The sequence below is a fragment of the Myxococcus sp. MxC21-1 genome (genome assembly GCF_032612255.1).
Lineage (GTDB): Bacteria > Myxococcota > Myxococcia > Myxococcales > Myxococcaceae > Myxococcus > Myxococcus virescens.
The window spans coordinates 8,322,525-8,377,906 of sequence record NZ_CP123278.1 but is presented as its reverse complement, the minus strand read 5'-3'; the positions used below and the strand labels follow the sequence as shown (position 1 = coordinate 8,377,906).

General features: G+C 69.5%; 52 protein-coding genes and 3 pseudogenes (2 of these 55 cut by a window edge). 22 read left to right on the top strand and 33 right to left on the bottom strand.

Annotated elements, in window-relative coordinates:
- The 3 genes from QEG98_RS37585 to QEG98_RS37575 all read right to left on the bottom strand — a co-directional run.
- Nucleotides 1–51 carry the start of a hypothetical protein gene (locus tag QEG98_RS37585; protein WP_316564753.1) on the bottom strand. 393 nt of this gene lie to the left of the window's left edge, so only the first 51 of its 444 coding nucleotides appear in the window; it begins with the start codon at nt 49–51; its stop codon lies off the left edge, out of view.
- Between the two features lie 109 nt (nt 52–160).
- Nucleotides 161–553: an aspartate 1-decarboxylase gene (panD, locus tag QEG98_RS37580; protein WP_090487788.1), complete on the bottom strand. Its 393-nt coding sequence runs from the start codon at nt 551–553 to the stop codon at nt 161–163.
- A gap of 105 nt (nt 554–658) precedes the next feature.
- Nucleotides 659–1,501: an LEA type 2 family protein gene (locus QEG98_RS37575; protein ID WP_090487790.1), complete on the bottom strand. Its 843-nt coding sequence runs from the start codon at nt 1,499–1,501 to the stop codon at nt 659–661.
- A gap of 96 nt (nt 1,502–1,597) precedes the next feature.
- Here QEG98_RS37575 and QEG98_RS37570 point away from each other — a divergent pair, with 96 nt between their 5' ends.
- The 4 genes and pseudogenes from QEG98_RS37570 (at nt 1,598) to QEG98_RS37555 (ending at nt 6,217) form a co-directional block, all read left to right on the top strand.
- Complete coding sequence (locus QEG98_RS37570; RefSeq protein ID WP_316564752.1) at nt 1,598–3,103, top strand: alpha/beta hydrolase; 1,506 nt, start codon at nt 1,598–1,600, stop codon at nt 3,101–3,103.
- Between the two features lie 13 nt (nt 3,104–3,116).
- Nucleotides 3,117–3,854, top strand: coding sequence for an ATP-binding cassette domain-containing protein (locus QEG98_RS37565; RefSeq protein WP_316564751.1), 738 nt, complete (start codon nt 3,117–3,119; stop codon nt 3,852–3,854).
- Entirely contained in the window at nt 3,851–5,023 is a 1,173-nt protein-coding gene (locus QEG98_RS37560) for an ABC transporter permease (RefSeq protein ID WP_316564750.1), read from the top strand. The genes QEG98_RS37565 and QEG98_RS37560 overlap by 4 nt, the downstream gene beginning before the upstream one ends.
- Nucleotides 5,024–5,151: 128 nt before the next feature.
- Nucleotides 5,152–6,217: pseudogene (locus QEG98_RS37555) on the top strand (DUF2804 domain-containing protein).
- A 39-nt stretch (nt 6,218–6,256) separates the two neighbouring features.
- Here QEG98_RS37555 and QEG98_RS37550 read toward each other — a convergent pair.
- From QEG98_RS37550 to QEG98_RS37525, 6 genes are all read right to left on the bottom strand, one after another.
- Nucleotides 6,257–7,063 (bottom strand): hypothetical protein, encoded by an 807-nt coding sequence (locus tag QEG98_RS37550; protein WP_316564749.1) that lies wholly within the window; start codon nt 7,061–7,063, stop codon nt 6,257–6,259.
- Nucleotides 7,060–7,479 carry a hypothetical protein gene (locus QEG98_RS37545; RefSeq protein ID WP_316564748.1) on the bottom strand — a complete coding sequence of 140 codons (420 nt, stop codon included), beginning with the start codon at nt 7,477–7,479 and terminating at the stop codon, nt 7,060–7,062. Before QEG98_RS37545 ends, QEG98_RS37550 begins: the two co-directional genes overlap by 4 nt.
- 87 nt (nt 7,480–7,566) lie before the next feature.
- Entirely contained in the window at nt 7,567–8,871 is a 1,305-nt protein-coding gene (locus QEG98_RS37540; protein WP_316564747.1) for a pitrilysin family protein, read from the bottom strand.
- Nucleotides 8,868–10,010, bottom strand: a complete 1,143-nt coding sequence (locus tag QEG98_RS37535) for a hypothetical protein (protein WP_316564746.1) — start codon at nt 10,008–10,010, stop codon at nt 8,868–8,870. The genes QEG98_RS37540 and QEG98_RS37535 overlap by 4 nt, the downstream gene beginning before the upstream one ends.
- Before the next feature lie 151 nt (nt 10,011–10,161).
- On the bottom strand, nt 10,162–11,229 hold the full coding sequence (locus QEG98_RS37530; protein ID WP_316564745.1) for a hypothetical protein: 1,068 nt from the start codon (nt 11,227–11,229) through the stop codon (nt 10,162–10,164).
- 32 nt (nt 11,230–11,261) lie between these two features.
- Nucleotides 11,262–12,041 (bottom strand): hypothetical protein, encoded by a 780-nt coding sequence (locus QEG98_RS37525; protein WP_316564744.1) that lies wholly within the window; start codon nt 12,039–12,041, stop codon nt 11,262–11,264.
- Between the two features lie 283 nt (nt 12,042–12,324).
- Between QEG98_RS37525 and QEG98_RS37520 the strand changes: the two genes are divergently transcribed.
- Nucleotides 12,325–12,936, top strand: a complete 612-nt coding sequence (locus QEG98_RS37520; RefSeq protein WP_316564743.1) for a hypothetical protein — start codon at nt 12,325–12,327, stop codon at nt 12,934–12,936.
- Nucleotides 12,937–12,980: 44 nt separating this feature from the next.
- Here the strand turns inward: QEG98_RS37520 and QEG98_RS37515 are convergent, their stop codons facing one another.
- The 5 genes and pseudogenes from QEG98_RS37515 to QEG98_RS37495 all read right to left on the bottom strand — a co-directional run bounded on the left by QEG98_RS37515 (nt 12,981) and on the right by QEG98_RS37495 (nt 18,824).
- Nucleotides 12,981–14,339, bottom strand: a complete 1,359-nt coding sequence (locus tag QEG98_RS37515) for a DUF6986 family protein (protein ID WP_316564742.1) — start codon at nt 14,337–14,339, stop codon at nt 12,981–12,983.
- Nucleotides 14,336–16,887, bottom strand: a pseudogene (locus QEG98_RS37510) (M1 family aminopeptidase). Before QEG98_RS37510 ends, QEG98_RS37515 begins: the two are co-directional and overlap by 4 nt.
- A gap of 13 nt (nt 16,888–16,900) precedes the next feature.
- Nucleotides 16,901–17,479: a hypothetical protein gene (locus tag QEG98_RS37505; protein ID WP_316564741.1), complete on the bottom strand. Its 579-nt coding sequence runs from the start codon at nt 17,477–17,479 to the stop codon at nt 16,901–16,903.
- A gap of 47 nt (nt 17,480–17,526) precedes the next feature.
- Nucleotides 17,527–18,114, bottom strand: a complete 588-nt coding sequence (locus QEG98_RS37500; protein WP_244171514.1) for a hypothetical protein — start codon at nt 18,112–18,114, stop codon at nt 17,527–17,529.
- Nucleotides 18,111–18,824, bottom strand: coding sequence for a hypothetical protein (locus QEG98_RS37495; protein ID WP_316564740.1), 714 nt, complete (start codon nt 18,822–18,824; stop codon nt 18,111–18,113). The genes QEG98_RS37500 and QEG98_RS37495 overlap by 4 nt, the downstream gene beginning before the upstream one ends.
- A gap of 234 nt (nt 18,825–19,058) precedes the next feature.
- On the opposite strand from QEG98_RS37495, the gene QEG98_RS37490 reads away from it, so the two are divergent.
- Nucleotides 19,059–20,447, top strand: coding sequence for a DUF2156 domain-containing protein (locus tag QEG98_RS37490; protein ID WP_316564739.1), 1,389 nt, complete (start codon nt 19,059–19,061; stop codon nt 20,445–20,447).
- 3 nt (nt 20,448–20,450) lie between these two features.
- Here QEG98_RS37490 and QEG98_RS37485 read toward each other — a convergent pair whose 3' ends face one another.
- Nucleotides 20,451–20,699 carry a hypothetical protein gene (locus tag QEG98_RS37485; protein WP_020477966.1) on the bottom strand — a complete coding sequence of 83 codons (249 nt, stop codon included), beginning with the start codon at nt 20,697–20,699 and terminating at the stop codon, nt 20,451–20,453.
- A 206-nt stretch (nt 20,700–20,905) separates the two neighbouring features.
- Between QEG98_RS37485 and QEG98_RS37480 the strand changes: the two genes are divergently transcribed.
- The 3 genes from QEG98_RS37480 to QEG98_RS37470 are packed head-to-tail and all read left to right on the top strand — an operon-like array spanning nt 20,906 to nt 24,191.
- Nucleotides 20,906–22,219: a cytochrome-c peroxidase gene (locus tag QEG98_RS37480; RefSeq protein WP_316564738.1), complete on the top strand. Its 1,314-nt coding sequence runs from the start codon at nt 20,906–20,908 to the stop codon at nt 22,217–22,219.
- A gap of 11 nt (nt 22,220–22,230) precedes the next feature.
- On the top strand, nt 22,231–23,349 hold the full coding sequence (locus QEG98_RS37475) for a metallophosphoesterase family protein (RefSeq protein ID WP_316564737.1): 1,119 nt from the start codon (nt 22,231–22,233) through the stop codon (nt 23,347–23,349).
- 26 nt (nt 23,350–23,375) lie between these two features.
- Nucleotides 23,376–24,191 carry a cytochrome C gene (locus QEG98_RS37470; RefSeq protein ID WP_316564736.1) on the top strand — a complete coding sequence of 272 codons (816 nt, stop codon included), beginning with the start codon at nt 23,376–23,378 and terminating at the stop codon, nt 24,189–24,191.
- A 6-nt stretch (nt 24,192–24,197) separates the two neighbouring features.
- Here the strand turns inward: QEG98_RS37470 and QEG98_RS37465 are convergent, their stop codons facing one another.
- The 3 genes from QEG98_RS37465 to QEG98_RS37455 all read right to left on the bottom strand — a co-directional run bounded on the left by QEG98_RS37465 (nt 24,198) and on the right by QEG98_RS37455 (nt 26,359).
- On the bottom strand, nt 24,198–25,253 hold the full coding sequence (locus tag QEG98_RS37465; protein WP_316564735.1) for an acyltransferase family protein: 1,056 nt from the start codon (nt 25,251–25,253) through the stop codon (nt 24,198–24,200).
- A 129-nt stretch (nt 25,254–25,382) separates the two neighbouring features.
- On the bottom strand, nt 25,383–26,114 hold the full coding sequence (locus tag QEG98_RS37460; protein WP_316564734.1) for a 2OG-Fe dioxygenase family protein: 732 nt from the start codon (nt 26,112–26,114) through the stop codon (nt 25,383–25,385).
- Between the two features lie 11 nt (nt 26,115–26,125).
- Nucleotides 26,126–26,359, bottom strand: coding sequence for a hypothetical protein (locus QEG98_RS37455; protein WP_316564733.1), 234 nt, complete (start codon nt 26,357–26,359; stop codon nt 26,126–26,128).
- A 235-nt stretch (nt 26,360–26,594) separates the two neighbouring features.
- Between QEG98_RS37455 and QEG98_RS37450 the strand changes: the two genes are divergently transcribed.
- The 3 genes from QEG98_RS37450 to QEG98_RS37440 all read left to right on the top strand — a co-directional run bounded on the left by QEG98_RS37450 (nt 26,595) and on the right by QEG98_RS37440 (nt 29,821).
- The gene (locus QEG98_RS37450) at nt 26,595–28,682 is read left to right on the top strand and encodes a prolyl oligopeptidase family serine peptidase (RefSeq protein WP_316564732.1); all 2,088 of its coding nucleotides are present in this window, start codon (nt 26,595–26,597) and stop codon (nt 28,680–28,682) included.
- Nucleotides 28,683–28,767: 85 nt separating this feature from the next.
- On the top strand, nt 28,768–29,319 hold the full coding sequence (locus tag QEG98_RS37445) for a hypothetical protein (protein WP_316564731.1): 552 nt from the start codon (nt 28,768–28,770) through the stop codon (nt 29,317–29,319).
- 46 nt (nt 29,320–29,365) lie between these two features.
- Complete coding sequence (locus tag QEG98_RS37440; RefSeq protein WP_316564730.1) at nt 29,366–29,821, top strand: hypothetical protein; 456 nt, start codon at nt 29,366–29,368, stop codon at nt 29,819–29,821.
- A 127-nt stretch (nt 29,822–29,948) separates the two neighbouring features.
- Here QEG98_RS37440 and QEG98_RS37435 read toward each other — a convergent pair whose 3' ends face one another.
- The gene (locus tag QEG98_RS37435; protein WP_316564729.1) at nt 29,949–31,619 is read right to left on the bottom strand and encodes a PKD domain-containing protein; all 1,671 of its coding nucleotides are present in this window, start codon (nt 31,617–31,619) and stop codon (nt 29,949–29,951) included.
- Nucleotides 31,620–31,869: 250 nt separating this feature from the next.
- Here QEG98_RS37435 and QEG98_RS37430 point away from each other — a divergent pair, with 250 nt between their 5' ends.
- A complete protein-coding gene (locus QEG98_RS37430) occupies nt 31,870–32,871 on the top strand; it encodes an alpha/beta hydrolase (RefSeq protein WP_316564728.1) in 1,002 nt (333 codons plus the stop codon).
- Between the two features lie 63 nt (nt 32,872–32,934).
- On the opposite strand, the gene rpsD is transcribed toward QEG98_RS37430, so the two are convergent.
- The 4 genes from rpsD to QEG98_RS37410 form a co-directional block, all read right to left on the bottom strand.
- On the bottom strand, nt 32,935–33,567 hold the full coding sequence (rpsD, locus tag QEG98_RS37425) for a 30S ribosomal protein S4 (RefSeq protein WP_090488749.1): 633 nt from the start codon (nt 33,565–33,567) through the stop codon (nt 32,935–32,937).
- Between the two features lie 140 nt (nt 33,568–33,707).
- A complete protein-coding gene (locus tag QEG98_RS37420) occupies nt 33,708–35,048 on the bottom strand; it encodes an MATE family efflux transporter (protein WP_316564727.1) in 1,341 nt (446 codons plus the stop codon).
- Nucleotides 35,049–35,158: 110 nt separating this feature from the next.
- A complete protein-coding gene (locus QEG98_RS37415; RefSeq protein ID WP_316564726.1) occupies nt 35,159–35,281 on the bottom strand; it encodes a short-chain dehydrogenase in 123 nt (40 codons plus the stop codon).
- 47 nt (nt 35,282–35,328) lie between these two features.
- Complete coding sequence (locus QEG98_RS37410) at nt 35,329–36,384, bottom strand: NAD(P)-dependent alcohol dehydrogenase (RefSeq protein WP_316564725.1); 1,056 nt, start codon at nt 36,382–36,384, stop codon at nt 35,329–35,331.
- 301 nt (nt 36,385–36,685) lie between these two features.
- On the opposite strand from QEG98_RS37410, the gene ppsA reads away from it, so the two are divergent.
- Entirely contained in the window at nt 36,686–39,025 is a 2,340-nt protein-coding gene (gene ppsA, locus QEG98_RS37405) for a phosphoenolpyruvate synthase (protein WP_316564724.1), read from the top strand.
- Here ppsA and QEG98_RS37400 read toward each other — a convergent pair.
- Nucleotides 39,022–39,915, bottom strand: a complete 894-nt coding sequence (locus QEG98_RS37400; protein WP_316564723.1) for a symporter — start codon at nt 39,913–39,915, stop codon at nt 39,022–39,024. The genes ppsA and QEG98_RS37400 overlap by 4 nt on opposite strands.
- A 188-nt stretch (nt 39,916–40,103) precedes the next feature.
- Here QEG98_RS37400 and QEG98_RS37395 point away from each other — a divergent pair, with 188 nt between their 5' ends.
- Nucleotides 40,104–41,396, top strand: coding sequence for a type I restriction enzyme HsdR N-terminal domain-containing protein (locus QEG98_RS37395; protein WP_316564722.1), 1,293 nt, complete (start codon nt 40,104–40,106; stop codon nt 41,394–41,396).
- Between the two features lie 16 nt (nt 41,397–41,412).
- Here the strand turns inward: QEG98_RS37395 and QEG98_RS37390 are convergent, their stop codons facing one another.
- Nucleotides 41,413–41,811 carry a hypothetical protein gene (locus QEG98_RS37390; RefSeq protein ID WP_316564721.1) on the bottom strand — a complete coding sequence of 133 codons (399 nt, stop codon included), beginning with the start codon at nt 41,809–41,811 and terminating at the stop codon, nt 41,413–41,415.
- Between the two features lie 126 nt (nt 41,812–41,937).
- Here QEG98_RS37390 and QEG98_RS37385 point away from each other — a divergent pair, with 126 nt between their 5' ends.
- Together QEG98_RS37385 and QEG98_RS37380 are read left to right on the top strand one after the other, a co-directional pair.
- Nucleotides 41,938–42,669, top strand: a complete 732-nt coding sequence (locus QEG98_RS37385; protein WP_090487849.1) for a helix-turn-helix domain-containing protein — start codon at nt 41,938–41,940, stop codon at nt 42,667–42,669.
- 100 nt (nt 42,670–42,769) lie between these two features.
- Nucleotides 42,770–43,147 carry a VOC family protein gene (locus tag QEG98_RS37380; protein ID WP_316564720.1) on the top strand — a complete coding sequence of 126 codons (378 nt, stop codon included), beginning with the start codon at nt 42,770–42,772 and terminating at the stop codon, nt 43,145–43,147.
- A 100-nt stretch (nt 43,148–43,247) separates the two neighbouring features.
- On the opposite strand, the gene QEG98_RS37375 is transcribed toward QEG98_RS37380, so the two are convergent.
- The 3 genes from QEG98_RS37375 to QEG98_RS37365 all read right to left on the bottom strand — a co-directional run bounded on the left by QEG98_RS37375 (nt 43,248) and on the right by QEG98_RS37365 (nt 46,062).
- Nucleotides 43,248–44,171 (bottom strand): bestrophin family protein, encoded by a 924-nt coding sequence (locus QEG98_RS37375; protein WP_090487853.1) that lies wholly within the window; start codon nt 44,169–44,171, stop codon nt 43,248–43,250.
- 530 nt (nt 44,172–44,701) lie between these two features.
- Nucleotides 44,702–44,965 carry a DUF378 domain-containing protein gene (locus QEG98_RS37370; protein ID WP_316564719.1) on the bottom strand — a complete coding sequence of 88 codons (264 nt, stop codon included), beginning with the start codon at nt 44,963–44,965 and terminating at the stop codon, nt 44,702–44,704.
- Nucleotides 44,966–45,144: 179 nt separating this feature from the next.
- The gene (locus QEG98_RS37365; protein WP_316564718.1) at nt 45,145–46,062 is read right to left on the bottom strand and encodes a LysR family transcriptional regulator; all 918 of its coding nucleotides are present in this window, start codon (nt 46,060–46,062) and stop codon (nt 45,145–45,147) included.
- Between the two features lie 97 nt (nt 46,063–46,159).
- On the opposite strand from QEG98_RS37365, the gene QEG98_RS37360 reads away from it, so the two are divergent.
- The 3 genes from QEG98_RS37360 (at nt 46,160) to QEG98_RS37350 (ending at nt 48,137) form a co-directional block, all read left to right on the top strand.
- Nucleotides 46,160–47,194, top strand: a complete 1,035-nt coding sequence (locus QEG98_RS37360) for an NAD(P)-dependent alcohol dehydrogenase (protein ID WP_316564717.1) — start codon at nt 46,160–46,162, stop codon at nt 47,192–47,194.
- A 209-nt stretch (nt 47,195–47,403) separates the two neighbouring features.
- Complete coding sequence (locus tag QEG98_RS37355) at nt 47,404–47,673, top strand: glutathione S-transferase N-terminal domain-containing protein (RefSeq protein ID WP_316564716.1); 270 nt, start codon at nt 47,404–47,406, stop codon at nt 47,671–47,673.
- A complete protein-coding gene (locus tag QEG98_RS37350) occupies nt 47,670–48,137 on the top strand; it encodes a glutathione S-transferase C-terminal domain-containing protein (protein ID WP_316564715.1) in 468 nt (155 codons plus the stop codon). Before QEG98_RS37355 ends, QEG98_RS37350 begins: the two co-directional genes overlap by 4 nt.
- Nucleotides 48,138–48,231: 94 nt before the next feature.
- On the opposite strand, the gene QEG98_RS37345 is transcribed toward QEG98_RS37350, so the two are convergent.
- The 4 genes from QEG98_RS37345 to QEG98_RS42495 all read right to left on the bottom strand — a co-directional run bounded on the left by QEG98_RS37345 (nt 48,232) and on the right by QEG98_RS42495 (nt 52,112).
- Nucleotides 48,232–49,266: a rod shape-determining protein gene (locus tag QEG98_RS37345; protein ID WP_011556714.1), complete on the bottom strand. Its 1,035-nt coding sequence runs from the start codon at nt 49,264–49,266 to the stop codon at nt 48,232–48,234.
- A 168-nt stretch (nt 49,267–49,434) separates the two neighbouring features.
- Nucleotides 49,435–49,956: a putative ABC transporter permease gene (locus QEG98_RS37340; protein WP_410477896.1), complete on the bottom strand. Its 522-nt coding sequence runs from the start codon at nt 49,954–49,956 to the stop codon at nt 49,435–49,437.
- A 214-nt stretch (nt 49,957–50,170) separates the two neighbouring features.
- A complete protein-coding gene (locus QEG98_RS42500) occupies nt 50,171–51,421 on the bottom strand; it encodes a hypothetical protein (RefSeq protein WP_410477895.1) in 1,251 nt (416 codons plus the stop codon).
- On the bottom strand, nt 51,336–52,112 hold the full coding sequence (locus QEG98_RS42495) for a hypothetical protein (protein WP_410477894.1): 777 nt from the start codon (nt 52,110–52,112) through the stop codon (nt 51,336–51,338). The genes QEG98_RS42500 and QEG98_RS42495 overlap by 86 nt, the downstream gene beginning before the upstream one ends.
- 388 nt (nt 52,113–52,500) lie before the next feature.
- On the opposite strand from QEG98_RS42495, the gene QEG98_RS37330 reads away from it, so the two are divergent.
- Together QEG98_RS37330 and QEG98_RS37325 are read left to right on the top strand one after the other, a co-directional pair.
- Nucleotides 52,501–52,950, top strand: coding sequence for a hypothetical protein (locus tag QEG98_RS37330; protein WP_316564713.1), 450 nt, complete (start codon nt 52,501–52,503; stop codon nt 52,948–52,950).
- 139 nt (nt 52,951–53,089) lie between these two features.
- Nucleotides 53,090–55,188, top strand: a pseudogene (locus tag QEG98_RS37325) (cation:proton antiporter).
- A gap of 41 nt (nt 55,189–55,229) precedes the next feature.
- Here the strand turns inward: QEG98_RS37325 and QEG98_RS37320 are convergent.
- Nucleotides 55,230–55,382: the 3' end of a glycosyltransferase family 2 protein gene (locus QEG98_RS37320; protein ID WP_090487873.1), read on the bottom strand. It continues 567 nt past the right edge of the window; only the last 153 of its 720 coding nucleotides appear in the window; its start codon lies off the right edge, out of view; the stop codon is at nt 55,230–55,232.

The following is a 55,382-nucleotide window of genomic DNA, read 5'->3' as shown; positions in this document are numbered from 1 at the left end:
ACCTGTCAGCACCAGCGAGAGCGCGCCAGCGCTCACCCACGACCGCCTCATCGTATCGACTCCTCCGGGGCCCACGACCCCACCCTTTAAAGAGGGGAGGAGCATGGCAAAAGGCGTTCGATGGGGCAAAGCAGCCAGCGGACCGCCGCGGCGCCGGGCGTCAGGCCGAGCGGCGCTGCGGGCCCGGAATCTCCTTCGTCTGCCCGGGCACCACGCGGTTGTCCTTGTCCACGAACACCACGGTGGGCTTCCAGTTCGCCACCTCGGCTTCCTCCACTTCCGCGAAGGTGGCCAGGATGACCAGGTCGCCCGGCTTGTTCAGGTGCGCCGCCGCGCCGTTGATGCAGATGACGCCGCTGCCGGCCTCACCTTCCAGCGCGTAGGTCTCCAGGCGCGTGCCCTGGGTGACGTTCCAGACCGCGACCTTTTCGTTCTCCACGATGTCGGCGGCGCGAAGCAGGTCGCGGTCGATGGTGACGGACCCTTCGTAATCCAGGTCAGCCTGGGTCACGGTCGCGCGGTGGATTTTCGACTTGAAGAGGATGCGGCGCATGTGTGTCTCGACCTTGGAAAAGCGGCAAGGACGCCCCACCGTAACGTCTGAGGCGCCCTGGGACAACCCTGTGTTCAGTGCCCCTGCCCGTAGTGCAGGCAGGCGTCACTTAACGAAATTGACGAGCTGATTGAGACTCAGGGGAACGCTCTGGGATTCCGAGGTGAGCTTGCCGTCCAGGCGGACCTGCGCATTTCCGCCCGAGCGCAGGGCCAGGGCCGCGTTCGCCGCGCGAGCGAAGCTGATGGTGAGGGGCAGGGTGACCTGCTTCGTCCCGCTGCCGTCCAGCTTGCCCAGGTTGCCGGTGGACAGCGTGCCCACATCCGCGCCCGCCACCTTCAGCGCGCCAGTGATGCCGGCCACCGGCAACGGGAAGCTGTTGCGGTTGGTAATCGACAACGGGAATTCCACGGTGGCGCCGGTCAGGGTGATGTCCTTGATGCGCGGCGCCTGGAAGGACACCTGTGGAATCTTGGGGACCTCGAAGGTTCCCTCCTTCGCCAGCGGGAAGCTCAGCACGCCCAGGGGCGTCTTGACGCCCAGCGTGCCCTGCGCCTTGAAGGCGGCCTTGTCCTGCTTGAGGAAGGTCTCCAGCACGGGGACCACGTCCGCGAACTTCACGTTGGCCGGGAAGACGAGCTCGCTCTTGCCATTGGCCTTGAGCGCCAGTCCCGAGCGCGGCTTGCCGGCCACGACCTGCTTGCCCTCCACGAAGAAGGCGTAGTCCACCTCGGCCAGGTTCAACCCGAAGCCGTTGGGGTTGTTCAGCTCGTAGACCAGGTTGATGGTGGCGTCGGACAAGGACGCATCCGCGAGCCGGGCCGTCTTGAAGGAGAGGGTGGGCTTCTTGAAAGCCCCCTTCAGCATCTTCTGCAAGGCGGCGCAGCCGCTGAGCGTGGTGAGTCCAAGGACGGCCAGGACGAGAAGGGCACGTTTCATGGTGGGCATGGGCGTATCACCGGACGCCCCTTCTCTGCGCGGGATTCAATCCAATGCCGTGGGAGGTGCTATGTGGGGAGCCTCCCGTACCCAGATGGAGGCACCTTGTCCGGGGTCCGTGCACACATCTCCTCCCATCTTCCGCCCTGGCGCGCCTTGCTGGCCCTGGGGCTCCTGGCTGCGGCATCGGTGTCCTGTTCCAAGAGCAGCCAGGACCCCGCGGAGCGGCGAACGCTGTCGTTGAAGCCCTGCCGCCTGGAGGGGCTGGCCACGCAGGCCCAGTGTGGGACCTACGAGGTCTTCGAGGACCGGGCGGCTCGCACGGGCCGCAAGATTCCCCTGCGCGTGGTGGTGGTGCCGGCGCTGGCCGCGCAGCCGCAGCCGGATCCGTTGGTGCTGCTGGCGGGAGGCCCGGGCCAGGCGGCGTCGCGTTCGACGCAGGTGTTGATGGCGGTGGAGCGCATCCGCCGCAAGCGCGACATCGTGCTGGTGGACCAGCGAGGCACGGGGGACTCGAATCCGCTGAACTGCAAGACGGACTCGCCGGAAGAGGGGCTGTCCGCGCGGCTCGAAGAAGGCAAGGCGGCGGAGGAGGTGCGCAAGTGCCGCGAGGGCTGGGACGCCGATGTGCGGCACTACACCACGCCCGTCGCCATGGATGACCTGGACGAGGTCCGCGAGGCGCTGGGCTACGAGAAGCTCAACCTCTGGGGCGTGTCCTACGGCACGCGCGCGGCGCTTGTATACATGCGGCAGCACCCGGAGCGCGTGCGGACCGCCATCCTGGACGGCGTGGCGCCCATGGGGTTGTACCTGCCGCTGTTCGCGCCTCGCGACGCGCAGCAGGCGCTGGACCGGCTGCTGGCGAACTGCGAGGCGGACGCGGCGTGTGCCCAGGCGTATCCGAACCTGCGGCCCAGGACGGAGGCGTTGTTGACGACGCTGGAGGCCACGCCCGCGCGCACCCAGGTGGCGCACCCACGCACCGGCGTGTTGGAGGAGGTCGTCCTGTCGCGCCGCGCCTTCCTGTCTCAGCTCTTCGCGCAGCTCTACAGTCCGGAGATGTCCTCCCTGGTGCCGTTGATGCTGGACCGGGCCACGCAGGGAGACTGGTCCCCCTTCGTCGCGCTCAGCGTGGGCCTGACGGAGAACCTGGGGCGCACGGTGAGCCACGGCCTCTACTTCGCCGTCGTGTGCGCGGAGGACGCGCCCTTCTACGACGAGGCTGCGTTGGTGCGCGAGTCGCAGGGCACCTGGTTCGGTCCGACCATGGGCCGCGAAGTCCTCTCCGTCTGCGCGGACTGGCCACGTGGGAGCCTTCCCCAGGGCTACCGCGAACCGGTGGTGTCGTCGGTGCCCACGCTGCTCTTGTCGGGCGAGCTGGACCCGGTGACGCCGCCCGCGTGGGCCGAGGAGGCCAAGCGCACGCTCTCCAACAGCCTGCACGTGGTGGTGCCCGGCGTGGGCCACAACACGATTGGCGCGGACTGCGCGCGCACGCTGATGCTGGACCTGCTGACCCAAGGGAGCGTGGAGGGGCTGTCGTCCGCGTGCGGCACGAACCTTACCCGTCCTCCCTTCTTCACCTCCTTCGCCGGCCCGGTGCCTTGAGGACGCGCGCGCCATGATTGAAGTCAGGAACCTGCACAAGCGCTTTGGCAAGAAGGTGACGGCGGTGGAGGACGTGTCCTTCACGGCGGAGGACGGCGTCATCACCGGCCTGCTGGGCCCCAACGGCGCTGGCAAGACGACGACGATGCGCATGCTCTACACGCTGGTGCGGCCGGACCGCGGCACCGCGCTGGTGGACGGCGTGGACGTGGTGCAGCGGCCGCAGGAGGCCCGGCGGGCGCTGGGCGTGCTGCCGGACGCGCGTGGCCTCTATCCGCGCCTCACCGCCCGCGAGCACGCGCGCTACTACGGCGAGCTGCACGGCCTGTCCGGCGCCACGCTGGACAAGCGCGTGGATGAGCTGCTGGACCTGTTGGACATGCGGGACATCGCGGACCGCCGCGCGGAGGGCTTCAGCCAGGGCCAGCGCGTGAAGGTGGCCATGGCGCGGGCGCTGGTGCACGGGCCTCGCAACGTGCTCTTGGACGAGCCCACCAACGGGCTGGACGTCATGAGCACGCGCTCGGTGCGCACGCTGCTGCGGCGGCTGAAGGATGAAGGCCGGTGCGTGGTGTTCTCCAGCCACGTGATGCAGGAAGTGGCCGCGCTGTGTGACCGCATCGTGGTGGTGGCACACGGGCGGGTGGTGGCGGACGGGACACCGGATGCGCTGCGCGCGAGCACCGGCAAGGACAGCCTGGAGGAGGCCTTCGTGGCCACCATCGGCACGGACCAGGGGTTGATGCAATGAACGGGCTGTCCTTCTCCGTCTTCCGCAAGGAGCTGAAGGACCACCTGCGCGACCGGCGCTCGGTGCTCACCTCGTTGATGTGGCCGCTGATTGGCCCCGTCGTGTTCATGGTGATGTTCAACCTCCTGGCCTCCTGGTACCGGCAGGACCGGCCGCTGGCGCTGCCGGTGGTGGGGCGGGAGCATGCCCCCAGCCTGATGGCCTTCCTGGAGCGCTACGGAGCGCAGCTGGAAGAGGCGCCGGCGGACTACGAGTCGCGCATCCGGGCGGGCTCGCTGGACGCGGTGCTGGTGGTGCCGGACGACTACGCCGAAGCGTACTCCGCAGGGCGCACCGCCGAGGTGCAGCTCGTGGTGGACAGCTCGCGCCAGTCCGCGCGCCAGTCGGTGCTGCGCGCGCGGCGGCTGCTGGAAGCGTACGCCCACATGCTGGGCAATCAGCGCCTCTATGCGCGGGGCGTCTCGCCGGACCTGGCCATTCCCGTGCGGGTGCAGGAGGCGGACCTGTCCACGCCGGAGCGCACCGCGGCGGGGCTGCTCAACATGGTGCCGCTCTTCCTGGTCATCGCCGCCTTCGCGGGCGGCATGCAGGTGGCCAGCGACGCCATGGCGGGTGAGCGCGAGCGCGGCTCGCTGGAGCCCCTGCTGCTCAACCCGGCGCCCCGGAGCGCGGTGGTGACGGGCAAGTGGCTGGCCACCGTGGTCATGGCCGTCGCGGCGGTGCTCATTACGTTGGTGGGCTACATGCTGGTGGTGCGGCGCGTGCCCTTGGAGGACCTGGGGGTGAAGGCCCGCTTCGACGCGCCCGCCGCCCTGGGCATGGCCGCCGCCGTGCTGCCGCTGGCCCTGGCCGCCTCCGCCGTGCAGGTGTGGGTGTCCACCTATGCACGCTCCTTCAAGGAGGCGCAGACGTACCTGTCCCTCCTGATGGTGGTGCCCATGCTGCCGGGCATGGTGCTGGCCCTGTCGCCGCTCCAGCCGAAGATGTGGATGTTCGCGGTGCCGGTGCTGGGCCAGGAGGTGCTCGCGGGCGAGGTGATGCGCGGTGAGCCGCTGGGCGCGCTGCCGTTCCTCATCGCGGGCGCGTCCAGCATCCTGCTCACGGTGTTGTCGCTGGCGGTCACCGCGCGTTTGTTGTCCCAGGAGCGCATCGTCTTCGGCCGGGGCTGACGAGGGTCCCCATCGCGCCGCTGTTGCGTTACGCTCCGCACAACCTCTCAGGTGCCACTGTCGGCGGGTGGCGCTTGGGCGGCGGCCTGACATGACAGCCACGCGCCTTTGCCTTCCAATGGGGCCAGATGAAGCCAGAGCAAGACGCCTTGTTCCCTCCCGCGCCAGTATCCGTGGCCACCTCCGGGGGGGAGCCCCGATTCGGTACCTACCAGGGTGAGCTGCCCGAAGTGGACCTGCCGCGCCTGCAAGGGCAGTGGGCCCCGGGCCGCACCACGCGTCTGCTGAAGCGCAAGCGTTGGCACTACACCTTCGCGGCCACGCCCGAGGTCGCCGCGCTCTTCGCGGTGGTGGACCTGGGCTACACGTCGAGCGCCTTCGCGGTGGCCCTGGACTTGCGCGAGCGCAAGCCGCTGTGTGACGTGAGCTTCCTGGGCACGCCCGGCCCCATGGTGGTGCTGGGCGACAAGCCCGGCCAGGGCCTCAAGGCCTCCTTCCGCACGCTGGGCGGACGGCTGTCGGTGCAGCGCGGCGAGGACGACGAGCGCTACCGGGTGGCGGTGGACGTCAGCCGGCTGCGCACCGGAAGCCTCCAGTCCTTCCAGTGGGAGGGCGACATGATGGTGGCCGGCGGCCCGCCCGCGCTCACCGTGGTGGCACCCGTGGAGGGTGACGGGCTGGTCAACGTCACCATGAAGAGCAATGGCCTGCTCACCTTCGGCAGCCTGGAGGCGGGCGGGAAGCGCTTCCGGTTGGACGGAGGCGTGGGCGGCATGGACTACACGCAGGGCTACGGCGCGGCACACCGCGTGGCGCTGGGCCTTCGCGTCGGGGCGGCTGGCGGACGGCACGCCGGTGGGCATCAACCTCGTGGAGGGCTTCAACGAGGGCAACGCGGACGCCAACGAGAACGCGCTGTGGCTGGGGGACAAGCTGTACCCGCTGGCGCGCGCCCGCTTCGAATACGACGCGAAGGACCTGATGGCGCCGTGGCGGCTGGCGACGGTGGATGGCGCGGTGGACCTGCGCTTCCAGCCCCTTCATGTGCACCGCGAGGACCGGAACCTGCGCCTCGTCGTGAGCCACTTCGCGCAGCCGGTGGGCTTCTTCAACGGCACGGTGCGCGTGGGAAGCCGCACGCTGGAGTTGTCCAACGTCCCCGGCGTCACCGAGGACCAGGACATGCTCTGGTGAGGTGACCGCCCCGCCGCCTGAAGCGTCAAGGCGTTTGCTTCAGGGCGGTGGGACGGTGTGGACGAGTTCGGACGTGAGGCGGCCCTCCGGGAGGGTGCGCTCGGTCCACTCGAATGCGCCGCTCGCGTTGGCCCGTGCCTCCTCGCTGGTTGCACCCATGGTGACGGTCAGGGCTCGTGGCCCGGCGGAGGGCGTCCTGCGCAGCACGACCTCCGTGGGCCCGGAGAGCAGCTCCGCCGGACGGTAGACGTCGAACAGCACTTCGGACGCGTCGCCCGTGAGCAGCCCTTCGCGCACGCCCATGCGGACCATCGCCTCGGTGGCGAGTCCTCGCTTCGAGGTGAATGTCCCCTTCAGCGGCCGGGTGCCCTGCCGCCCCTCATAGCGGTACACCCTGCTGGGCGTCTCGCGCGGAGGGGGCTTGGGTGGCCGCTCGCGCCGGAGCGTCACCTGGAGCGTGAGGTTGCCGTTTTCGGCATGGGCGTGGCGCTGCTCCAGCAACTGGCCCGCGTCATCCGTGATGGTGGTGACGGTGCGGTCCTCCGCGCGTGGGCCATTCGGGGCCCCTGGCAGCAGCAGGCTCGTGGAGGCCTCCGTGCGCTGCGCACCCGCTTCCAAGCTCCGCCCGGTGCGCCAGTCGAAGCCCGCGAGCCGGCCATCCAGCTTCAGCACCCGGAGTTCCGCCATGGGCGCGGGCGCCCGCGGCGGACCCGGCACCTGGAGCGTGGAGGCCAGGCCCGTCGTGATGCGCTGGAAGGTGCGCGCGTAGCCGGGCTCGTCATGCGCGCAGAGCAGGGGCAGCGCGGGGCTCGCGCTCACCATCAGCTTCAGCCTGCCCGCGCTCACACTGTCGCCGGCGAGGCCACTTCATAGTCCACGTCCACGAACATGACCGGCGCATCCGCGACCACCGAGACGTCCGTGGGCGTCAGGCTCCGCACGGTGACGCCCTGGTGGCCCTGCACCGCCTTCGCCACCGCGAGCACCGCGCCCGCCGCGTCGATGGGCCGCTCGTACACGAAGCAGCCCAGCGTGGCCTCGGTGCCCAGGGGAATCTCCAGGCGTGTGGAGCCTTCGTGCCGCGTCAGCTTGGGCGCCGCCACGGCTTCGACCTCGGCGGTGAAGATGCCCTCCGTGGAGTTCACGCGTTGCTTCGGCAGGGGCTCCAGCTCACGTGAGAAGGGGCCGGACGGCGGCCTCGGTGGGGTCTCCGGCGCGGCGGGCGTCTGCGGCGCGGGTGGCGCTGGCCTCACCGTCGTCACGGCGGGGCCGGCGCATGCCAGGGCGAGACACATCAGGGGGGCGAATCTCCGCATCATGCCTCACGTGCCCAGGAGCGCCGGCGGCCGTCAGCCCTCCAGGGGGGAACTGGTGATTCTGACTGCGCGGTCCTCTTGGAAGTTGCGACGCACGAAGCTCTTCAGCACGGCGGGCGTGGGGACGCGAGCGGGCTGAAGGACTCCCAGGTTCACGAGCTCTCCCTGACGAGGCTCCGACGCGAGCGCCGCCACGGTATCCGCCAGCTCCGGCCCCTCGGCAAGCAGCAACTCCGACAGGCGCTGGCTCCGTTGCTCGAGCAGCTTCCGTTCGGGCGCGCTCGGGGGACGGAGCGCCAGCGTGTCGAACGTCTCCTGCATGAGGTAGGGCAACCGGGCACCGTCGATGGAGCGCGTGTAGGCGAACGCGAGCAGCAGGTCGTTTCCTCGCAGGTTGATGCAGAGCACCCGCATGCTGGAGACGATGGGCTCTTTTAGGTGGACCTCGCGCAGCAACCGGAGCTGAATCAGGTCCGCCACCACACGGCATGTGCCTCGGTCCTCCCGGGAAATCGGGTACCCCTGCGCGATGAAGGTGCTCGGTGCGCGGGTGTGCTGCTCGACAGGGTAGATGGCCGTCTCGGTCACGGAGGACACGGCTTCCTCGGGCAGCGCGGGAGGGAGGCGAAAGGCCGTGTCCACCAGCCGGCGCGCCTCCTCGACGGTCGTTGCGCCCGTGAAGACGAGCGAGATGTTCGAGGTGACGTAATGCCGGGTGTAGAACGCCAGGAGGTCGTCACGGGTGATGCGCGCGCGCGACTCGATGGTTCCAATGAGGGCGTTCTCCATCGACACGCTCTGGAACATCGCCTCCTCCACCTGTGTGGACAGGCTCTCCCGGGAGAAGTGGTAGATGCTCTCCGTCTTGATGATGCCCAGCTCGCGCTCCAGGCGCTTGCCCCCGGGAATCTCGGGACTGGTCACCATGCGCAGCACGTCGCGCGCGAGCGCAGGGAATTCCTTGGCGGGCACGTCGAGCGCGTAGACGGTGGACTGCGCCGAGGTGAAGGCGTTGAGTGTGCCGCCCGTCGCCTCGACCCGGTTCCGCAGTTCGGTGCCTGAGAGGTCGTGGCTGCCATGGAACACCAGATGTTCCAGCAGGTGCGCGAGCCCCTCCTTCCCGACGGGGTCACGCGATGCGCCCGTGCGCACCACGAGGCGCAGGGACGCGGTGGCCACCCCTGTCTGGGGCACCACCACGAACTCCGTGCCGTCGGGCAGCCACTCGGCGGTGAGGGCCGGGGCATCGGCCACGGGTGGGGCCCGGCCCTCGGCGGAAGGTGCCGCGCAGAGCAGCGCGAGCAAGCAGGCCCAATGACGAGCGCGGGGCATGTTCATCGCCGTCCCCCTCCACGGATGCGTGATTTCGAAGCGGGCCGCGGCGTCTGATACGGCGTGAAGAGCAGATGAACGAGCCGACTCTCGCTCAGCCAGGGTTGGACGCGCCGGGAGAACTCCTCGGCTGAGAGCGCGGCGAGCGAGGTCTCCACTTCCGGGGAGTACCATGCCGGTGTCTGGATGCTGCTGGCGAGCTGGAGGGCCACCGCCCGCGGGTTCGGGTCTTCGAGCCGGAGGCGGGCCAGCGCCGCGCCATGGCTGGTCGTGTACTCCTCGGGTGTCACCCGGCCTTCGCGCACCGCGGCCACTTCCTGCAGAAGGAACGGCCCCAGGTCCAGGGCCGAAGGGTCATTCGCGGGGAGTGTCAGCACCAGCGCATCCATCCAGGGGGTCAGCATGGGCGCCGCCTCCTGGGCGTAGCCGACGCCCATGGTCCGGAACCTGCGCTCCATGCGGCGTTGGAGCAGCGGCCCCACCACCCGCAGGACGGCGGCCTCTTCGGGTTGGGTGATGTGGACCGGGTAGGCGAGGACGTTCACGTCGCTCATCGAAGGGAGCCGCGCCTTGCTGGGCAGCTTCGGTGTGAGTCGGGCCACCGGAGCGGCTATGCCGCCGCGATAACTCGCCACGGCCCGGCGGAGCGCGGGGGCGTCGAAGGCCCCCGCCGCGATGACGGTCGCGTTCCGGGGAGTGAAGGCGCTCGACATGTGGATGGCCACATGTCGTTCCGTGAGGCTCTGCACGCTGGAGGGAAACGGGGGAGGCGGCGCCGCATAACGCGTGTCACTGGAGAGGGCTGAAGCGAGTCGTGCCTCCAGGAAGTCGTGCATGTCCGTCAGGCCGGGGTCCTGCGCGGTCCGCTCGATGGCCTGCTCCAACTTCGAGGCGTCCAGCCTGGCATCCAGCAACATGCCCAGCAGCCGCTGGGCGAGCCGGTCGAAGTCGCGGTGATGGACTTCGAGGATGAAGGCGCTCTGCCGCAGTCCGGTGACGAGCTCGAGCGAGGCGCCCGCCCCGAACAAGTCCTGCACCAGGTCGTCGTAGCGGCCACGCCGGTTCGCCTCCAGCATGGCGTGCTGGGTGAGGCGGGTGAGCCCGTGGCTTCCCGCTTCGTCGAACCGGCCGCTCTGGAAGGCCACGACCAACGTGGCCGTCCGGGCGCCTTCGCGGGGCGCCAGGATGAGCTGGGCGTGTTCGGGGACTCGCGTGAGCGCAGGACCTCGAAGGGGGCGGCTGTGGCGAGCCCCGCGGACAACAGCATGCAGAGGGCCGCGGTGAGTGAAGCGCGTTTCATGGTGTGCCTCGAACCGCCTGTGCGCCGTCCGGGGAGGGGCTTCGCGTCACCCGGGGGCCCGCGGCGGTCTCCTCGACCGTCAGGCCGTTGAGGCTCGCACGGTGCACCGTGAGCGCGTAACGCGCGGCCCATTCGGGGTCCTGCCTGCGAGGCCAGAGGTGTCTGAGCCGCTGCGCCCACCATTCGAGGTCATGCCCACTGAAGAGGGCGTCCTGGGGCGCGGGGAGGGCGGGGGCTTCGGCGACCTCGCTTCCACTCGCCGCGGCGGCGGGCGCGTCCTGCGTCTTCGCGCCGTTCACCCACACGAGTGTACGCTGACCTTCGTGCCAGGTCGTGGCGTCCACCCGTTGCCCGGTGGCGTCGTAGGTCGTCCAGTCTCCGCTTCGCCTCCCTTGCTCGTAGTGGCCTTCCACCCGCTTGCGGCCGGTGGGGAAGAAGAGGGCGTAGGGGCCGTGAAGGCGCCCGTGCTCGTAGTTCTGGAGCTCCAGGAGGACACCGTCTTCCGCCAGCGTCTGCGTCTCGCCGTGGAGCTTGCCCCCGGCGAATGCCTGCCTCATCACCAGGGCGCCTGATTCGGCGTAATGGAGCCATTCGCCAGCGGGCTGGTCGCCCCGGTATTGACCTTCCACCTGCAGTCGCCCGGTGGCATCCCAGCGACGATAGGGGCCCTTTCGCTCGCCCTGCGTCCAGGTGGTCTCCTCGCGCAACCGGCCTCGTTCGTCCCGGAGCCATGAAGCGCCCTCGTTCTTGTCCTCGGCATTCGCGCACCTGTCGAGCACCCAGCCATCAGGTCGCACCACGCGGTGCGCCTGCGTGGTGGGTGTGCAGGGGGAGCTCTGCGAGACGTACATGGATTGCGCGCCGACGAGGATGACGCCCACCATCGCCAGTCCACCGACACGCGGTGAGAGCAGCGAGGGGGGGCGGGTGGCGGCGGGGGGGATTCCAGGGCGGGCCCTGGGGCGGCCGTGCTGGCCCTGGGTGAGCCGGTGGAGCACGCCCGCGCGCATCCACACGACGCCGCAGCTCGCGCAAGCGGAGACGGCCGCGCCCCGGAAGAGCATTGTGGCCGCGCTTTCTCCACAGGAGGCGCACTTCACGTGCCGCCCCGTCGTCTCCATCGCCGCGGATTCTCCCGGCGGGGGCTGGAGGAGTCGCCTCTCCGTGGGAGAGAGCAGATCGCCTTCGCAGCGACCGCAGTGATGGCCGGGCTGGCCCGCGTCCTGTCGCAGCGGCGCGGGCGCGGGGCACTCTGGGCAGTCGAGTCCCGTGTCGGGAGCCGGAGGCGCCTGCTGGAGCGGTGCGGACGTGTCGTGGCCCTGCGCCACCTCCGGGGATGGGCCGTGCGGGCAAGCAGCGCCCGGGCGACGGTGCGCAGCGTCAGCCACTGCGCCAGCAGCAGCGCGCCATCCGCGCAGAGCACCACGAGTCCCCAGTCGGGTGTGTCCCTCCGGGCTTCCACCACGAGCGCGAAGGCCACCAGGACGTGGAGCCCGACGATGCCGCGAGCGCCCGCCTTGAAGCCGGCCGCCAGTGGGCCCAGGACGGCCGCCATCAGGGCCATGAGCCGCGGCAAGCCCACGACGGCGTATCCCGGCACGAGCGCCACGGCGAGGGCCTGCATCCGGGTGAACACGCGTTGGCCACTGGCCCTCCGCAACACCTCCAGCCAGAGCACGAGCACGGCGGCCCACAAGAGCCAGGGAATCAAGGCCGTGAATGGCGAAACCCGGCGCGGGTCCAGGGGGGTGTCCCAGAGCGTGGGCCACAGCACCCAGGCCTGGAGGACGCGAGGAACCTGCAAAGGAAACACGATTTGCAGCAACCGCGCGCCGACGAATGCCGCCTCGACCCCGAGCAGCAACTTCAGCAGCATGGCTGTTTGCTTGAACCGAGGGGTTGAGGGATTGGAAGGTGTGTCTTGAATTGCTTGAATTGGGTCGGGCCCTGACAACATTTCCCCCTCGGGTGGAGCACGCGGACTGTAACCGAAAAGCTTGTCAGGGCATGAATCACCTTCAGTCAGGGGGGGCTCGTTGCCCCCCCAGGTCGTGACATTGACTCGGCAACGCGGGCTACGTATAGGGCTGCGCTCGTGCACGGCCTGGGGTGGCTGGGGTCAACACGACCCGACTTCAGGGACGAGGGGGAGTTCAGGTATGCCATTGCAACTCAAGCCCGGTGCTCGGTTGCTCGCACTGAGTGCGCTGCTCCTGGTGAGCCCGGCAGTCAATGCTCAGTCCTATTCGAACGCCCGTCCTCGCGCGGTCGTCCCGTACAAGCAATTGCCCAATCGGGACGTGCAGGTGGGGGACTCCTCGGGTGCTTCACGCTCGGCGCTCCCGGCGCGGGGGGCGTTCTGCAAGTCGGTGAAGGGCTTGTTGGGCGCTGCTTCGAACGGCTTTGTTTCCCTGCGAGGGGCCGCGGAGCGGAACTCGACGGACGAAGTCTCCATCTGGAAGTCGAAGCAGGGGCCCCAGGACTTCCGCTGCTTCGTCTACCGAACCCGGACGTTGGGTGACTACGTCTACTGCGTCCAGTCCAACCTGGAGTGTGGAACGCAGCAGGACAGCTTCCACGTCTACTCCGCCTATCTCATGGATTCGTGCAAGCCGACCTGGAGCTGGAACGACTCGCGGGTTCATTCCTACGACCCGCGCCGCATGGTGACGGGGACCAGCGAAGAGGGCATCCGAATCGTCCTGGAGATGTCTCGCTCCAAGGTTTCGTACTCCACGTGCGACCTGACGCTCTCCATCGAACTGCTCTGAGTCACCGGAGGAAGGGCGAGGCCCCCTTCCTCCGGGCGCTTCCGTCAGGTGGCCCGGGCGCGGCGTGACGCGACGATGTCGCGGAAGGAGCGGCTGCGCAGCTCCTCCAGCGTGAGGCCCGCGGCCAGCACCTCGTCCTGGGTGAGGGCTCCGCAGCTCAGGCCCCGCAGGAAGAAGTTGAGCAGGCCCTGTCCGGTGGCCGCGTCGTCGAAGACGTCTCCCACCAGCGTGGCTTGCGCGGCCTTCTCCATGAAGGCCTTGAGCCTGCGCGAGGCCGCGTCCAGCCCCTCCAGGAAGAACGCATACACCGCCGCGTAGCGCACGGGGAGCTGGCCCGGGTGCAAGTCCCACCCCTGGTACCAGCCCCGCTCCAGCGAGTGCCGGATGTGCCGGTACGACAACTGCCAGACCCGGTGAACCGCCTCCATGTTCTCCCGGCGCTCGGTGGGCAGCAGCGGCTCGTCCTGCTTCACCCGGTGCGGTGGCACCGGCATGACGTTGGTGGCGCCATCCGCCAGCCGGATGCCCGTGCCCGCCAGCGACACCTGCACCAAATCCCGCAGGAAGTCGCAGGCCGGGTGCCGCATCGTTTGCGCATGCGCGCTGACGCCCAGCGCGGCGGTGTAGTCGTACACGCCCAGGTGGACGCTGGTGCAGCGGCCCGCGCTCGCGGCCACCAGCGTGGGCAGGTGCAGCCGGCCCTGCGGGTCGAAGAGCGCCTGGGGTGTCTCCACCATCAGCTCGATGCCCACCGTGCCCACCGGCAGCCCGTGCCGCGTCTCCAGCACCTCCAGGGCGCGAGCGAGCGCCGCCACCTGCTCCGGCAGCGACACCTTGGGCAGCGTGACGACGAAGCCGGGCGGCAGCTTCCCACCCGAGCGCTCCAGCAGCGTGGTGAGGAACAAATCCAACGTGCGCGTGGCGCGGTCGAACAGCTCCTCGGTGAAGGACTTCACCCGGATGCCGATGAAGGGCGGCAGCAGCTCCTGGGCCAGCCCGCGCGCCATCTCCTCCGCGGCGGACACGGCGTGCCCGTCCTCCTCCGCGTCGGAGCGGTGCCCGTAGCCATCCTCGAAGTCGATGCGCAGGTCCTCCACCGGCTCGTGCTCCAGCTTGGCCACCACGCGCGCGTAGACGCGCTGGGCGAAGCGGCCGCGCTGGGGCAGTCCCAGCCCGTGGGCCAGCACGGGCGCATCCGGTGCGTACGACTTGAGCGTGTTCAGCGCGATGCCGCCCAGCTTCCGGGCCGTCTCCGCCCGGAAGAGGTGCGCGCCGCCGTACACCACGTGCACCGGCTGCCGTTGGGTCGACTCCCCGGGGTAGGCGCGCTCGAACCCCGCGTTGGCCTGCCGCAGGGCCTCCCGCACACCCGAGAGGCTCGCTTCTGTCAGCGTCGTCTTCACGGCTGGCGCTTCAACCACGCGGAGACCTCGGGCACGCAGCGCTCACGCAGCGCCACATCCTGGGACAGCCGCTCCAGCGTCTGCGCCGTGGCCTGCTGCGCCTCGGGGATGGGCTGGGCCTTGAGCAGGGCCTGCATCTGCTCCAGGTGCTCGCGCGTGCGCAGCATGCCCATGGCCTCGACGATGCGGCGCAGCAGCATGGGGGCGCCGCCGGTGCGGGCCACCACGTCCTTCCATTGCGTGCGCATCTGCGCCCACCACGCGTCACGGCCGGCGCGGTTGCCCAGCAGCCCCGCCACGAAGCTGGCCACGTCCTGCGTCTTCACCGTGTCCGTGTAGAGCAGCCCGCGCGCGCGCTCGGTGAGCTCCGGGGCCTCGAAGGCGGTGAGCGCCATGAGGTAGCGGCGCTGCGTGGCCGGGTCGGGCTCGGACGGAATCTTCTGGAGGAAGGTGTCGAAGAGCGCCGCGTCGCCCGCGCGCGCCACCATGCCCACCGCGGCGTCCAGCAGGTTGGGCTCCAGCGCGTCCCGCTGTCCCTGGAGCATGCGCTCCACGCGGGGCCGGGCCTCGGCGAGCGCGTCCTGGCTGCGCGCCGGCCACCCACCGCGCGCACCAGCGACGCGCGCCGCAGCTTCACCCGGTCCGCCTCGTTCGGCGCGGACTGCCAGCCCAGCTTCTTCAGCCCCGGCCCCAGCAGCTTCTCCACCCACGCGCGGAAGCGGACCTGGTCCTCGCCGTCCGTCAGCCGGCCTTCGATGTAGGCCAGCCGGCCCACCAGTTCGTCCAGGACGGAGTCGTCCTCCTCGTCACCGAAGCGGCCCGTCAGGTCCAGCAGGTCCGCCACCGACGCCTGTCCCGCGCGCACCAGCGCCCACTGGTCCGCCAGCAGGGCGGTGCGCTCGGCGGGGGCCAGCGACTTCAGGTTCGTCGCCAGCTTCTCCAGGCCCGGCTTGTCGTAGGCGACCCGGTAGAAGCCGGTGGAGCCCGCGTTGGCCGTCAGCCACTTCACCGCGCCTTCGCCCTCCAGCTTCACCGTGGCTTGGGCGTCCCGCAGCAGCACGCGCTGCTCGCGCACGCCGGTGCTGTCCTCGTAGCGCAGCACCACCGGCACCGGCCACACCTCAGCGCTCTGCACACCGGGCTCGGTGTAGAAGCGCCGCTGCGACAGCGACAGCCCGCGCCCGTCCAGCGCCGCCGTCACCAACGGGAAGCCGCTCTGGCCCACCCACGCGGTGGCCAGCTCCTCCACCGGCTGCTTCGCGGCGTCGCCCAGCGCGTTCCACAAGTCTTCCTTCACCGCGTTGGCGCGCGCGTGCTTGCGCATGTACTGGCGGATGCCCTCGCGGAAGGGGCCTTCCCCGAGGAAGCCCTCAATCATCCGCAGCACCGCGCCGCCCTTCTCGTACGTAATCGCGTCGAAGCTCTCACCGGCCTCGCCCGCGTTGCGCACCTCGCCGTGGATGGGGTGCGTGGACTTGAGCGCGTCCAGGTGCAGCGCGCTGGCGCGGTGCGCGTCGAAGTCCAGCCACATGCGCCACTCGGGGCGCCACTGGTCGACAATCTTGAAGGCCATCCACGTGGCGAACGCCTCGTTGAGCCACAGGTCGTCCCACCACACCATGGTGACCCAGTTGCCGAACCACTGGTGCGCCAGTTCGTGCGTCACCACCTCCGCCACGCGCTTCTTCACCGACAGCGGCGCGGTGGCCGGGTCCAGCAGCAGTGCCACCTCGCGGTAGGTAATCAGGCCGGCGTTCTCCATGGCGCCGGCCTCGAAGTCGGGGATGCCCACCTGGTCCAGCTTGGTGAAGGCATACGGCAGCCCGAAGTAGTCCTGGAGCCTGGGCAGCACCGCCAGCGCCACGTCCTGGCCGAAGCGCGTCAGGTGCGCCTTCTCCGGCAGCGCCCAGGTCCGCACCGGCACGCCCTGCACGTCCTGCGCGTCCGTGCCCACCAGCGGGCCCACCACCAGGGCGATGAGGTAGCTGCTGAGCACCTCCGTCTCCTGGAACGTCACCGCGCGCAGGTTGCCCTCCTGCGTGTCCTTCACCACCGGGCCGTTGCCCAGCACGGTGAGCCCCGCCGGGACTCGGACGGTGAGGGCCCAGCGCGCCTTGAAGGCGGGCTCGTCGAAGCAGGGGAAGAGCCGGCGCGCGTCGGCGGCCTCGAACTGGGTGGCCGCCACCTTGCCCGCCTGGTACAGGCCGCGCAGCCCTTCCGTGAAGCGCCCCGTCCACGCGACGTCCAGCGACGCGGCGCCCGTGGGCAGCGCTTCATCGAAGCGGAGCACCACCGTCTCGCTCGCCTGCGCGGGCTGGATGGAGGCCGGCTTGCGCTGCTGGCCACCGGCGCGGAACGTCACATCGCTCAGCTCCAGGGCGATGCCGTGCAGGATGATTTCGTTCGACGGCGCCGCCACGTCCAGGTCGATGGTCTGCTGGCCGGAGAAGGACTTCGCGTCCAGGTCCAGGGTCAGCGTGGCCGCGTAGCGGCGGGGACGGATGGAGGTCGGCAGGCGGAAGTTCTTGTCTTCGGTCGGATGCGCCATAGGGATGCGGAATCTAGCCTCCGCGCCGCCGCCTGCCTGGACTTATGTCAGGGGTGTCCGCCGTCACACCCTTCCTGGCCCCGGAACGCCGGGGCCGGGCCGGGCGGGGCACCAGCTGGTGGAAGAGGCTGGATTCCCGCTGGAAGAAGCCTTCCGTGTGGAAGGAAGCGGGCAGCTCCAGCAGAAGAAAGTCCAGGTGGTGACACAGTTCGTGCAGCAGGGTGCGCAGGTAGGTGCGGAAGGCCACCACCCGCGCGTGCTTCGCGGTCCGCATCCACAGCTGGATGCGAGGGCGATGGCCCCGCTCCAGGGTGTACATGCCGTGCAGCTCGCCGGTGGTGGAGGAGGGGCGGACCTCCAGCACCTCCACCCGCGGCGCGAACAGGTCCAGCCGCTCGCAGAGGGCGTCGCTCAGCCGGGCGGTGGCGTGCTCGGTCTCCGGTTGCCGGCCCGTGGCCAGGGCTTCGCGCAGCGCGGCCACCAGGGGCTCCAGTGTCCGCGGCTCGCGGAGCCGGAGCGCGCTCACCGAATCACTCATCCGGTAGACGCGCTGCTGGGCGGGCGTGAGGTTGTCGTAGTAGGCGAAGGGCACGGGCGAGTCGGTCCAGCCGGAAGCTTCCCACCCGCGCCCTCCACTGGCTACAGGCCGCCGGCCTCCAGCGCGCCGCCCAGCCCGGGGAAGGGCTTGGTGAGCAGGGCCTGGAAGACGATGTCCTCCAGGCGAATCTGCGCCGGGAGCTGGGGCAGGGTGAGGCCGGAGCGGACCACCGTGTTGCTGACGATGACCCAGACGCGCCGCCGGCCAATGGCCTCCTTGAGCGCCGGCGAGTCGATGCGCACCGGCGTGCGAGAGTCGGGCTGGAAGGTCCGCTCTGCGAGGATTTCCGCCGCCCTGTCGTAGTAGGCCGGCCGGTTGAAGTCCGTGTAGAGCCGCGGGTTGTCCGGCGTGGCGCTGCCCGTGAGTGACAGGCGCGCGGACGTGCGCACGGTGAGCGTGGGGGACGGGTTGACCACCACGAGGGTGGCGGCGACCTCGTTGACGATGATGTCCAGGTCCTGCGTGTTGACGGACTCCTCCGGCAGGTCGAGCGCCACCTCCGCGTAGACGGGCTCGAGCAGCGAGGTGACGGGCACCACCTGGTCGAAGGGCTCCGTCTGGATGGCGATCTCCGCCGAGCACGCGGACAGCAGCAGCACACAGGGAAGCAGCAGGGCGCGCATCATCATCGGAAGCTCCACGACAGGTCGACGACGGGAAGGACGGGCAGGCTCTCACCCGGAAGGGCCGGGTCGCTCATGTCCACGTAGGTGGCGCCCAGGCCCAGGCCGAGGTGCTCTCCGCCGTAGCGGATGCCCGCCGCGGCGCGCAGGGTGGCGCCGCCCTTCACGCGGACGCCGGCCTCGCCCACCACGGACCAGTGGCCCGCGAAGTTGAAGGCCAGCGCGCCGGTGAAGGACAGGTAGTCGGACGTGTAGACGCCGTAGCGCGCCTCGCCCTGCACCAGCACGGCGCCCAGCGCCAGGCCATAGACGCCGTAGAAGGACGGGCCGGACAGCTCGGGCTCGAAGCGCTGGAGCGCCGGCGTGTCCGCCTCCGACGTCACGATGTCCGAGTAGACGGAGGCGCCCACGAAGTGCGTGTAGCGCGCCCCCACGACGACGCGGTGTGGACCGGCGGCCATCGCCCAGCGCAGCCCCACGTTGGGGGCCAGCAAGGCATTGGCATACATCGACGTGTCCACGGCCAGTCCCGCGAACAGCGGCAGCGCCGCGCGCTGGAGCCCCAGCACGGGCGCGTCGATGAGCTCCGCCGCATCTGTCGTCAGCAGGCGCGCGGTGTTGGTGCGAACGCCACCGGCATTGTCTTCATCGGCGGCGGCCAGACAGGGAGAGAGCAGAATCGCGAGCGCGCAGGCGGCGATCGAGGGAGGTTTCAATCCACGGGCTCCTGGTGGAGGAATGGGCCCGCACGTTAGGCCGACTTTCTCTTGATGCGAGTGCCTGCCTGCCCTCGCGCGATTCGACCGTCGGATGGTGCGCGCGAGCGGTCCCCGGAGACCTCCCCGCGTCGCGCCCGCACACGCACGCGGTATGAGCCACGTGTTCCACGACAGGACGGGCCGTGTTCTCGTTTGCGGCCCACGGGGTGGGGCACATACCTTCTGCCGCGCGTGGAAGGACGTTCTCAAGAGAAGAAGGCCCCGGCTGGCCCGGAGCCGCGCGAGCAGGTGCTGGCGCTGCTACGCCAGTATGGCTGGAACGCCACCTCGTTCCAGGTGCTGCAGCCCGGCTTCCGGTACTGGTTCGACCCTGCGGGCGACGCGTGCGTGGCGTACGTGGACACGGGCGGTGCCTGGGTGGCGGCCGGGGTGCCCATTGCCGCGCCGGAGCGGCTGGCTTCGGTGGCGGAGGGCTTCCGCGTGGCCGCGCGAGCCGTGGACCGGCGCGTGTGCTTCTTCGCCACCGAGCCGCGCTTCATGGAGCTGGCCCCCATGGCGTCGCTGCCCATCGGCGAGCAGCCCGTCTGGGACCCGGTCCACTGGGACGACGTGGTGCGGGGCAGCCGCAGCCTGCGCGAGCAGTTGCGTCGTGCCCGCGCGCGAGGCGTGAAGGTCCGTGAGGTGCCCGTCACGGAGCTGGGGGACCCGCTGCACCCCACGCGGCGAGCGGTGGAGTTGCTGAAGGCCCGCTGGCTGGCGTCCCGTCGCATGGCGCCCATGGGCTTCCTGGTCCAGCTTCGTCCGCATGCCTTCGCGAGCGAGCGGCACGCCTTCGTCGCCGAGGTGGAGGGCGAGGTGGTGGGCTTCCTGTCGGTGTCGCCCGTGTACGCCCGCGAAGGCTGGTTCCTCCAGGACCTGCTCCGGGACCCGGAGGCGCCCAATGGCACCGCGGAGGCGCTGGTGGACGCCGCCATGCGCGCGGCGGCCGCCACCGGGCGGCGCTACGTGACGCTGGGGCTGGCGCCGCTCGCGGGGCCGGTGCGGCCCTGGCTGCGACTGGCGCGGGCGTGCGGCCGGCCGCTCTTCGATTTCGAGGGGCTGCGCACCTTCAAGGGGAAGTTCCGCCCCGACGCCTGGGTCCCCATCCATCTGTCCTATCCCGAGCCTCGGGGCGGGCTGGCGGCGGTGTACGACGCACTGCGGGCCTTCGCGCAGGGCGGCCTGTTGCGCTTCGGCATCGCCACGCTGCTGCGGCGCCCGCGCCTGTTGGTGCACGCGCTCGCCGTGCTGCTCGTTCCGTGGACCGCGCTGCTGGCGCTGCCCTCCACGGCGCGCTGGTTCCCGTCCGTCCAGGTGCAGTGGGCGTGGGTGGTGTTCGACGTGGGGCTGACGGTGGGACTCTTCTCGTTGGTGCGGCGTTGGCGGGACGCCCTGGCCACGGTGCTGGGCGGGCTGACGGCGGCGGACGCGTGTCTGACGTTCGTCCAGGCCGTCACCTACAACGTGCCGCTCGCCCGGAGCCCGCTGGACGGGGCCCTCATCGCCCTGGCCGTGCTCGCGCCAGCGACGGCGTCCGGGTTGCTCTTCAGCTCCCGCGACCTGCGCCTGCCCGGACGCTAGCCGTCAGATGTACGCACCGCTGTCGGGCATCTCATCCTCCGTGGGGACGGTGGCGCCATGGCCGGGGTGGAGGAACACCTCACCATGGTCCACCCGCGCCACCAGGTGGAAGCTCACCATGAAGTCGCGGCTGGGCGGCCAGCCCTGCTCCAGCTCGAAGTGCGTGTCTCCGATATGCACCACCGTGCCGAGCCTCCGCCCGTGTTCGTCCCTCACGGCCATGCCCTCGCGCAGCTCTCCTGGGTCCCACATGACGCCCTCCTTTCGCGAAAGATGCACGCGCTCGGGATGTTCGGCAGCCCACGCAAGGTGTCTGCCATTGCTCCATTGATGGACATTCCAGCGAACACAACCTGGACCGCGGCGCGGGAATAGTGGTGGTTTCTGGAAAGAGCTGACCCCAGCCCGGCGTCTCGATTCCTCGCGGCGTGCACCGTGGTTGGTGGGGAGGGGAGACCATGGGCCCGCCGTCTGGCGTTGCACTGTCGCTCGCCGTCCTGCTGTTCGCCCAAGCCGGGCAGGCCCAGACCGCCGCGAAGGAAGCGGCGCCTCCGCCCGCCGACCTGCCACCGGGCGTGTCCGCGGTGCTGTGGAAGCTGTCCGTCCCAGCCCGCCTCGCGCCCACGCCGGAGCGGGTGCTGCTGGGCGAGAAGCTCTTCAACGACCAGCGCCTGTCGGTGGACGACACCGTGTCCTGCGCCACCTGCCACGATGCCCGCTTCGGCTTCACGGACGCGAAGCCGGTGTCGGAGGGCGTGAAGGGCCAGAAGGTGACGCGCAACAGTCCCACCCTCCTCAACGCACTCTTCAGCGCCTCCCAGTTCTGGGACGGCCGCGCGTCCACGCTGGAGGACCAGGCGAAGCTGCCCATCCTCAACCCGCGGGAGATGGGCATGCCCGACGAGGCGGCGGTGGTGGCCAAGGTGAAGGCCATTCCGGAGTACGTGAGGGACTTCCAGAAGGTCTTCGGCCGCGAGGTGAACTTCGACGACCTGGCGACGGCCATCGCCGCTTTCGAGCGCACGCTGTACTCCGGAAACGCCCGGTTCGACCGCTTCATCACCGGCGACGCGAAGGCGCTCACCGCCGCGGAGCGCCGGGGCTGGGCGCTCTTCAACGGCAAGGCCCGCTGCAATGCCTGTCACGCAGGCAACGTGGTGTCGCCGCTGTTCAGCGACCAGAAGTTCCACAACATCGGCATCGCGGCGCACAAGCAAGACTTCGTGAAGCTCGCTCGCGAGGCCCTGAAGGTGGTCCGCACCGGCGACGAGCAGCAGATTGACGAGCTGGCGCTGGAGACGCGCTTCTCCGAGCTGGGGCGCTTCCTGGTGACGAAGCAGGAGAACGACGTGGGCGCCTTCAAGACGCCCACGCTGCGCAACATCGCCATCACCGGTCCGTACATGCACGACGGCTCCCTGGCGACGCTGTGGGACGTCATGGACCACTACAACAAGGGCGGCGTGCCCAACCCATACCTGGATGGCGGCATGCAGCGACTGGGGCTGACGGAGGGGGAGATTGACGACGTGGTGGCCTTCCTGAACACCCTCACCGACGAGCAGTTCGCGAAGTACGCCACCAAGGAGCAGGCCCGGCAGCGCGGACTGAAGAACAAACGCCCGGAGCGAGACACCGCGGTGGCGATGGGGAAGAAGGGGAGCCTGGGAGACCTGGCGCCCAACCCGGACCTGTCGGTGAAGAACCCGGCGGACATCGGTGTGTACGGCACCGAGACGCTCGTGAAGCCCGCCTCGATGTCCAAGCCCTAGGAGACGCCGCCATGGGGAACAAGTTCCGCAGCATCGAGACGAAGCACCACGCAGAGCGCGACGCCTTCTTCGACGACCTCAAGAAGCTGGACCGCCGCGCCTTCCTGCGCGTGGCCGGCATCTCCGCTGGCATCGCCGCGGGCATGGGCCTGCGCACGCCGCACAGCTTCCAGTGGGTCAACGTGGCGGAGGCGCAGGAGACGAAGCCGCGCTTCTCCTTCGCGTATATCTCCGACACGCACCTGTACGAGAAGAAGCTCAACGACCGCTTCGTGCGCGCCATCCTCAAGGCCGTGGATGACGTGAACGGGTTGGATCCGCAGCCGGACTTCGTCCTCTTCGGGGGCGACCTGGCGCAGCTGGGCAAGCCGGGCGAGCTGAAGCTGGGCGCGGAGATTCTGAAGGCCGTGAAGGCGCCCGTGCGGCTGATGGTGGGCGAACACGACTGGTTCCTCGACATGGGCGAGATGTGGACGGACCTGTTCGGCCCGCCGAACTATTCGTTCGACCACAAGGGCGTGCACTTCGTGGTGCTCAACTCCATCCTGGAGAAGGACTTCTGGACGGAGCGGAAGCTCACGCCCGAGGAGCGGATGCAGATTGTCGCGGGCCTGGACAACGGCATCCAATCCCGCTTCGAGGTCGGCGCGCCGCAGCGCGAGTGGCTGCGTCAGGACCTGGCGAAGGTGAACAAGGCGACGCCCATCATCGTCTTCAGCCACTCACCGCTCTACAAGTACTACCGGCCCTGGAACTTCTGGACGGACGACGCGGACGAGGTGCAGGCGCTGTTCAAGCCGTTCCAGACGGTGACCGTCATTCACGGCCACACGCACCAGCTCCTCAGCAACCGCATTGGCAACATGAGCTTCCACGGCATGTTGTCCACCGCGTGGCCCTGGCCCTACGCGCCGGAGGGCCTGCCGCGGCTGACGGTGCAGATGAACCGCTCCGACCCCTTCAGCCAGTTCGACGGCTGCGGAGACGGGCGGATGGACGTGCTGGCGGCGGGGATGGTGGACAAGCTGTACAACCTCTGGGAGCGCAACCCCATCACCGTGCGCGCGAGCTATCTCGCGTCGGGTGGGAAGCAGGATGTGCCGCCCCGGACCAAGCTGCCGAGCTACTGAGCACGAGGGACACCATGACCTTCCGGATGAAGCTGCTTGTGGGAACGGGCGCCGTGCTGTCGTTCGTGGGAGGCGCGGCGCTGGCCACCGGCCCCGTGCCGCCGCCGAAGAAAACGGCCGCCCAGGGCTCCGAGGTGAAGAAGCACGAGCTGCCGGTGTCGAAGGACGGCAACCTCGTGGTGGGCTTGTGTGACGGCGAGACGTCCATGGAGGTGAAGGGCGTCAAGGCCGGCCAGTCCCTGACGCGCGCGCAGGCGCAGCATGTATCGGGCGCGTTGATGGAGGAGTGGCTGCGCAAGAACCCGAACGCCAACTGGGACCCGGCGCCCATGATGGCGCAGGCGCCCGCGCCGGGCTCCACCACGCCGCGCACGCAGCAGCCGCGCACACCCGCGCCTTCGGCCGGTGCGTCGGTGCGTCCGGGCGGCGTGACACCGGAGAGCGGCGGCTCGCAGGTGAAGAAGCAGATTGCCACGCCCATCCAGGACGGCCACACCTACGGCGCGTTCTCCGACCGGGACGAGGCCATCTGGGCCGCCTCCACGGAGCAGTTCGTGGACGAAGGCCACCGCGTCTTCCATGACGCCCAGGCCATTGGCGGCACGGTGGGCATCTCCTGTGACATGTGCCACCCGGACGCGTCCAACACGCATCCGGAGACGTATCCGAAGTACCAGGTGCAGTTGGGCCGCGTGGCGCTGCTGCGCGACATGATCAACTGGTGCATCGAGAACCCGGCGCGCGGCAAGCCGCTGGCGGATGGTGACCCGCGGATGCGCGCCATGGAGGCGTACATCTACGCCAAGCGCAAGGGCGTGAAGCTGGACTACGGGAAGAAGTAGGCCTGCTCAGCGCCCCAGGCCAGGCACGGCGTCACGCTTCCGCTGGAAGAGCCACCGAGGCTCCCACAGCGGGCGCGTGGCCTGGACGACGGAAGGCTGGCCCAGCAGCACCGTGAGCAGCGCCCCCGCTCCCAGCGCGAGCGCGACGCCCACGGGCCCCTGGAGGAACGCGTACGCGCCCACGTGCTCGGCGGCGCGCACGACGAAGCCGTGCAGGAGGAAGGGCGCCAGGCTCCGTCCACCCAGCCGCGTGAGCGCGCTTTCCTGACGCGGGCTGAGTGTGAAGAGTGCCCATGTCAGCGCCAGTGCACCGCAGAAGAGCGCCGCGCGCGCCGCCATGCCCGTGAGCGCTGTGGCACCGAGCACCGCGTAGCCGCTGCTCCCGTAGAGCCACTGCGGCGCGGGCGCGGGCAGTGCACCCATGGCCACCGCCCCGACGCATGCGCCCAGGCCCACGGCCAGGGACGCCGCGAGCACGAGGCGCCAGCCCCGGGTGTTTCGAGGGGCCAGCAGCCACTCCCTTCGCGTCAGGTGACCGGCGACGAAGCAAGGCAGGAACACGAACGTCCGCGACAGGCCGAACAGGTAGCCCACCCAGGGCAGCAGGCCCGCGACGAGCGCCAGCGCCACGGCCCACATCACCGGCTTGGGCAGGCGGAGGAGCAGGGGCAGCATCAGCCGCCAGCACCCGAGGCTGAGCAGGAACCACAGCAGCCAGTACGGCTGCACCAGCCAGTGGGAACTCCAGCCCCGGCCGAGCACCCACGCGTCGAAGGCGACGTACAGCACCTGGAACACGGCCAGCGGCGCGAGCTGCCCCCAGGCGATGGCGCTCAGCGCGCGTGGCCCGCTGTCCGCGCGGGACAGGTGCCCGGAGAGGAACGCGAAGGCGGGGATGTGGAACAGGTACAGGCCGGAGTAGAGCGCCTTCGCGAGCGGCTCCCGGCCGAGCAGGGGCTCGAGCGCATGCCCCATCACCACCAGGGTGATGAGGATGCCTCGCACGTTCTCGAACAGCGGGATGCGGCCAGCGGTCGTCACAACCTCAGTAGAGAAGCCCATCTCGAGGCTGAATGGGAGGGGGGCACTCCGTTTCGGCACACGCACCCCGCTCGCCCGCGCGCGTGTGTCAGGCAAGCACGCGGACCGGAGAGGCAAGTGTCCTGGAGCGAGCAGCGGCGCTCCCGGGCGCTACTCGGGGCCCTGGAACCCCCCGGCCCGGAACGTGAGGACCAGCGTGTCCCGGTGGCCGGTGTCTCCCTGCGGTTGGATGGGCGTGCTCTCGTGAATCACGCGCGCATCATCCAGCAGCAGCGCGGACCAGGGCTCCGTCAGCGTGAAGCGCAGGCCGTTGGGACCGTCGGCTTCGAAGACGCGCGTCTCACCGCCCTTGATGCCCTCGCGGCCCACGAGCAGCACCGCCACGAAGTCCACGCCGTCCCGGTGCGCGCCCTCGGGGGTGGGCCGGCCGATACCGTCGGTGGTGTCGATGCGGAACTGGTGGGCCTCGACGTACCAGGGGCGCTCGCCCTTGAGCTGGGAGCAGCACGCGGCGATGCCTCGAATCAGCCCCGCCCACACCGGCTGGGACACGATGTCGGGCTGCACGGGCTCGAACCAGCGCTCCATGCCGCCGTGAAGCGCGTTGTATTCCACCGGCTGCCAGTGCGCGCGGTGCGGCACCTGTGTCACCGAGTCGCCGTCCACGATGAAGCAGGAGTGCCGTCGTGAACGGTAGCGGCCACCATCCCGGAGGAAGCCATCCAGCGGCAGCTCGTTCCAGGACGGCCGCAGTGCGTCCAGCGCGGGCGAGTCGATGCCCGCGAACTCGCAGAGGCCGTCGCGGGTGAGCACGGCGTAGCCATGCTCGCGGAGGGCCGTGGGGACTTCGGACGTGGGGGTGACGGGGGGCTGGAAGCTCATGGGCGTCGGACTCAGTGAGACGGGCCTGCGGAAGCGGGGAGGGGCTGGGAGAAGGGAGCCGGAGGCGCGCGTTTCAAGGCCGCGCGGAAGTCGCTGTCCCGGGCGGGGACGCACACGGTGAAGCCATCCACCACGCCGCAGGTGACGCGGTCGCCCAGGCGCTGGAAGCGCGGCAGCGTGGGGCCTCCTCCCGCCGCGCCCACCCGGGGCCAGAGCCGCTCCCCCTTGTCGCTGGGTCCTGTCATCACCACCTGCTTCTACTCCTGAGGTCACCACGCGCGGAGCCGGCCGTTCCGGGGGCGTATGTGGCGGGACCCATACTCCCTTGCAGGCCATCACCGCCAGTCCCGAGGCGATGCACGCGCGACGGGCGCTCGCGGCCCCGCCAGCACGGCCGCCGTGGCCCAGGCGTCATGGTCGGGGGAATGAGCGGCGGCTCGGTCTGTTGGGGGGCCACCTCGGGCATCGGGAGATGAGGACATGAGAAGGGCGTACGTGGCGTCGTTGCTGACCGGGCTGTTGACCTCCTCCGTGGCGACGGCCGAGGCCCCACCCCAGGACCCCTTCCTGTGGCTCGAGGAGGTCCAGGGCGAGAAGGCACTCGAATGGGTTCGCGCGCAGAACGCGCGGACGCTCGCGGTGTTGGAGAAGGACCCGCGCTTCGAGACCTTCCACGCCCAGGCGCTCGAGCTGCTCACCTCCACCGACCGCATTCCCTCGCCCGGCTTCCGGGCTGGCGGTGTGGACAACTTCTGGCAGGACCGCGGCAATCCCCGAGGCATCTGGCGGCACACCTCGCTGGACGGCTACACGCGCGCCCAGACACCGTGGGAGACGGTGCTGGACGTGGACGCGCTGGCGAAGGCCGAGAAGGCCAGCTGGATTTGGAAGGGCAGCAACTGCCTGCCTCCCGCGGACCAGCGCTGCCTCGTCTCCCTGTCCAACGGAGGCAAGGACGCCGTCGAGCTGCGCGAGTTCGACGCCGCCGCGAAGCACTTCGTGGAAGGCGGTTTCCGGGTCCCGGAGGGCAAGCTGTCCGCGTCCTGGCTGGACTCGGACACGCTGCTGGTGGGGCGCGACTGGGGCGGGGACACGCTCACGGAGTCGGGCTATCCCTTCGTGCTCAAACGTTGGACGCGTGGCACGCCGTTGACGGAGGCGCAGGAAGCCTTCCGGGGTGAGCGCACCGACGTCTCCGCGTCTCCCTTCCTGTTGCGGGACGCGGACGGCGCGTTGCAGGCGGTGCTGGTCAACCGCGCGGTGACCTTCTTCGAGTCGGAGTACTACCTGCTGGGAGACGCGGCGCCCGTGCGCCTCCCGTTTCCCCGGAAGTCCTCCCTCCAGGCCTTCGTGGACGGGCAGGTCGTCTTCACGATTGAAGAGGACTGGGGCCGCTTCAAGCAGGGCGCGCTGCTGGCGTACCCGCTGGCCGCGCTGAAGACGGACCCGGCGAAGGCGAAGCCCACGCTGCTCTTCCAGCCGGGAGCGCGTCAGGCCATCGAATCGGTGGCGGCGACGCGGGGCCAGGTGCTGGTGAGCCTCTATGAGGACGTGAAGGGCGCGCTGGATGTCTACACGCCGGGGAAGAACCGTTGGAGCCGCAAACGGCTGGCGCTGCCGAAGAACGCCTCGGTCGCCATCACCGCGACGTCGTCATCGCATGACCGCTTCTTCGTGAAGTCCCAGGGCTTTCTCGCGCCGACGTCGCTGTGGCTGGCGGATGCGAAGGCGGGCACGGTGAAGAAGGTGAAGTCGCTGCCCGCGCGCTTCGATGCCTCGAAGCTCCAGGTGGACCAGTCCTGGGCGAAGTCGAAGGACGGCACCCGGATTCCGTACTTCCTGGTGCGGCCGAAGGCGCGGAAGCTCGACGGCACGCTGCCGACGCTGGTGTATGGCTATGGCGGCTTCCAGGTGTCCAAGCCGCCCGTCTACCTGCCGGAGGAGGGCAAGTTGTGGATGGAGCGCGGCGGGGCCTACGTCGTCGCCAACATCCGGGGCGGAGGCGAGTTCGGTCCGCGCTGGCACCAGGCGGCCCTGCGGGAGCACCGCCAGCGCGCGTTCGACGACTTCGCTGCGGTGATGGAAGACCTGGTGCGGAGGAAGGTCAGCTCCCCGCGCCACATGGGCATCTACGGCCGCTCCAACGGTGGTGTCCTCACCAGCGTGGCGATGACGCAGCGCCCGGACCTGTTCAACGCGGCCGTCATCGAAAGCCCGCTCATCGACATGATGCGCTACCACCTGCTGCCAGCGGGCGCGTCGTGGGTAGGGGAGTTCGGCAACCCGGAGGTGCCCGGGGACGCGGCGTTCATCTCGAAGTACTCCGCGTACCAGAACCTCCGCGAGGGCGTGCGCTACCCCGCGCCGTACATCACTACGAACACGAAGGATGACCGCGTCCACCCGGGCCACGCGCGGAAGTTCGCGGCGCGCCTGGAGGCCATGGGGCTGCCGTACCTGTATTACGAGAACACCGACGGCGGGCACTCCAACGACTCGGACCCGATGCTCAACGCGCGCCGGTGGGCACTGCACCACGTGTACCTGTCACGGCAGTTGATGGACTGAACGCCCGGGGGCATGCGGCCGGGCAGGCCCATGCTGTCAGGAACGTCCGGAGCCCCTGGTCTTCACCGCGCTACATTCCCGCGTCATGGAAAACCTCCCTGACGCCGTGGAACCGAAGCTGGGAAGGCCATGCTTCCATCTGCTGGCGACGGAAGGGTTGGCGCACATGGACAAGGACCATGTGTGGCACCTGGAGGCGCTCGCCCGGGTGTGCCAGGCGGATGCGACATTGCTGGTGGCGACGCCGTTCCGGGTGGTGGCGCTGGAGGATGAAGCCGCGGTGGCGGAGGGCCTGCGCTGGTGGGAGGAGCTCACGGCGCGAGGAGGCGAGGGCATGGTGGTCAAGCCGCTCGACTTCGCGGTGCGTGGGCGCAAGGGGCTGCTCCAGCCGGCCATCAAGTCACGAGGTCCGGAGTATCTGCGCATCATCTATGGCCCGGAGTACACCGCGCCCGCGAACCTGGAGCGGCTGCGGCAGCGGGGCCTGTCCACGAAGCGCTCCCTGGCGCTGCGTGAGTTCGCGCTGGGGGTCGAAGGCCTGGAGCGGTTCGCGCGAGGCGAGCCGCTGCGCCGCGTGCACGAGTGTGTCTTTGGTGTCCTCGCCCTGGAGAGTGAGCCAGTGGACCCTCGGCTTTGATGTAGGCTCGGGGCGGGAGCGACAGCCGCCCACTGGAGGGATGTGGATGAACTTCTACGACGAGCCATCCCCGTTCCTCTGGTGGGAGTCCAACCTGTGGTGGGTGCTCGCGCTGGCGATGTCCGCCGGGCTGGGCGTGTGGTACTGGCTGCTGTGGGGCCCACGTCAGCCTGGGGATGTTCTGACGGTGGCACCTGCACCTGTCATCGGCCGTCTCCGGCGGGTTTTGGATGCTGTGGCGTGGGCCGTGATGGCGACTGCCTTCATCGGCCCCATGGCGTTCGTCACGGCTGGGATGGTGGCGACCGACTCGCTCGTTCCTCACTGTGAGGTGATGGAGGGGCAGCCGTCGTTCTCGTACTTCATCCGGTGGCCTTGGTTTGGATTGGCCCTGGTGGCGCTCGTGGGCGGCATTGTCTATGCGCGCCGGGCTCAGTCGCCCAGGGATGCGCGGGACGTGCTCCTGGCCCGGCTCCCGCCAGACGTCTGCGAGGAAGTCTGAGCGGTGCTCTGGCGACCTGGGCCCTGCGCCGCCGGGAGGCGGTGACGCAGGCCCGCGCCGCGTATGACGCTCGCGAGGAGCCTCCTACGCCGCGCGAGCCGCGCTGAAGTCCGTGGCGGTGCGCCCCTCAGGGGCGCTGCTGGGCCAGCATCCAGGCGAACACCTTGGGCTCTTTGTAGACCCGGTCCCAGATGTAGTGATTGCCATCGTGGAAGAGGGTGAAGAGCACGGGCTTCACCGGCTCGGCGCCCGTGGTGTCGGTGTTCGTCTGTCCATCAATCCATTCCCACTGCCCGCTCCCGGGCCGGAAGAACGCCGTCGCTGTACGAGCCGGGGAGGGGTAGGTACCCATGACGCCACCGGTGCCGCCCATGGCGGTTCCCAGGTGCGTGAACCAGCCGGCGGTCGCGGTGTAGAAGATGTCGTTGTCGAGCAGTCCGTGTGAGCCCCAGATGGGGAGGTCCGCTTGGACCATCTTCAGGGCGTCCGCGGCGCTCGAACCGTAGCCTCCGTTGCAGATGGGGATGGCGGCGGCGAGCTTCGAGGGGAAGAGCGATGCGTAGTTGAACGTCCCCGCGCCGCCCATGCTGAGTCCCGTCAGGTAGACGCGCTTCCTGTCTGTCTTGAACGTCGCCAGGATGTGCTCGAAGAAGGGGTCCAGGTTGTATTGGGCTTCGTAAGCACTCCAGAATCCCGACGTGCTCGTCTGCGGAGAGACCAGGATGAAGGGATAGTCCTTCCCCTCCCGGTCGATGTACGCTTGAGGCCCGTGCGCACGAACCTTCTTGAGCTGGTTGACGCCTCCATCTCCCTGCTCGCCCATCCCGTGGAGGAAGAAGACGACGGGCCAGTTCGAGCCTTCTTCGTAACCGGGCGGCAGGTACACGACATAGCCGTAGCCGCCCGGCGTCGAGGGTGACTTGTAGACCTCCTGCGTGGTGCCACGGCCCGTGGGCGCGGGTGTCACCTGGACCTTCACTCTGTCGCTGGCGGTAGCGCCGTCGTCGTCCGTCACCGTCAGCTCGAACTCGTAGAGCCCCTGCACCAGCCCGGACGCCGTCGCGGAGAGCGTCGTGGCGCCCGTCAGGGTCGCGGTATTGGGACCGGACACCTGGGTCCACTGCCGCGTCACGACTGTTCCGTCGCTGTCCGTCGCGGTGCCCGTGAGGGGCGCGGCATTCGTGGGCAGCATCACCGTCTGGTCCGCTCCGGCGGAGACCGTGGGCGGAAGGTTGGCGGGCGGCTCGCCCGTCACGGGGGCGCCGTAGATGACGACTTCGTTCATGCCCGCATAGCGGGTCCTCGAAAGGTGGAGGTACCGCGTTCGCTGGGTGACGGGCACGACCCACCAGGCTTGCCACCGGGTCAGGGTGATGTTCGTCACGGGCGTCCAGGCACCCGGCTCGCCGGCCGCGAAGGACACGCTGCCGCTGTCGAAGGTGTCGAAGACGCCAATCTCCGTGATGTCATACATCGCGCCCAGGTCGATGATGAGACCCATGGGGTACGCGGAATCGTCGAAGATGACGTCACCCCAGGTCGTGACGGGCGCGGCGCCCGTTCCCGCGCGAGGGTCTCCAATGAGCGCCTGCTCATCGAAGAGGTTCTGGTACGGACCCGCGACGGGACGAACGCCGTCGGGCTGCACCATGGACGCGGTGAGGGTCAGCTTGCTACTCGTGAGGAGCGGCGCCGTCGCGGTGGTGTCGCCGGAAGGGTCCACGGCTTCGGGACTGCCACACCCGGCAATCATTGCGAGCGCGAAGACTGCCTTTTTGATGCGGTCATGAATATGCATGAAAAATCCAATGGCGGCTGTGAGTGGGAACCGTTGGCCGGAGCAATGGTAGTGTCAAAGCTGAAATCTTGGAATACTCGTATATATGTGTTTCTGGGGTGTGGGCCTGGCTCCGCACCTTGAGGGGGGCTCATCCCCGCAAGGCCAGAAGGCATGGCGGCACCATCACCCGCCCCATGCGGGCAAGGGGAGAGGTAGCCCCGGCGTGCGCTGGTGCTTGGCGAAGGCGCTCGCCAGTATTCCCAAGCGCATGCGAACGAACCTCGTGGGTGCCGCGCTTCTCTTGTGGGCTGGTTGTGATTCCGCTCCGTTGGCCCCTGGGCCCGATGACACGCCGTCCCTGCACCAGGTGACGCGTGTGGAGGCCGCCCGGGGCGTCGAGCTGGAGGTGCTCGACTATGGCGGCAAGGGCCCGGCGCTCGTGTTCCTCGCGGGCATGGGCAGCACGGCCCACATCTTCGACGAACTGGCGCTCGAGTTCCGGGACACGCACCACGTCTACGCGCTCACCCGCCGTGGCTACGGCGCCTCGGATTGGCCCGACACCGGCTATGACACCGCCACGCTGGCCACGGACGTCCTGGGGGCGCTGGACACGCTGGGGCTGTCGAAGGCGTCGTTCGCGGGCCACTCCCTGGCGGGGGACGAGCTGACGTGGCTGGCGCTCCACCACCCCGAGCGCGTGGAGGCACTCGTCTACCTGGACGCCACCGACAGTCGGGGCGAGATTGCCGCGTTCCTGGAGGGCGAGCCGTTGCCTCCGCTGCCGTTCTCCGTGCTCGACGGCCTTCCTTCACGGCAGGCGGTGGCGGAGCGGCTGGCGCGAGATTTGGGCGGAGGGCTTCCCGCGCACGAAGTCGAACAGGCGTATGTGTTTGACGCCGCGACAGGGGCCTACCTGCGCGAGCGCCGCCATCCTGGTGCCACGGAGCAGTCCGTCCGGGGCGCGGCCATCATGGACCTCGGGCGCGTGCAGGGGCCCGTGTTGTCCCTGTCGGATGGGCAGGGTTTCGCGGGTTGGGTAGAGGCCCTGGTGGCGGCCGAGTCGCTGCCGCTGGAGTTCCGGGAGAAAGCCCGCGACTTCCTGCCCGACATCCAGCAGCACGAGACGGACCTGGAGGACGCGCTGCGGCGTCATCCCGGCTGGAGACACCTGCAACTGGAAGGCGCGGGGCACTACATCTGGCTGACGAACCGGGCGGAGGTGGTGACGCGGATGCGCGACTTCTTCGCCGCCACCGCCGCGCCGTAGCACGCCCTCGCCAGCGTTGTCTGTCCGCGCCACATGCCCGGACAGACAGCCGCGGAGAACAGCTCAGCTCCGCTGCGCGTAGTACTCCACGATGAAGGGCTCGTTCACGTCCACGGGGATTTCCTCCCGCTCCGGCAGGCGCACGTAGCGCAGCCCTTCCCCCTCACCCAGTACCTGGACGTAGGCGGGCACGGACCGCGACTTCATCCGGCTGAAGGACTCCTGCACCACGGCGAGCTTCAGTTGCGCCGTGTGGAAGCGGACTTCGCTGCCAGGCTTGACGCGGAAGCTCGGGATGTCCGCCCGCTTGCCGTCCACATGAAGGTAGCCGTGGCGCACGAACTGCCGGGCCTGGCGGATGCTGGTCGCCAGACCAGCGCGAAGCACCAGCGAGTCCAACCGGCTCTCCAGCAGTTGCAGCAGCACCGTGCCGGTGTTGCCCGGCGCCCGGCTCGCTTCCTGGAAGGCCGCGCGGCACTGCTTCTCCATCAGGCCGTAGTACAGCTTCAGCTTCTGCTTCTCTCGCAGACGGCGCGCGAAGTCGCTCACGCTGGTGCGCGCGGTGGCACCGTGCTGGCCAGGGGGATAGGGCCGGCGTAGCACCGGGTCCTTGTCCGGGTCCTTCGCGGTGATGCGCGAAAGCGGAATCCCCAGCCGACGACACATCTTCCCCCGCGGTCCCAAGTCGCGTGCCACGTGTTCCTCCGACCATCTCCCGGTGTCTGAAGTGGAGATGAAGTTGATAATCAGTATCAATTTCAATATCTCCAGGTCGGGCCGGCGGTCAAGTCCGGAATTCGAAGTGGGGGACGCGGGCGTGGGCTGGACGGCGCTGCTCAGGTGCCGCGCGGCGCCGCCTCGCGTCGGAAGATGGCGCCTGCGAGCACCGCCACGGCGGTGACGCCGGCGTAGGCCACCAGTCCCGCGGCCACCATGGCGAACAACGCGGAGAGCCCCGCATCGAGCCGCGCGGCGACGAACCACCCAACGCCCGCGCTGATGACCAGGCGCGAGGTGCCCGCCAGGAAGGGCCACAGCACGTGGCCCGCGCCCTGTGCGGCGAACGCGAGTACGAAGCCCAGGCCCAGCAGTCCGTAGAACGGCGCCACGATTCGCAGGTAGTCCAGGCCCGGCGCCACGACGGCTGGCTCGCGGCTGAAGGCATGGAGCCAGACTTCGGGCGCCAGCGCCGCGGCCAGTCCAATGGCTCCCGCGGCCACGAAGCCCAGCCCGCCGCCCAACCAGGCGATGCGCCGGGCACGCTCGTGCTGTCCCGCACCCACGTTGGTGCCCACCAGCGTCAGCACGGCCGTGCCCAGACCAAAGAGAATCGGGATGATGAGGTAGTCCAGGCGCGACGCCATGCCATAGCCGGCCAGCGCCTCCACGCCGAACAGGCCCACGGCGGCGGTGATGACCATCACCATCAGGTTGGGCTGCAGCGAGCTCAACGCCGTCATCAGACCCACGCGCAGGATGTCGCGAAGCAGCCGCGGCTCCAGCGGCCCCTTCGTGAGGCGGACCGCGGCCCGTCCAGAGGCCATGTAGCGCAGCAGCCAGAGCGCCGCGCCCACGTAGAACAACGTCATCGCGAGCCCAGCGCCCGCCAGCCCCATCGCGGGCACCGGGCCGAAGCCGAAGATGACCCCTGGCGTCACGACGAGGAAGACAGCGGCGCCCACCAGGGTCACCAGCGCCGGGACGCGCACTTCGCCCGCGCCGCGCAGCGCCGCCGCGAGCAGGTTCACCAGCCAGAAGGGAATCGAGCCCGCGAACACGTAGTTCGAATACTGGAGCGCGGCGTCCAACGCGCCCTCCCGTCCACCCAGCGCTGTGTACAGCGCGGGGCCGGTCATCCAGGCGAGGATGCTGAAGACAAGGCCAATGGCCAACGCCAGCACCACGGCATGCCAGACCAGTGCATTCGCATCGTCCCGCCGGTTCGCGCCCAGGGCTCGGGCCACCGCGGAGGCCACGCCGCTGCCAATGCCTCCGTTGGACATCATCGTCATCAACATCACGACGGGAAAGACGAGGGAGACGCCCGCCAGCGCCTCCGTGCCCAGGAAGCTCGCGTACCAGTTCTCCGCCACGCCCACCAACGACTGGGCAATCAGGACCAGCGTGGTGGGCACGGCGAGTTGGAGCAGGGGCTTCAGCAGAGGGCCCCGCAGCATCGCGTCTTGAAGTGATGCGCGTCCGGGGAGCGCGGAAGGTGTGGACCCGGGCGCTGCATTCTGCACCGGGGTTGCGTCGCTGCTGGCTGCGTCACCCATGGGACGTCACCTCACGTGCGCAGCGCACCAAGATAGCCACCGGAGGACAAGCCTTGTTTGACCATGCGGCTCACGGCATCGGCGAGCACTTCCTCCTTGCCGGCTTCCAGCGCAGCCCGCGTGAGACTCACCACGTCTGTAGGATTCACTTTCGCGGCTGCCCCACGGGGTGGGGCGGGGCTCACGGTTGGATGGCCACCTTGAAGACGCCGTCACGGCGCTCGCCGAAGAGGGCGTAGGCCTCCTGGATGTCCGCGAGCTTGAAGCGATGGGTGATGAGCGGCGACAGGTCGACGCGCTTGTGGTGCACCAGGTCCATGAGGCGGCGCATGCGCTCCTTGCCTCCTGGGCACAGGGTGGTGACGATGCGGTAGTCCCCCAGACCGGCGGAGAACGCGTCGTAGGGCAACTGGAGCTTGCCCGAGTACACACCCAGGCTGGACAGCGTGCCCGCGGGCCGCAGGCAGCGCAGCGCGCTCTCGAAAGTCTGCTGGGTGCCCAGCGCCTCGATGGCCACGTCGGCGCCGCCGCCCGTGAGCCGTTTCACCTCGGCTACGACGTCCTGCTGACGGTGGTCGAGCACCACGTCCACGCCCATCCTCCGCGCCATCTTCATCCGCGCCTCATCGCCGTCCACGCCGACCACGAGCGAGGCGCCCATCAACCGCGCGCCAATGGAGGCGCACAGGCCGATGGGCCCCTGCGCGAAGACGACCACGGCATCGCCGATGCGCACGCCGCCTGCCTCCGCGCCGCTGAAGCCCGTGGAGGCGATGTCCGACAGGAGGACGACCTGCTCGTCGGTGAGCCCGTCTGGAATGGGCGCGAGGTTGGCCTGCGCGGAGGGAATGCGGATGTACTCGGCCTGGGCGCCATCCTGGGTATTGCCCATGCGCCAGCCTCCCAGGGCCTCCCAGCCCGCGCCGTGGCCGCACTGCGAGAGATGACCGGACAGGCAGGCCCTGCATTGTCCACACGGGGTGATTGCGCCCACGAGGACACGCTGCCCGGGGCGGTAGTCCGTCACGCCGGGACCAAGCTCCTCGATGACACCCACGGGCTCGTGACCGATGACGAGCCCCGGGCGCACCGGGTACTCACCACGGACGATGTGCAGGTCCGTGCCGCAGACAGTGGTCATCGTCATCCGGATGACCGCCTCGCCGGCTCCCGCGCGTGGACGCTCCACCTCTTCGATGCCGAAGCGGTTCACAGCCTGAAAGACATTGGCTCGCATGCTCCCTCCCAGTGGTTCGTGGGTGTCCACTCGGGAAGTCTCGGCACGGTGTCGGAGGGCGTCATCCGCGCGGGCGTGGAGACGCGGCGGTGGAGTTCATGCCGAGCGCATGCTCGGGCGCATGTGGCCGTAACGGCGGCTCGGGCCCGCGCGCTCCGGGCCCGGATGGATGTCATCACCTCGCACCGGCCGCATCGTCCTCGGTGAGTCGCGCCCGCTTCACGCGGGGCTGAGGACCTCGTGCGCGAGCGCCGGTGCGCAGCGTCCGCGCAGTCAGGCGTCTGCTTCAGGGGGCGGTACCATGAACGTCTCACCGGACACGGAGCATCCACGGCAAGCCGAGCATCCGGAGGTGGCCGCCGCGCCTCGGCTGCTCTGGTTCAGCGAGCTGTCCCGCGAGGACGTCGCGCTGGCGGGGGGCAAGGGCGCGAACCTGGGCGAGATGACGCGCGCGGGGCTGCCTGTTCCGCCGGGCTTCGTCATCACCGCCGCCGCCTTCCAGGAGGCCATGGCGCCGGTACGTGCCCAGCTGAGCCGCCTCTGGGCGCAGGTGGACCCGGATGACCCTTCGTCGCTGACCCAGGTCACGCAGCAGCTCCGTGAGCACGTGCGGAGCGCGCCCGTCCCAGAGCGGCTGCGCGCCGCCATCCTGGAGGCGTATCAGCAGCTGGGCGCGGACCGGGCCGTGGCGGTGCGTTCCTCGGCGACCTCGGAGGACTCGGCGACCACGTCCTTCGCGGGCATGCACGAATCCTTCACCCACGTGTTGGGCGAGGACGCATTGATGGACGCGCTCCGGGCATGTTGGGCTTCGGCCTACGGCGAGCGTGTGGTGGCCTACCGCAAAGCGGAAGGGCTCACCGAGGAGCCCGCCATCGCCGTGGTGGTTCAGGCCATGGTGGATGCGGCTCGCGCGGGCGTCATGTTCACCGCGGACCCGTCTTCGGGAGACACCGGCCGCATCGTCATCGAGGCGGCCTGGGGGCTGGGAGAGGTCGTGGTGGGCGGGCAGGTGGAGCCGGATACGTACAGTGTCTCCAAGAAGGAGCCTCGCGTGCGCGAGGTCCGGGTGGGCGACAAGAATGTCCGCCTGGTGCGCGATGCCGAAGGACATACGCTGCGCGAGACCCTGAGTCCGGACCAGGCCCACGAGCGCGTGCTGAGCGACGTGGCGGTGCTGGAGCTGGCGCGGTTGGGAATGCGGGTGGAGCAGCACTACGGCGCGCCGCAAGACATCGAGTGGGCGGAGGAGCGCGGACGGTTGTTCCTGGTGCAGACGCGTCCGATTACCACGTTGGGAAAGCCCGCCGCGCCACCGTCGGAGGAAGGCCACGCGGGCAAGGCGCTGGTGCGGGGAATGGGTGCGTCGCCCGGTGTGGCGGCCGGCCGCGTGCGGGTGCTGGCGTCACCGGCGGAGGGACGGGAGCTCCAGCCGGGCGAGGTGCTAGTGGCGGAGATGACGTCGCCGGACTGGGTCCCCACCATGCGGCGGGCCGCCGCCATTGTCACGGACCGGGGCGGCATGACGTGTCACGCCGCCATCGTCAGCCGGGAGCTGCGCAAACCCTGCGTGGTGGGCACACGCACCGCCACACGCACGCTGCGAGACGGCGAGCCGGTGACGGTGGATGGCTCGACGGGAGAAGTCCGGGAGGGACAGGAGGCGCCACGTCCACGGGCGGTGGAGGCCACGGCCACCGCATCCACGGTGGCAACGGCCCCGGTGCTGGCCACGCGCCTCTACGTCAACCTGGCCCTGCCCGCGCAGGCTCGCGAGGCCGCGGCGCTTCCGGTGGAGGGTGTGGGCCTGCTGCGCGCCGAGTTCATGCTCACGGAGGCCCTGGGGGGTGTGCATCCGCGCAAACTGATTGCGGAGGGCCGGAGTGGTGAGTTCGTGGAGCGCATGGCGGGGGCACTGCTCCAGACGACGCGGGCCTTCCATCCGCGCCCCGTGGTGTACCGGACGACGGACTTCCGGACGAACGAGTTCCGCGGACTGGAAGGCGGCGCTGAGTTCGAGCCCGAGGAGTCCAACCCGATGATTGGCTTCCGGGGCGCCTACCGATACTTGCGCGAGCCCGACGTGTTCAACCTGGAGCTGCAAGTGCTCGCGCGGGTCCGCGAGCAGACGCCCAATCTCCAGGTGATGCTGCCCTTCGTGCGCACGCTCTGGGAGCTGGAGGCATGTCTGGAGCTCATCGCCCGCAGCCCGCTGGGACGGCAGCGGGGCTTGAAGAAGTGGGTGATGGCGGAGGTGCCTTCCATCGTCTACCGCCTCCACGATTATGCGAAGTGTGGGATTGATGGCGTATCCATCGGCTCGAATGATTTGACGCAGCTCATGCTGGGCGTGGACCGGGACTCCGAGTCGTGCGCCGAGCTGTTCGACGAAGCGGACGCCGCGGTGCTGGCCGCCATTGGCGACATCATTCGCGGGTGCGAGGAAGCGGGCCTGACGTCCTCGCTGTGTGGGCAGGCGCCGTCGAACCGGCCGGACTTCGCGGAGCACCTGGTGCGCGCGGGGATTACGTCCATCTCCGTGGACCCGGCGGCGGTGCTCGCGACGCAGCGGGTGATTGCGGCCGCGGAGCAGCGGCTGCTGCTGGCCGCCTCGAAGCGGGCGACGCTCCAGGGCTGCTAGGTCCGGCCAGGGTGGGGCACTCCGTGCCGGAGGTGGTGCTTGTTCCAGAGCAGGTAGGGGAGCAGTGCCAGCGTGCGCAGCACCAGATAGACCGCCAGGAAGGGCGTCAGCCGCAAGTCCTGGTAGCTGGCCGTCGCGACGGCCAGCGCGATGGAGGGATTGCCGAAGACCGCCGCGAGCGCGAGCGCGGTCCTGTCTTCAGGCCGGGGCCCTCCCGCGACCTGGCCCAGTAGCGCGGAGCCCAGGGTCATCACCAGCATGCCCAGCACCATCCAGCCGTCCACGTCGCGCAGCCTCGGGCCGCTGATGAACAGCAGGAGCAGGATGGCGACGACGAACACGGCCTTGAAGAGCCACAGCATGGGATGCAGCAGTCGCCTGGCCAGCATTGGCCGCCAGGCGCGCAGTGCCCAGCCCGCCGCGAGCGGCACGAGGAAGGGCAGCATGACCCGCTCGAGGAGCTGGACGGTGGTGGGGGCCTTGAACACGGCCGGGAAGAAGTCGCTGAGCAACCGGAGTGAGAGCGGCAGGCACACGATGGCCGCCAGCGACAGGGTGAGGGACAGCGCCACCGTGAGGCTCAAGTCGCCGCGCTGCCGGTAGGCCGCGACCGCGACGCTGGGCACGCCAGGGCTGACGGCCATCAACAGCAGGATGCCGGCGGCGATGGGGGGCAGGGGCAGGAGGTTCACCACGAGCAGGGCGAGCAGCGGGACTCCCAACAGGATGAGGGGAAGACCTCGCGCGTAGGCAGGCAGCCGCATGGCGTGCTTCACGGCGCTCACGTCGACGGCGAGCCCGAGGACGAACCCCATGAGCACGACGAGGTGCCGGACCGCGAACTCGACTCCGTCCCGCACGCTCAGCGCGGCGGTCACCTCGGCGTCCATGGATGGAGGATGCGCACGGAGCGCCTCGTCGGGCACGTTGGGGCGGCCAGCCGTGCGCGCGTTCCTCGAAGCGGTCGCGGAGTCAAGAGGCCGGGCCTCACCCCTGGGAGGGATGGCCGCCAAGGCCCCCGCGCCTTGAAATCACCTTCGCGCCCGGACGCCTCGCATGCCGGGCAAGGGGACGTGCCATGGACGCGAACCATCTGCTGGAGTTGGTCAAACGCTATCAGGACAACAAGGCGTTCATCTCCAACGAGGAGACCGCGAAGATCGCGCTGGTCGTCCCGTTCATCCGGAGCCTCGGCTACGACCCGAGCGTTCCTCGGGAGGTCCGCCTGGAATACACAGCGGACTTCGTCCAGGGGGACGGCAAGAAGCTGCCGGACCGCATGGACTTCGCCATCTTCGACCAGACGGGCACCAAGCCGCTCATCGTCATCGAAACCAAGCCCTTGGGCACCGACCTCAAGTCCCGCGCGCAGCAACTGGCGCGCTACCTGGCGCAGTTGCCGGAGCTCCACTTCGGCATCATCACCGACGGGTGCCACTACCTCTTCTTCGGGGACCTGGAGAACCCCAACGTCATGGACCCGGAGCCCTTCTTCACGTTCTCCCTGGAGGACACGAAGTCGGACTGGGTGAAGGTGGCCAAGTTCCTGTCCAAGTTCAGCCGTGAATCCTTCAACGCGACGACGCTGATTACGGACGCGGAGAACAGCCGCTACCGGCAGGGGATGATCGACAAGCTCGCGTCCGCCCTGAAAGCGCCCGGTGAGCACGAAGCCTTCCTCAAGTGGCTCACGGAGGACATCTACAAGGGAAAGCGGACCACCGCGGTGATGGAGCGGCTCGCGGACGTCGCGAAGGAAGCCATCGAGCCGACGCTGCTGCGGGTCATGGGCGACGACTTCCTGAACAAGCTCAAGGAGCGCATCCAGCGGCTCAACGAGGGCGCGGAGCCCGCGGTGGCGCAGGAGGGCGCCAATGGGGTGAAGCCGGATTCGGCCAGGCCCTTCGAGGCGGATGGCCGTGCCGCGCCCGATGAGAAGGGCCGCGCCGCCGCGGAGACCACCGAGACGGAGTTGGAGTTCTTCGGCGTGGTGCGGGACATCTGCGTCAAGAACGGCGCCGCCGCCGAGGACATCCTCTACCGGGACACGGCGTCCTACTTCAACGTGTCCTTCAAACGACCCACGAAGTGGTTCGCCCGGTTCTTCAGCAATGGCAAGCGCAAGAGCATCGTCACCTGGGTGCCGGTGGACGAGGCCCGCGCCATTGCCGCGGGCTTCGAGGTGGAGGCGGCGCCCGCGGGTTTGGGCACCAGCCGCGTCTTCATCGAATCGGTGCCCCAGGTCTGGGCGCTGAAGGCGCTGGTGACCCGGAGCCTGGAAGTGTCCAAGACGGTGCGTGACGAGTCACCGTCTTCAGACGCAGTCACACACGAGGACGGGAAGCCCGCCCTCAAGGTCATCACGGGTTGACGCTCCGCCGCGGTGCTCACGCCGCCGCGCGAAGCGACGTGAGACCCACGGCCTTGAGCGCCAGCACGCCCGCCACGGCGAAGGCCTGCCCGGCGAGCAGCGCGGTCCCCAGGGGCGTGAGCTCCTGGGCGTGCATGACGACGAGCAGCACACTGCCCACCACCCATGCGGCGTCCACCAGGACATGCACCAGGGCTGCTCCCAGGACGGGCTGCTTGAACCCGACCCAGAGGTTGAAGGCCGACCACGGCAGCAGGAAGAGGCCCACGCTGAACAGGAAGGTGGACGGCAGGGTCCAGCCCGCGAGCTGGGTGAGGGTGGGAGCAAGGAGCAACAAGGCCGCGCCCATGAGGAGTGAGGCGGCGGCGTCGAAGCGGTAGACGAAGCGGGGATTGCGAAGCAGTTGGGGCATCATCTGGGCTCTCCGGGTGGCTGGGAACGGGAGCACAGTGTTCCTGGCAGGGAATGTTCTCAATTACCTCGAAGGTCATCGTCCCGCGTCACGGCCTGGGGCAGTCTGGGCTCGGAAAGGGACACGGCGATGATTGGACCCCTGCTCAAGGAATGGAGAACGCTGCGCGGCAAGAGCCAGCTGGCCCTGTCGCTGGAGGCGCAGGTATCGGCGCGTCACCTGTCATTCCTGGAGTCGGGCCGCTCCGGGGCCAGCCAGGAACTGGTGCTGCGGCTGGCGGAGGCCCTGGGGCTGGGGCTGAGGGACCGCAACGCCCTGCTGGTGGCGGCGGGGTTCGCGCCTCAGTTCGGCGAGCGCGGCTGGCACAGCGCGGAGCTGGCGGAGGTCCGGCGGGCCGCGGGGCTCATCCTCGCGTCGCATGAGCCGTATCCCGCCATCGTGGTGGATTCGTCCTCGACGGTGCTCGAGGCCAATGCGGGCGCGCTCGCGATGATGGGGCAGCCGCGTGAGGCGCTCGGACAGGTCAACCTGATGGACCTCGTCTTCGTGCCCGGGCCCGTGCGCTCGGCCATTGGCAACTGGGAGGAGATTGCCGGGTATCTGCTCCACCGGCTGCGGGAGGGCGCTCGCATGCGGGGCCCCCGCTCACCCGTGGCATCGGTCCTGGCCCGTGTCCTGGCTCAGCCAGGTGTCGAGGCGTTGACCGCGCTGCGGCCCGCCAACGCCGGCTCGGTGCTGGTGCCCTTGACCTTCACCCGCGATGGCGCGACGACGCACTGGTACACCACGCTCACCAGCTTCGGCGCCCCCCAGGATGCCCTGGTGGAGGAAATCACCATCGAGCAGTTCCACCCGATGTGATGGATTATTCCCCGCGGGCCGCGTCGTTGCGTCGGGCTCGGTCCATGTCCACCTGAAGGAGAGCGCCGGGTACGGCGGCCATCCAGTCAGGGAGTCAGGCATGTTCGGAGATACGAAGGCGTTCAGCGGCTTCTCAGTGCGCGACGTGGCGGCGGCCCGGAAGTTCTACGGCGAGACGCTGGGCCTGAAGACGTCCGAGTCGGACGGCATGTTGACGCTGCACATCGCGGGCGGCAGGGACATCCTCGTCTATCCCAAGGACAACCACACCCCGGCGTCGTTCACGATTCTCAACTTCCCCGTGGAGGACATCGACAAGGCGGTGGACGCGCTGTCCCAACGCGGCGTGCGTTTCGAGCGTTACGACGGCTTCGACGCGGATGCGAAGGGCATCGTCCGTGGTGACGCGGGGCCGCCCATTGCCTGGTTCAAGGACCCTTCAGGCAACGTGCTGGCCGTCTTGCAGGGCCCGGCCTGAGCAGTGTGCTGTCCTGGGGACTCTGGGGCGAGCAATCGAGGAAGGACTGCGAAAGCCACCCTACGGAGCCGATGTGATATGGAAGCGTGACGCGGGCCCGTCATGGGAGGACGAAGTCGCGTGGCTTCAGCGGCTCGGGCTGCGGTTCGCCCAGCGCCTCCATCAGGTTCATCTCCACGCTGCGCGCCATCGCCAGCAAGGAGAGGTCGTTGGGCTCCGTGCCGAAGGGCTCCTCCAATTCGTCGCTCAGCCGGTCGAGCCCGAAGAAGGTGTAGGCAATCATCGCCGCGAGCCAGGGCGTGAACCAGCCCAGCGCCTCCGCGAGACCAAAGGGCAGCAGCAGGCAGAACAGGTAGGCGGTGCGGTGCAGCAGCACCGTGTACGTGAAGGGCAGGGGCGTGAAGCGGATGCGCTCACACGCGGAGAGCACGTTCATCAAGCCATGGACGTGCGTCCGCAGCTCGCTCCAGGTGATGTCGGTGAGATGCTTCTCCCGGAGGAGCGAGGCCAGCTCCCGGTCGTGCTCCCGAAGCAGGGCGTTGGGGCGGTTCTGGCTGGCCAGTACGCGCGCGGCCTCCGGCTCCGGCAGCAGGCGGCTGATGTCCTCCCGGGCGTCATGCCCGCGCAGGTGCGCGGCCATCGCGTGGGCGAAGGCGATGTTCCGCCTCACCAGCCTGCGCATCGCCTGCTGCGCTCCGCTGCCGTCGTCTCCCAGGAGCGCGATGGCCTCATGGGAGAATGAACGCAGTTCAATGATGAGCGCGCCCCAGTGCTTCCGGGCTTCCCACCACCGGTCGTAGCAGGCGTTGTTCCGGAAGCCGAGGAAGATGGAGAGCGCGATGCCCAGCAGGGACAGCGGCGCCGGTGAGGAGATCTGCAGATCCAGATAGCCTTGCCGGTACGCCCAGACGACGAGCGCGGAGAGCGCCGCGATGCCCAGGACGTGGGGCAGGACGCGCGGGAGGATGGTCCCGCGCACGACGAAGAGGAGCCGAAGCGAGCTGAGGCGAGGACGGACAATCACGGGCAGGGACCTTCCTGCGCCAAATGCCTCCGGGTCGCAAGCGCTCCTCTTGGGGGCCTGTTCAGGCGATTAGGGGGAGCGGGGCCCGCTGGTAAGCGTGTGCCACGCTCCGTCGTGAATCCGCCCGATGGTGTGGTCCGCGAACGATCAGACGCCGCCGCAGGCACCTCGCAGGACGGTGAACTGCGACGGCGCTTCTTTCGGGAGTTCCAGGGGCGCAGCGTCTGCCCGGACGCATGGTCGATGCCAGCCACATGCGCGACGTAGAGCGTCTCCTGGTGCGCCGCGATGCCCCAGGAGTCACGCGCTCGGTCGAGCGGCGTATTGAAGTGGGCGGCGTATCCATCGGAGGCCACCGCGATGAAGTCCTCGCGGCTGTTGCCGGCGAGGTCTTCGATGGTGACGGCTTCCTCGTGCGGAGGCCCCGGCCCTGTCCTGACGGGCCGAGGCGGAACCGCTGCGTTGCGGGGCGCCGAACGTATCGCCCGAGGTGGACTCAGGGGCCCGTGAGAACCGCGGGCCCGCCTGAGTCAGGGACGCACTTCGGTTCTGCGGTGAATCCCCATGTCCGTTCTCGGCGTGGTGGTGGTCGTGGTGGTTCCAATGCTCTTCTTCCACGGGAAGGTGAGCGCCAGCGCGACGCCCGACAGACCCACGATGGAGTAGATGAGGCGACTGAGCGCGCTCATCGCCGTCCGGGTCTCGCCGCCGAAAAGCGCGTTCACGAGGTTCCAATTGAAGAAGCCAATCAGGCCCCAGTTGATGGCGCCGATGATGGCCAGGACGGCCGTCACCTTGGCGAGCACTCCTCTGGTTCGATCCGCGTCCGCTCGTTCCATGGCTCGTATCCTTGGCTAGGTGTGTTCCACCCGTGCAGGTGGGTGATGCCTCCCGGATAAGGTGTTGCCCGGACGCGTCCTGGCTACTCCTCTGGCACCGATTGTCCGGCTCGGTACTTCGACCGCCATGCGGCTCAGCGGGAGTGGGTATCCGCCAGTCGCTCGGGAATGCGCGCGACGAGGAGGTCGATGGCCGCGCGCACCTTCGAGGTCACGTGCTTGCTCTGGGGCCACACCGCGTAGATTTCGTTGCCATAGGGGCGCTGCGTTTCCAGTACTTCGACGAGCCTGCCGCTGCTCAGGTGCTCGGCGATGAGCCAGCGAGGAAGCCACGCCAGCCCGGCCCCCTGCACCGCGGCGTCCATGATGGTCTCCACGTCGTCGAAGCGCAGGCGCGCCTGGACGGCGATGCGCTGCTCGCCGCCCTGTCCGTCCGGGAATCGCCAGGGCTTGTTGACGCCGTTGCGGCCGTAGACGACCGCGTCGTGCTCGCCCAGGTCTTCCAGTGTCTTCGGGCGGCCGTGGCGCTTCAGGTAGCCGGGCGCGGCGCAGACGGACATCGTCTGGACGCCCAGCCGGCGCGCCGTCAGTCCCGCGTGGTCCGCCAGCGGCGCGACGCGGAGGGCCAGGTCGTAGCCTTCCTCGACGAGGTCGACCATCCGGTCGCTGAAGGCGATTTCCAGCTCCAGTCCCGGATGCTGGAGGACCAGCTCGCGCAGCAGCGGCGCGGCGCAGTGCCGGCCGAACATCACGGGCGCGCTGACGCGCAGGCGGCCCGTGGGCGCGCGCCGTCCGGAGTCCAGCGCCGTCTCCGCCGCCTCGAGCTCCGCCAATGCGCGCACGCAGCGCTCGTAGAAGGCCTGGCCGTCCTCGGTGAGGCTCTGCCGACGCGTGGTGCGCTGGAACAGCCGGGTCTCCAGACGCTCCTCCAGCCGCGCGATGCTCTTCCCCACGGCCGAGCGTGAGAGCCCCATGCGCTCCGCGGCGAGCGCGAAGCTCCCTGCCTCCACGGCCTGGACGAAGGCGAAGACGCCCCCAAGGCGGTCCCTCATGACGCTGCTCCCATTGGTGCCTGCGCGTCTCCAGTGACTCGACAAAGTGTCGCCACTGACGACGCTGCCTCGTCCGTATAGCTCCCGCATCACTTTCATGCAGGACGCGGAGCGGACGATGGGCGCAACGATGAAGCGTTGGCAGGCGAAGCAGGCGGGACGAGCGCACCTGGAACTGGCGGAGGTGGCGATTCCCTCTCCGGGTGCTGGTGAGGTGTTGATTCGCGTGTCGGCGGTCTCCCTCAACTACCGCGAGAAGCTGATGCTCGACGGAGGTGGCTCCCTGACGGCGCACCAGCCCTTCACGCCGGCTTCGGACATGGCGGGCGTGGTGGTCGCGGCGGGCGCGGGCGTGCAGCGCTTCAAGGAAGGGGCGCGCGTCATCGCCAACTTCCAGACGGATTGGGTGGACGGGCCCGTGCCGCGTGGGACGGTGCGCAGCCTGGGCGGAAACGCGCCGGGCGTGCTGGCCGAGTACGTCGTCATGCCGGAGCAGTGGCTGGTGGCGTCTCCCGAAACACTCGATGACGTGCAGGCGAGCACGTTGCCGTGCGCCGGCCTCACCGCGTGGACGTCCCTGGTGGAGCTGGGCGGGCTGCGTCCGGGGCACACGGTGGTGACGCAGGGCACGGGCGGTGTGTCCCTGTTCGCGGTACAGCTTGCCGCCGCCATGGGCGCTGAGGTCATCGTGCTCTCGGGGGACGAGGACAAGCTGGCCCGCGTGAAGGCCCTGGGCGCCGCGCACGGCATCCATCGTCGCCACACTCCGGAGTGGCATACGGCGGTGCTCGAGCTGACGCGAGGCGCGGGGGCCGACCACATCCTGGAGTTGGTGGGTGGGGAGAACCTGGGCCGGTCGGTGAGGGCGCTCGCGTCGGATGGGCGCGTCTCGCTCATCGGCGTGTTCGAGGGCTTCGAGAGCCGCTTCCCGGTGCAGCCCTTGTTCCTGAGCTCCGGCGTCATCCAGGGCATCTTCGTCGGACACCGGCGCGGGCTGGAGAACCTGGTGCGCGCGGTGGACCGGCTGGCTTTGAAGCCCGTGGTCGACACTGTCTATTCACTCGATGCGCTGCCCACGGCGCTCGAACACCTGGACCGCGGACCGTTTGGCAAACTGGTCATCACGGCTTGACCTGGACCCGCGGCGAATCGTGCGCCCCGACGCGACCGGGGGGCCCCGGTGGTGGTGCTCCAGGACGAAAGACAGACGTGTGCGAGGGTGAAAGACCACGCCATGCGTTGGTGGAAGACATAACGATGGGCTCAGGCGGCGCTGCGAGGGTTTGAAGCGTCAGCGGGCCTGGAGTGGCGCAGGCGCCCGGGCGTACTGTCCCGGGCGGCATGCGCACACTCCATGGACTCAGTTACTCGCCCTGGACGGAGAAGACCCGTTGGGCGTTGGACCACCACCGTGTCGCCTATCGCTACCGCGAACACCTGCCGCTCATCGGCGAGCCGCTGCTGCGCTGGCGTACGCCGCGTGGCGTGCGGCCCGCCGTGCCCTTGCTCATCGACGAGGGCGAGGCCTTTCCCGGCTCGTTCGTCATCGCGCGGCGCGCGGAGGAGCTGGGGCAGGGGAGCCACTCTTTCCCGCCGCGGACCTCCCGGTGATTCAGCGTTGGGAGGACGACAGCGAGCAGGTGCTCTCCGCGGCGCGCGCCAAGGTGGTAGCGGCGTTGCTGGAGAGTCGTCAGGCCCAGGTGGAGAGCCTTCCCGCCTTCCTGCCCGCGGGGCTCCGGTCGGTCCTGGCACCGTCCGCGAGGCTGGGCGCGCGCTTCGTGGCCCGCAAGCACCAGACACCCGTGGACATCGCCGCCGCCGTCCATGAGAAGGTCATCCCCACGCTGGAGCGCCTGCGTGAAGCCCTGGGCGGACGGGACTACCTGCTGTCGCGCTTCAGCTACGCGGACATCACGGCCGCGCTGATGCTCCAGTTCGTGAGGGCGGTGGATGACGGCTACCTTCCCCTGGGGCCGGGGACGCGAGCGGTGTGGAGCGACGCGGCGCTCGCCTCCCGCTTCCCGGACCTGCTCGAGTGGCGGGACGGCCTCTATGCGAAGCACCGCCGCCCCTGAACCAGGCGCGCGTGGACCTGCCAGACAGCACCCTGAAAAGCGAAACGGCGCCAGCCTCGTGAGAGGTGGCGCCGTGGAGCCGAAGCCCGGAGGCTCAGCCCGGCTGGCAGACCTGCCGGAGGATGTCGAGCGACTCCAGCGCCTTGCCCGCGCCAATCACGACGGCGGAGAGCGGGTCCTCGGCGAGGAACACGGGCAGGCCCGTCTCCTCGCGCAGCAGCGTGTCCAGGTTCTTCAGCAGCGCGCCGCCACCGGCCAGGACGATGCCGCGGTCGGCGATGTCGCCGGCGAGCTCGGGCGGGGTGCGCTCCAGCGTGAGCTTCACCGCCTCGACGATGCCGTTGACGGGCTCCGCCAGCGCGTCACGCACTTCGTCGCTGGACACCGTCAGCGTGCGCGGCACGCCGGCCACCAGGTCGCGACCCTTGATCTCCATGGTCATGACCTCGTCCGTCGGGTACGCGGTGCCGATGCCCATCTTGATGAGCTCCGCCGTGCGCTCTCCGATGAGCAGGTTGTACTTGCGCTTGACGTACTGGATGATGGCCTCGTCCAGCTTGTCGCCGCCGATGCGCACGCTCTTGGCGAACACGATGCCGGCGAGGCTGATGACCGCGACGTCGGACGTGCCACCGCCGATGTCCACTATCATGTTGCCGCTGGGCTCCGTCACCGGAAGGCCCGCGCCAATGGCCGCCGCCATGGGCTGCTCGATGAGGTAGACCTCGCGGGCGCCCGCGTTGGCCGCCGCCTCGCGCACCGCGCGGCGCTCCACCTCGGTGATGCCGGAGGGGATGCCGATGATGATGCGCGGATTGACGAGCGTCTTGCGGTTGTGCGCGCTCTGGATGAAGTAGCGCAGCATCGCGGCCGTGATTTCGAAGTCCGCGATGACGCCGTCCTTCATCGGACGGATGGCCACGATGTTGCCCGGGGTGCGCCCGAGCATTTCCTTGGCTTCCTTGCCCACCGCGAGGACCTTCTTGCCCCCGCGCGCGTCCTGCTGGACGGCCACCACCGAGGGCTCGTTGGAGACGATGCCCTGGCCGCGGATGTAGATGAGCGTGTTCGCCGTGCCGAGGTCGATGGCGAGGTCACGCGAGAAGAGGGTGTGAAGCCAGTCAAACATACGGGGGCGGGAACTTTCGGGGGGTCGGCGGAATTTCCCCGTCATCGCGGGGGCAGGCGCGGGCCAAGGTACTACGCGACGCAGCACGGAGGAAGAAAAGCCGGTAGCGGCGTTCACATCCGCCTGGGGGCAGTCGGCCAGCGGACGCAGGCGCGGCGCTTCCAGCGCTCAGGGGATGGGGGTGGGCTCGGCCTGCGCCGACTCGTAGCGCGCCGCCACCAGCCCCGCCTCCAGCGGCTTCTCCTCGGGGAGCGCCGTGGGCGGCAGCGTCCCCTGGGCCTCGGCGTCGCGGTACTCCGGCGTCTGGCGCAGGGCCTCGCTGGTGACGTGGAGCAGCGTGTCACGCACGGGCTCGAACAGCAGGGCGGTAAGGTACCAGGCCGGGGCGTAATCCAAGCGGATGAGGCCGTGTACGCTCCACCTGTGCGGCGCGTAGTCCCACGGGCAGCGGCCGAGCAGGCGCTTGAGCAACCAGCCCGTGCCGTACTCCGCGCCGAAGATGAGCCCCGTGTAGACCAGGGCCCGCAGCGGCCGGGGCAGGGGCTTGAGCCGGGCGGAGACCTCTTCCAGCGCCAGCGCCGTGCCTCCGTAGATGGGGTGCATCCACAGGTAGGTGCGCGCCGTGGCGTTCCGGTCCTTCTTCAGCGCGGCCCCCGTGCCGGTGAACATCACCTCGAGCACCCAGCCCACGCACCCATAGACGAGGAATCTTGAAAGCACTTCGGAAAGCTAAGGCTGCCCCGCAGAAGGGGCACTCCCGCCCCCTGGGGTCGGTGCTGGCCGCCTGCCTCGGCTGTGCCATGGCGGACGGTGTGCCTGTCCCCAGGGGGACTCCAACTCGGACGACACGGGCCCACACGCCCAGGAGCCCGCCCAGGGCGGGCGGGCCCCCGACAGCGCCGGCTCAGCCCGGGATGCCGGCCGACCAGCGCTGCGTGAGGTACAGCTCGGCGAGCTGGGCCGCGTTGAGGTCCTGCGCCTCGCCCACGTAGGTGCGCTCGGTGGACAGGCCGACCTCGCCGCCGCCCACGCCCGCGTTGATGCCCACGCCAAAGTCGCCGGTGACCTTGTGCTTGTCCTGGACGGTGGCCTTGATTTCGACCTTGTCCTTGAGCTGGTCCAGCGCCTGGCCCACGTCGCCCCGGGCGATGCTGCCGAAGGCGCCGCTGGTGGCGATGTCGTTGATGTTGCCGCTGATTTCCGCCTTCACCTCGCGGCCCGTCGCGCCGCCCAGGCCCAGCGCGGACGCGTTGGCCTGACGCGAGTCGGTCAGCGTCAGCTTGGCCTCATGGGTGTCACGCACGCTGGCGCCAATCTCGCGAGCGGTGCCCTTCGGGTCCTTGATGAAGTCGGTCGGGTTGAAGCCCTCGGGCAGCTCCACGCTCTGCTCCAGCTCCACCCCGAGCGAACCGGACACCCCCGCGGACGCGTTGGTGGGCAGCGACACGGAGTCCCCGCCACCGGTGGGGATGCCCACGCCCGCGGACGCGCTGGCGTTGGCGTTGATTTCGAGGCTCTGCTTGAGGGTCAGCTTCTGGGGCTTGCCGCCCTCCATCTCGATGCGAGCCGTGGTGCTCTGGTTGATGCCGGCACTCGCGCCGGCGCCCGCGCTGATGGCCTCCGGCAGGCCCTTCATGCCCAGCTCGGCGTTGACGCTGGCCTCGGCGCCCAGCTTGAACTCCACGGCGCTCATGTTCTTCGTCAGGCCCGCCAGGTCCGACAGCGGATCCCCAAGGACGTGATTCACGCCGGCGCCCAGCACGGGGTTGCTCGCGGTGGCGCCCGCGGTGGCGGTGGAGGCCGCGATGATGCGGGTGGCGTTCTTGGCCTCCTCGGCCGTGTCGAACTTGAACTCCACCGTGGCCCCGGCGGTGCCGAAGGCCTCCGCGCCCACGTCCGCCGCGCCCTTGGCGCCCAGCTTGGCCGCGACGCCCGCGCCCACCTCGCCGGTGACGGACACCGTGTAGCCGCCGCCCTCTTCCTCACTGCGGCTGACGCCCAGGGTGCCCTTCACCTTGCCGGCCACCGTGGCGCCGTTGGCCTCGGCGTAGAGGCTGATGGAGGTGCTCTCACCCGGCTTGAGCTGGTCCACCTGCCGGTTGAGGTTGACCGCGTCGCCAATGGCCCGGGCGGTGTCCACCGGGTCCCGCACCACGTCCGCGGTGCCCTGGAGCGCCCCGCCGATGATGTCGTTGGTGATGCCCTGCAGGGTTGAGCGTGGGCGCGTCCTGGATGGCCCGGCCCGCCACGTCCAGGCCGTCCGCGGCGATGTCGGTCGCCTTGTCGAGCACCGGGCCCGCCCGCTCCGCCGCATCCTTGAGGACATTGCCCAGGCCATTCGCGGTGACGGCGGCCGCGGTGCCCGTGGCGCTCAGCGTGCGCTGGGTCGCGGTGCGGCCCGCCTCGAACACGTCACCGGCGGCGTTGCGCACGTTGCCCGCCGCGTCCTGCACCCGGTCCTTGGTTCCTTCGACGATGTTCTGCGTGACGTTGGCCACGCCGCCCACGGCGTCACCGGCCTTGTCCTTGGCACCCTCGACGACGTTCTGCGTCGCGTTGGCCACGCCGCCCACGACGTTCTTGGTGGCGTTGGCCACGCCGCCCACGGCGTCACCGGCCTTGTCCTTGGCGCCCTCGAAGACGTCCCGGGTCCGCTCCTGGGCCACGTTGGAGATCTTCTCCTTGGCCTCCTGCGCCTTGGCCGCCGCCTGCTCCGCGGCTTCCGCGGCCTTGCGCGCCGCCGCCTCCGCCGCGCGCCGGGCCGCCTCCGCAGCACGCTTCGCCGCGGCCTCGGCGGCCCGCTTCGCCGCGTCCGCCGCTCCGCCAATCAGTTTTCCGATTCCCATGGGGGCTTCCTTCTCCAGGCTGTCACGGCCGTGGGTCGTCTCGCGGGGGCGGGACGCAGCGCGTGCGCGCTTCAGGGGTGTGGTGCCGGCTGGGGCCTTGTGGCGGGCCAGCCGAAGCCCTCAGCAGTGTCGAGTCTTGAAAGCAGGCATGGACGACTCCTGCCCTTTAGAAAGAGCGGGTACGCTGTGAGGGCTGCGGGGATTCTCAGGAAATGAGGCGGAAGAGTTTCGTCGGCGCGGCAGAAACCTGGCCGCCGAGCGCTGGATTGGCGTTTTCCCGCCGCGGGGGAGCGCTTTACTGGGTGGCACCCGCGTAATACAGGAGAAGCGGATGTGCTCCGCCAGCCCGACAGCCCCGCTATCCCCACCCGGGCGACGCGCGCGCGGGATGCTGCTGGCCATTGCCCTGGGCACGGCGCTTGCGTCCGTGCCGGGGATCAACGCGCTGGAATGGGTGGTGGCCGCCGAGGCCCACGCCGAGTACGGGCCCTCTGAGAGAAACGGCGCGCGGCTGGACCGGCGCGGCGTGGCCTTCGTGGGCAAGCGCACCCGCCAGTTGCGCTGTGGGCGCCTGGCCGGGGTGGGGAGCGACACCTGGGCCGCGGTGATGAGCGCCTCGGCCGGGGTGAAGACGAAACCGACCCTGGGCCGGGTACGAGAGTCCTTCCAGCCGGGCTTCCATGAAGCCCACCGTCAGGCTCGAGAACGGCGGCGGGCCGTTGCCACCGACACCGTCCGGCTGCTGCGCTCCGCGGCACGGATGGTGCGAGCAGGCAACGCCGGTGACCGGCCGACGCTCGTCACCCAGTCGTTGCGCGGGCCTCCCGGGCGCGGCTGAAGACTTCGCTCGGAGTCGGGCCGGCGGGTAACGCGCCTGCCTTCTTTGTTTCCTCCCGCATGATGCGCGGTCCGACGCACACCGCCGGGCCGGGCCGAACCTCAATCTTCCGCTAGGTTGTTTTTTTCGAGGTGTACCGATGCATGGAGCCCACGAGGTCCTCCAAGCCATTGCCGTCGTCCTGTGCGTCGCGGCAGTGACGACGGTCCTCTTCCAGAAGCTTCGCCAGCCCGTGGTGCTGGGCTACATCCTGGCCGGCCTCGTCGTCGGCCCGTACCTGCCGATTCCGCTCGTCGCCAACCCGGAGGTGGTGACGACGCTCTCGGAGCTGGGCGTCATCCTCCTGATGTTCTCGTTGGGGTTGGAGTTCAGCCTCCGCAAGCTGTTCGCCGTGGGCCCCACGGCGGGTGTCACCGCCGTCATCCAATGCAGCATCATGATTTGGCTGGGCTTCGTGGTGGGGCGCGCCTTCGGGTGGACCACCCTGGAGAGCCTCTTCACGGGCGCGCTCATCTCCGTGTCCAGCACCACCATCATCGCCAAGGCCTTCGACGAGCAGAACATCCGGGGCCGGCTGCGGGAGCTGGTGGTGGGCGTCCTCATCGTCGAGGACCTCATCGCCGTCCTCCTGATGGCGACGCTGACGGCCATCTCCTCCGGCACCGGCCTGTCCGTGGGGGAGCTGTCGTTGACGACGGGCCGCCTGGTGGCGTTCCTCGTCGGGCTGGTGGTGGTGGGGCTGTTCATCATCCCCCGCGCGGTGCGCTACGTGGTGAAGCTCAACAAGCCGGAGACGACCCTGGTCGCCAGCGTGGGCATCTGCTTCGCGGTGGCGCTGCTGGCGCAGGCCTTCGGGTATTCGGTGGCGCTGGGGGCCTTCCTGGCGGGCTCGCTGGTGGCGGAGTCCGGCGAGGAGAAGGTGGTGGAGCACCTGGTGCAGCCGGTGAAGGACATCTTCGCGGCCATCTTCTTCGTGTCCGTGGGCATGCTCATCAACCCGGCGCTCATCGCGGAGCACTGGGCCGCCATCCTGGTGCTCACGGTCGTGGTCATCGTTGGCAAGCTCTTCAGCGTGACGCTGGGCGCGTTCCTCACGGGGCACAGCACCCGGACCTCTGTGCAGGCGGGCATGAGCCTGGCGCAGATTGGCGAGTTCTCCTTCATCATCGCGGGCCTGGGCCTGTCGCTGAAGGCCACGGGCAACTTCATCTACCCGGTGGCGGTGGCCGTCTCCGCGATTACGACGCTCACGACGCCCCTGCTGATTCGCGTGTCGGGGCCGGTGGCCAGCTATGTGGACCGCAAGCTGCCCAAGCCGCTGCAGACGTTCGCGACGTTGTACGGCACCTGGGTCGAGCGGCTGCGCGACGCGCCCCGGCGCCAGACGTTCGGGGCCTCGGTGCGGCGGCTGGCGCGGTTGATGGTGCTGGACGCCGTGCTGCTGATTGTCCTGGTGATTGGCACGTCGTTGACGGCGGGCAAGCTGGGTTCCCTCATCGAGCAGCGGCTGGGTATCGATGAGAACCTGTCCCGCTACATCATCCTGGGCGGCGCGGTGCTGCTCTCCATCCCGTTCCTGGTGGGCGTGGTGCAGGTGGCGCGCCGGTTGGGCGAGGAACTGGCGGAGGCGGCGCTGCCCGGGCGGAAGGACGGGCGGGTGGACTGGCGGCGGCGCCCCGGCGCGTGCTGCTGGTGACGTTGCAACTGGGCATCATCCTGCTGGTGAGCGTGCCCGTGGTGGCGATTACGCAGCCCTTCCTCCGGGGCGCCATGGGCCCCCTCGTCGTGCTGGCCCTGATTGGCGCGCTGGGCGTGACGTTCTGGCGAGGCGCCACCAACCTGCACGGCCATGTCCGCGCGGGCGCGCAGGTCATCGTGGAGGCGCTGGCGGCGCAGTCCCACTCGCGAGAGCCGGGCGCGGATGAGCACGCGCTGGACCACGTCTCCAAGGTGCTCCCGGGCCTGGGCGAGCCCGTGCCCGTGCGGCTGGAGGCCTCCAGTCCCGCGGCGGGGAAGACGCTGGCCGAGGTGAACCTCCGCGGCCTTACGGGGGCCACGGTGCTGGCCATCCGGCGCGGGGACTCGAGCGTGTCCGTGCCGTCCGCGCAGGAGGTGCTGCAGCCGGGTGACGTGCTGGCGCTGACGGGCACGCAGGACGCGGTGGAGGCCGCCAAGAGCCTGCTCACCGGTGCACCGGCGCCCGCCTCGGAGCCGGAGCCGACGGGCGCCCAGGTATAGGGACACGGGCCTGGGGGCGGCGTACGCTCCGCCCCCGGGGCCTACCGCTTCACGCTGTACTTGGCGATGGCGTAGAGGGCGCGGACGCCGTCCTTCCAGCCAATCTTCTTGCCCTCTTCGTAGGTGCGCCCGTGGTAGCTGATGGGCACCTCGAAGACGCGCCAGCGGCCACGGGCCACCTTGGCGGTGATTTC

What these genes read in the sequence shown, in the direction of transcription:
- panD (WP_090487788.1), bottom strand. Translation starts at nt 553, where the DNA reads ATGCGCCGCATCCTCTTCAAGTCGAAAATCCACCGCGCGACCGTGACC.
- QEG98_RS37575 (WP_090487790.1), bottom strand. Translation starts at nt 1,501, where the DNA reads ATGCCCACCATGAAACGTGCCCTTCTCGTCCTGGCCGTCCTTGGACTC.
- QEG98_RS37565 (WP_316564751.1), top strand. Translation starts at nt 3,117, where the DNA reads ATGATTGAAGTCAGGAACCTGCACAAGCGCTTTGGCAAGAAGGTGACG.
- QEG98_RS37560 (WP_316564750.1), top strand. Translation starts at nt 3,851, where the DNA reads ATGAACGGGCTGTCCTTCTCCGTCTTCCGCAAGGAGCTGAAGGACCAC.
- QEG98_RS37540 (WP_316564747.1), bottom strand. Translation starts at nt 8,871, where the DNA reads ATGAACATGCCCCGCGCTCGTCATTGGGCCTGCTTGCTCGCGCTGCTC.
- QEG98_RS37530 (WP_316564745.1), bottom strand. Translation starts at nt 11,229, where the DNA reads ATGCTCTTCCGGGGCGCGGCCGTCTCCGCTTGCGCGAGCTGCGGCGTC.
- QEG98_RS37525 (WP_316564744.1), bottom strand. Translation starts at nt 12,041, where the DNA reads ATGCTGCTGAAGTTGCTGCTCGGGGTCGAGGCGGCATTCGTCGGCGCG.
- QEG98_RS37520 (WP_316564743.1), top strand. Translation starts at nt 12,325, where the DNA reads ATGCCATTGCAACTCAAGCCCGGTGCTCGGTTGCTCGCACTGAGTGCG.
- QEG98_RS37500 (WP_244171514.1), bottom strand. Translation starts at nt 18,114, where the DNA reads ATGATGATGCGCGCCCTGCTGCTTCCCTGTGTGCTGCTGCTGTCCGCG.
- QEG98_RS37485 (WP_020477966.1), bottom strand. Translation starts at nt 20,699, where the DNA reads ATGTGGGACCCAGGAGAGCTGCGCGAGGGCATGGCCGTGAGGGACGAA.
- QEG98_RS37480 (WP_316564738.1), top strand. Translation starts at nt 20,906, where the DNA reads ATGGGCCCGCCGTCTGGCGTTGCACTGTCGCTCGCCGTCCTGCTGTTC.
- QEG98_RS37475 (WP_316564737.1), top strand. Translation starts at nt 22,231, where the DNA reads ATGGGGAACAAGTTCCGCAGCATCGAGACGAAGCACCACGCAGAGCGC.
- QEG98_RS37470 (WP_316564736.1), top strand. Translation starts at nt 23,376, where the DNA reads ATGAAGCTGCTTGTGGGAACGGGCGCCGTGCTGTCGTTCGTGGGAGGC.
- QEG98_RS37465 (WP_316564735.1), bottom strand. Translation starts at nt 25,253, where the DNA reads ATGGGCTTCTCTACTGAGGTTGTGACGACCGCTGGCCGCATCCCGCTG.
- QEG98_RS37460 (WP_316564734.1), bottom strand. Translation starts at nt 26,114, where the DNA reads ATGAGCTTCCAGCCCCCCGTCACCCCCACGTCCGAAGTCCCCACGGCC.
- QEG98_RS37455 (WP_316564733.1), bottom strand. Translation starts at nt 26,359, where the DNA reads ATGACAGGACCCAGCGACAAGGGGGAGCGGCTCTGGCCCCGGGTGGGC.
- QEG98_RS37450 (WP_316564732.1), top strand. Translation starts at nt 26,595, where the DNA reads ATGAGAAGGGCGTACGTGGCGTCGTTGCTGACCGGGCTGTTGACCTCC.
- QEG98_RS37445 (WP_316564731.1), top strand. Translation starts at nt 28,768, where the DNA reads ATGGAAAACCTCCCTGACGCCGTGGAACCGAAGCTGGGAAGGCCATGC.
- QEG98_RS37440 (WP_316564730.1), top strand. Translation starts at nt 29,366, where the DNA reads ATGAACTTCTACGACGAGCCATCCCCGTTCCTCTGGTGGGAGTCCAAC.
- QEG98_RS37435 (WP_316564729.1), bottom strand. Translation starts at nt 31,619, where the DNA reads ATGCATATTCATGACCGCATCAAAAAGGCAGTCTTCGCGCTCGCAATG.
- QEG98_RS37430 (WP_316564728.1), top strand. Translation starts at nt 31,870, where the DNA reads ATGCGAACGAACCTCGTGGGTGCCGCGCTTCTCTTGTGGGCTGGTTGT.
- QEG98_RS37420 (WP_316564727.1), bottom strand. Translation starts at nt 35,048, where the DNA reads ATGCTGCGGGGCCCTCTGCTGAAGCCCCTGCTCCAACTCGCCGTGCCC.
- QEG98_RS37410 (WP_316564725.1), bottom strand. Translation starts at nt 36,384, where the DNA reads ATGCGAGCCAATGTCTTTCAGGCTGTGAACCGCTTCGGCATCGAAGAG.
- ppsA (WP_316564724.1), top strand. Translation starts at nt 36,686, where the DNA reads ATGAACGTCTCACCGGACACGGAGCATCCACGGCAAGCCGAGCATCCG.
- QEG98_RS37400 (WP_316564723.1), bottom strand. Translation starts at nt 39,915, where the DNA reads ATGGACGCCGAGGTGACCGCCGCGCTGAGCGTGCGGGACGGAGTCGAG.
- QEG98_RS37395 (WP_316564722.1), top strand. Translation starts at nt 40,104, where the DNA reads ATGGACGCGAACCATCTGCTGGAGTTGGTCAAACGCTATCAGGACAAC.
- QEG98_RS37390 (WP_316564721.1), bottom strand. Translation starts at nt 41,811, where the DNA reads ATGATGCCCCAACTGCTTCGCAATCCCCGCTTCGTCTACCGCTTCGAC.
- QEG98_RS37385 (WP_090487849.1), top strand. Translation starts at nt 41,938, where the DNA reads ATGATTGGACCCCTGCTCAAGGAATGGAGAACGCTGCGCGGCAAGAGC.
- QEG98_RS37380 (WP_316564720.1), top strand. Translation starts at nt 42,770, where the DNA reads ATGTTCGGAGATACGAAGGCGTTCAGCGGCTTCTCAGTGCGCGACGTG.
- QEG98_RS37365 (WP_316564718.1), bottom strand. Translation starts at nt 46,062, where the DNA reads ATGAGGGACCGCCTTGGGGGCGTCTTCGCCTTCGTCCAGGCCGTGGAG.
- QEG98_RS37360 (WP_316564717.1), top strand. Translation starts at nt 46,160, where the DNA reads ATGCAGGACGCGGAGCGGACGATGGGCGCAACGATGAAGCGTTGGCAG.
- QEG98_RS37355 (WP_316564716.1), top strand. Translation starts at nt 47,404, where the DNA reads ATGCGCACACTCCATGGACTCAGTTACTCGCCCTGGACGGAGAAGACC.
- QEG98_RS37345 (WP_011556714.1), bottom strand. Translation starts at nt 49,266, where the DNA reads ATGTTTGACTGGCTTCACACCCTCTTCTCGCGTGACCTCGCCATCGAC.
- QEG98_RS42495 (WP_410477894.1), bottom strand. Translation starts at nt 52,112, where the DNA reads ATGGGAATCGGAAAACTGATTGGCGGAGCGGCGGACGCGGCGAAGCGG.
- QEG98_RS37330 (WP_316564713.1), top strand. Translation starts at nt 52,501, where the DNA reads ATGCTGCTGGCCATTGCCCTGGGCACGGCGCTTGCGTCCGTGCCGGGG.